Raw genomic sequence first — 53103 nt, 5'->3', positions numbered from 1 at the left:
CCCCAAAGGTGATCACCCATGCCCACACGCACCTCGTCCGACTCCCTCCGCGCCTCCCAACTCGACGTCGCCGACGCCCTGCTGGCCCTCCTGCGGGACACCGGCACCGAGGACCGGCCCGACGACCAGCTGACCGCCCTGACCCTCGCCGTCGCCGCCGACCTGCCCGTGCTGCTGTGGGGTGAGCCGGGCATCGGCAAGACCGCCGCCCTGACCCAGCTCGCCGACACCCTGGACCTCCCGCTCACCACGGTCATCGCCAGCGTGCACGAACCCTCCGACTTCTCCGGGCTGCCCGTCATCGGCGACGACCCGGCGCGCCAGGGCGTGCCGATGGCCCCGCCCGACTGGGCCGTACGCCTGGTCCGGGCCGGCCGCGGACTGCTCTTCCTCGACGAACTGTCCACCGCGCCGCCCGCCGTACAGGCCGCCCTGCTGCGGCTGGTGCTCGAACGGCGCATCGGCGCCCTCCAACTGCCGCCCGGTGTGCGGATCGTGGCCGCGGCCAACCCGCGGGCCTCGGCCGCCGACGGCTGGGAGCTGAGCCCGCCGCTCGCCAACCGCTTCGTGCACCTGCGCTGGACCCACGACCACGACGTCGTCGTACGGGGCCTCGGCGGGACCTGGCCCCGGGCGGCCCTGCCCCGGCTCGACGCCGACGCGCTCCCCCAGGCCGTGGACCGGGCCCGCCGCGCCGTGACCGGCCTGCTCGCCGCGCGCCCCGCGCTCGTGCACCGGCTGCCCTCCGACGAGACCCGGCGCGGCGGCGCCTGGCCGTCCCCGCGCAGCTGGGAGATGGCCCTGTGCCTGATCGCCTTCGCGACCGCGGCCAAGGCATCCCGGGACGTGCTCGCGTTGCTCGTGCGCGGCACCGTCGGGGACGGCCCCGGCCTCGAACTGCTCGCCGCGCTCGACCGGATGGACCTGCCCGACCCCGAACTGCTGCTCGCTGAACCGGAGTGCGCCGAGCTGCCGCAACGCGGGGACCTGCGCCAGGCCGCCCTCGACGCCGTGGTGGACGCGGTCCGCAAGCGGCCGGAGAAGGCCCGCTGGGACGCCGCCTGGTCCCTGCTGGTGCGCGCCGTGGAGACCGGCGCCCCCGACCTCCTGGTCGTGCCCGCCACCACCCTCGCCACGCTGCGCCGCGAGGACTGGGCCGTACCGGCCGCCATGGAGCGGCTCGCCGGGGTCGTGGCGGTCTCCCGGGGCGCGGACCGGGCGGGCACGCGGGCCGCGGCGCTCACCGCCCGGGCGAGCCGATGACGGTACCCGCGCCGCGCGCGCTGGACGAGGACAAGCTGTTCACCGCCCGCCTGCACGCCGCCCGCGCCCGCCCCTACCTCGCGACGGCGCTGTTCGCCCTGCACACGGTGGAGTCCCGGCAGGTGCCGACGATGGCCGTCGACCGGCACTGGCGCTGCTACGTCTCCCCGGCCTTCGTGGACCGCACCTGTGTGACCGACCTCGCCGGGGTGTGGGTGCACGAGGTGTCCCACCTGCTGCGCGACCACCACGGGCGCGGCGACCGGGTCGCCAGGGAACGCGGGCTGACCGGGCCCGGCGAACGGTTGCGCATCAACATCGCCGCCGACTGCGAGATCAACGACGACATCTACGGCGACGGACTCGTCCGGCCCGCCGGCGCGGTCGACCCCGCGGCCCTGCTGCTGCCCGAGGGCATGCTCATGGAGGACTACCTGCGCCTGTTCACCCTGGGCCCGCGCACCCAGGAACTGGCCTGGCTGGACTGCGGCGGCGGCGCCGACGGCCTGGCCCGCGAGTGGGAGCTCGGGCCCGACGGCGCGCACGGCCTGAGCGAGCAGGAACGTGACGCGGTGCGGTTCCGGGTGGCGCAGGGCATCACCGGGCGCCCGGGAGACGCCCCGGAGGGCTGGCGCCGCTGGGCCGAGGAGGCCTTCCACCCGCCGCAGCCGTGGCGGGAGTTGCTGGGCGCCGCCCTCCGGTCCGCGGCCGCCGCGCCCGGCGTCGGCGAGGACTACACCTACGGCCGCCCGGCCCGCCGCGCGGCGGGCCTCCCGGGCGTCGTGCTGCCCAGCCTGCGCCGCCGTCCGCCCCGCGTCAGCGTCGTCATCGACACGTCCGGCTCGGTCAGCGACACCGAGTTGGGCAGCGCGTTGCTCGAAGTGGCGGCGATCGCACGGGCCCTGGGCGGCCGGCGCGACCTCGTCACCGTGGTGCCGTGCGACGCGGCGGCCCGTGTCGCCCACTCCCTGTGCCACGCCGGGGGCATTCCGCTGATCGGTGGTGGCGGCACGGACCTGCGCACCGGCTTCGCCAAGGCCCTGCGGTCCCGGCCCGCCCCCGACGTCGTCGTGGCGCTGACCGACGGCCAGACCCCCTGGCCCGCCGCCCGCCCGCCGTGCCGCACGGTGGTGGGCCTGTTCCGGCGGGACGACCGTACGACGTCGTGGAACGAGGAGGACCCGGACTACGTGCCCGACACCCCACCGGACTGGGCACGCGTCGTGGGCATCGGCTAGCGGAACCGGTGATTCCGTACGCCCCTGTCCGAGTCATGAAATGTCGTGGACAGCGTCGCGGGGCCCGGCGAAGGATGATGGCCGCGGACGGGGGCGTCCCGCCCGGCGGCTGACGAGGGAGACGAATCGGATGTCCGAGAACGGCAAGGTCTGGCTGATCACCGGGGCGAGCAGCGGGTTCGGGCGGGCCCTCGCGGAGGCCGCGGCCGCCGCGGGTGACACGGTGATCGGCACGGCCCGGCGGCCCGAGGCGTTGGCGGAGCTGGCGGCCGCGCACCCCGGGCGGGTCGAGGCGGTCGGCCTGGACGTCACCGACGGCGGGCGGATCGACGCGGTGGCCGCCGAGGTCCTGGCCCGTCACGGCCGGGTGGACGTGCTGGTGAACAACGCCGGACGCACGCAGGTCGGCGCGTTCGAGGAGACCACCGACGCCGAACTGCGCGACCTGTTCGAGGTGCACGTGTTCGGCCCGGCCCGGCTGACCCGCGCGCTGCTGCCGGGGATGCGCGAGCGCGGCAGCGGATCGATCGTGAACATCAGCAGCCTCGGCGGACAGCTGTCCTTCGCCGGGTTCTCCGCCTACAGCGCGACGAAGGCGGCCCTGGAACAGCTGTCGGAGGCGCTCGCCGACGAGGTCGCGCCGTTCGGCATCAAGGTGCTGATCGTGGAGCCCGGTGCCTTCCGCACCAATCTGTTCGGCTCGAACGCGGCCTACTTCTCCACCGAGCACCCGGCGTACGCGGAGACGGCCGGCGCCACCCGCAGGATGGTGCGGGGCGGCGACGGCAGCCAGCCCGGGGACCCGGCGAAGGCCGCCGCGGCGATCCGCGAGGCCCTGGACGCCGAGCACCCCCCGCTGCGACTCGCCCTCGGCGGCGACGCGGTGGACGCCATCGCCGGGCATCTGGACGCGATGCGCGCCGAGCTGGTGGCGTGGGAGAAGGTCTCCCGCGCCACGGACTTCGACACCCCGTGACCGTCCCGTCCCGTCAGCCGTGGTCCGTCCGGCATCAGCCGTGGACCGACAGCACGTGCCAGTGCCACGGTTCGAGCGACACGAACAGGCCGGACTGGGCCAGTTCGTCGCCCGAGCGGGCGTAGACCGAGTCGTCCAGCAGACCGGACAGGGTCCACTCGCGGCCGCGCAGATCGTCGAAGGGGAGACCGACCCGCCCCTGGGACGGGTGGTCCGCGAAGTTGACGACCACCAGGGTGCGCTCCGGGCCGTTCTCCCAGCACCAGGCGAGCAGATCGCGGTGGGTTTCGTTGTCCGGCCACCCCGTGACGTCCAGCGGACGCCAGTCGCCGGTCCGCACGGGCGCGACCGCCGCGACCAGCCGGTCGTGGAAGGCGCGCAGCGACTCGTCGGCCGGCTCCTCGGGCCGCCGGGAGAGGAACACCGGCACCCGCACCCGGCGCCCCTCGAACTGGCCCTCGTGCCAGAGGGTGGCGCCGGGCAGGGTGGCGACGGCGACGGCCGCCGCGCGCTCCCGCGCGCCCGGCAGGACGGCGGCGGCCCGGGGCTCGTCGTGGTTCTCCAGGAAGCGCACGAGGCCGCGCTGGTAGTCGAGCCCCGCCTGGAGATGCCCGCGGACGGCGGCGGCGTCCTCGTTCACCAGGCGGTCGTAGAGCCGCTTGTCGTAGCAGTGGTCGAACCCCTGCTGCTGGAGCGCCCATTCGAGGTCCCAGTACGCCTCGGCGACGAACAGCATCTCCGGATGGCGTGCGCGGACGCGGGGGATGACGTACGGCCAGAAGTCCTCCACCGGGGCGTCCCCGGCCCGGTCCCCCCAGGTCTTCGCGAAGACGTCGTTCATCAGCAGCATCGCCATGTCGCAGCGCACGCCGTCGGCCTGGTCGCCGATCGAGACCAACGTGTCGACGAGGGCCTCGCGCAGGTCGTCGCTGAAGGCGTCCAGCTGCACCACGTCCGGCCAGGCCGGGAAGTAGGGGTCCCGGCCGCGTGCGAAGACCCGGCCGCCGACCTCGAGGAAGCCGCCGGGGTCGCGGGCGAGGTCGTCGGCGGTGCCCTGGACCAGGCACGACGGGCGTCTGGTCAGCCACGGATGGTCGGGGGCCACATGGTTGGGCACCAGGTCGAGGATCAACCGCAGCCCGCGCGCGGCGAGTTCACCGCGCGCCACGGCCAGCCCCGCGGGCCCGCCGAGCCGCGCGTCGACGACGTAGTCGCGTACGCAGTACGGCGATCCGGCGATGTCGGCCGTGGTCAGGCCGGGCAGCGCCTGCCGGAAGGAGGAGAGCAGTTCCTCGTTGCCGAGGGCGATCTCCAGACCGGCCGGGCTGCGCTCCCACACACCCATGAGCCACACGGTGTCCACGCCGGGCCGCGCGACCTCGTCCCACACCTCGCCCGGCACCTCGCCCAGGGTGACCGGGTGGCCGTAGCGGGCGGTCAACTCGCCCAGCCAGAGCAGGGTGTTGATCTCGTAGATGACGGTCATGACAGCGGCTCCTCGCGCAGCGCGCCCCAGTCGCCCGAGCCGACGACATGGAACAGGGTGGCGGTGACCGCCGCGAGGCCCGTCCAGCCGGTCTGGTGCGAGGCGCCGAGGCCCGCGCCGTTGTCGCCGTGGAAGTACTCGTGGAAGAGGATCAGGTCCTTCCAGTGCGGGTCCTTGGCGAACTTGGGCTGCGCGCCGTGCACCGGGCGGTGGCCGTCGGCGTCCTTCAGGAAGGTCGAGGTGAGCCGGTCGGAGATCTCACGGGCGACCTCGTACAGGGTCAGCTGCCGCCCCGAACCGGTCGGGCACTCCACGGTGAAGTCGTCGCCGTGGTACGCGTGCAGGTTCAACAGGGCCCGCAGCAGGAGGATGTTGACCGGGAACCACACCGGGCCGCGCCAGTTGGAGTTGCCGCCGAACATCCCCGAGTCGGACTCGGCGGGCAGATAGCCGACGCCGTAGCTCTGGCCGTGCACGTCGAAGGTGTACGGGTGGTCCGCGTGGTACTTCGACAGGGAGCGGATGCCGTGCGGTCCGAGGAACTCGTCCTCGTCGAGCATCCGGTGCAGGATCCGCCGCAGCCGCTCCTTGTCGAAGAGCGCGAACAGATGCCGCCCGTCCTCGCCCGGCCGGAGTCCGCCGCGGGAGGCGACGAGGTCGGCCACGGCCGGATGCCGCTCGATGAAGTCCTTGGCGCCGCTGACGAGTTCGGGGAAGCGCCGGTCGGTCCAGCCGCCCACCACGCTGGTCGCGGCGAGCGGGATCAGGCCGACCATGGAGCGCACCTTCAGCCGGGTCGCGCCGCCGTCGGGCAGCCGCAGCACGTCGTAGAAGAAGCCGTCGTCCTCGTCCCACAGCGAGGTGTTGTGCTTGCCGATGCGGTTGGCGGCGACGGCGATCCACGCGAAGTGCTCGAAGAGCGTCTGTGCCTGCTCGACGTAGACCGGGTTGTCCACGGCGAGCTCGACGGCGATCTCCAGCAGGTTCTGGCAGTAGAGGGCCATCCACGCGGTGCCGTCGGCCTGGTCGAGGCTGCCGCCGGTGGGCAGCGGGGCGCTGCGGTCGAAGACGCCGATGTTGTCCAGGCCGAGGAAGCCACCCTGGAAGACGTTGTTGCCGTCGGCGTCCTTGCGGTTGAGCCACCAGGCGAAGTTCTTGGTCAGTTTGTGGAAGGCGTTCTCCAGGAACACGCGGTCCCCGCGCCCGGTGCGGTGCTTCTCCAGCTCGTACACGAACAGCACGGCCCACGCGTGCACGGGCGGGTTGACGTCGCCGAAGTTCCATTCGTACGCCGGGATCTGCCCGTTGGGGTGCAGATACAGGCGGCGCAGCAGCAGTTCCAGCTGGGACTTGGCGAACCCGATGTCGACCATGGACAGGGCGATGGTGTGGAAGGCGAGGTCCCAGGCCGCGAACCAGGGGTACTCCCAGGTGTCCGGCATCGACATGACCTCGTCGTTGACCATGTGGAACCAGGCGCTGTTGCGCAGCCGGGGGTCGGCGGCCAGCGGGTCGGCGCCGTGCTCCGCGAGCCAGCGCTCGACGTCCAGGTAGTAGTACTGCTTGCTCCACAGCATCCCGGCGAGCGCCTGCCGCACGAGCCGCCGCTCGTCCTCGCCGAGGGTGTCCGGCACGACGCCCTCGAAGAACACGTCGGCCTCGGCGCGGCGCACCTGGAAGATCTCCTCGAAGTCGGCGAAGGCGTCGCCGACAGCGGTGTCGGTGAGCCGCAGCCTGACCGTGGCGCTGCCTCCGGCGGGCACGGTGAGCCGGTGGTGGACGGCGGCCTTGGTACCGGTGTGGCCGGGGTCGACGGCGTCCCGCTCGCCGTGCACCACGCAGCGGTCGATGCCGTCCTTGACGTACGGCGTCGCGTTCGGGGTGCCGAAGATCCGCTCGTCGTTGGTCTCGTTGCCGGTGAACAGGACCTCGCTCGCGCCGGAGAAGTAGAGCCGGCGGGTGCCCAGCTCCTCGTGGTCGGCGCGCACGGCCCCGGGCTCCAGGCCGAGGCTCGGCACCGCCGTGCCGCCCGCCCAGGACCAGGTGTGCCGGAACCACAGGGTCGGCAGCAGATGCAGGTCGGCGTCGTCCGGGCCCCGGTTGTGCGCGGTGATCTCGACCAGCAGGTCCTCGGGTCCCGCCTTCGCGTACTCCACGAAGACGTCGAAGTAGCGGTCCTCGTCGAAGACGCCCGTGTCGAGGAGCTCGTACTCGAACTCGTCCCGCCCGCGGGAGCGGTTCGTGGCGAGCAGGTCCTCGTAGGGGAAGGCGTTCTGCGGGTACTTGTAGAGGTACTTCATGTACGAGTGCGTGGGCGTGGAGTCGAGGTGGAACCAGTACTCCTTCACGTCCTCGCCGTGGTTGCCCTCGGCGTTGGTGAGGCCGAACATCCGCTCCTTGAGGATGGGGTCGCGGCCGTTCCACAGGGCGAGCGCGAAGCACAGGCGCTGCTTGTCGTCGCTGACGCCCGCGATGCCGTCCTCGCCCCAGCGGTAGGCGCGCGAGCGGGCCTGGTCGTGGGTGAAGTACGACCACGCCTCGCCGTCGGGGCTGTAGTCCTCGCGGACCGTGCCCCACTGCCGCTCGCTCAGGTACGGTCCCCAGCGACGCCAGGCCGCCTGTCCCGCGTCGGCCTCCGCCAGCCGCAGCCGTTCCCTGTCCGCCGTGCCGTCGTCGTTCGTCATCGCACGCCCTCTCGCGCCGGATCCCTCCTCAGACTCGGCGCTCCCGCGTCCGGTCGCAACGATTCCGGCGTCAGGCGGTCCGTGTGGGTGAGGGACGGGCGCGGGGCGGTGGCGCCGGGGTTGTGCGGGACGGTGGCGGCAGGGGTGCCTGCGGGGCGTGGGGCGTCAGGGGGTGGCTGCGGGCCGGGCGGCGGCGTGGGTCAGCCGCCCGACTGGAAGATCACGTCCGGGCGGTGCGGCGGCGTCCCGGGACGCGGGCCGTCGCGCTCGCCGCCCCGCCGTCCCGCGGCGGGCAGCGACGTGCCGGCCGGGTGCGGGATGCGCAGCAGGAGCAGGGCCGCGTCGTCGTGCAGCCGTCCGCCGACATGGGCGAGGAGTTCGCCGTGGAGCGCGGACAGGGTCCGCACCGGCTCGTCGGAGACATGCCGGGCGAGCCCCTCGGCGAGCGGATAGAAGTCGCGGGCGTGGTTGCGCGCCTCGGTGACGCCGTCCGTGTAGAGCAGCAGCTGATCGCCGTCCCGGAAGGGCAGCACATGCAGGTTCGGGTCCTCGCCGGTCAGCCCGCGCAGGCCGAGCGGCGGGGTCGGCAGGGCCGGCTCGACCGGTACGACGGCGGAGTCCCGCACCAGCAGCGGGGGCGCGTGGCCGCAGTTCACCACCTCCAGGCGCCCCTCCTTCGGGTAGCCGGCGACGACGGCGGTGACGAAGTCGTCGGGGCCCAGGTTCCGGGCGAGGCTGCGCTCGATGCGGCCGACCACCTCCAGCAGGTCCGGCTCGTCGTAGGCGGCCTCACGGAACACGCCGAGCACGAGGGCGGCGGTGCCGACGGCGGGCAGGCCCTTGCCGCGCACGTCGCCGACGATCAGCCGGACCCCGTAGGGGGTGGGCAAGAGGGCGTAGAGGTCGCCGCCGATGCGGGCCTCGGCGGCCGCGGCGCTGTAGCGCACGGCGACCTGGAAGGGGCCGACGACCGTCGGCACCGGTTGGAGCAGGGCGTGCTGCGCGGCCTCGGCGACGGACCGGACGGCGGCCAGGACGCGTTCCCGGCGCTCGCGCAGCCAACTGGCCAGCGCGCCGGCCAGGGTCACCGCGACCACGGCGGCGAGCATGATCGTCAGCTCGTGACTGGGCGCGTTGTGGCGGGTGCCGAGCGCGGCGCCCAGCGCCACGGCCAGCAGTCCCACGCTCAGCACCCCGCGCGGGGTGCTGGTGGTGGCGGCGAGTGCGGGTGCGGCGGCGAGCAGGGGAACCCAGCTGAGCCCCGAACCGTTGACCAGGTCGATGACCGCGACGGCCAGGACGATCAGGAGGGGGAGCGCCGGGGTGCCGGAGCACAGGTGCACGGCGGCACGTATCCAGGGAGGGGCCGCCGGGTCGGTCGCCGCCGTCCGGATGCGCCGCGCGGGCCAGTGGTCGCTGCCATGGTCTCGGGCCTGGCTCATGTGCTGTCGGAAGTCCTCGCCTGTGGGCACGGCATGCGGCGGCCCCCGGGCGTCGCATGCGCTCGAAATGTCTGTTTCCCATAGGAAACTCTGTTCGGGCCCGCTCGGACAAGCCGAGGGATTTCAGATACTGAGCGACAGACTCCGCGTGACGCGCTCCGCGGCGGGCATGAGGTGGCTGCGGACCTCCTCCAGCCGGGACAGCCGGTCGGCCCGCATCGACACCCCGAGCGAGCCGAGGGTGGAGCCGCTGTAGACCGGCACGGCGACACAGACCGTCCCGAGGGCGTACTCCTCCAGATCGGTGACGGCCGGGGCCATGGGCGCGTCGGCCAGCCGCCGCAGCAGCTCCGGCCGGTCCGTGATGGTCCGCGGGGTGAGGTCGGCGAGGTGGTGCCGGGAGAGGTAGTCCGCGCGGGCCTCCTCGTCGAGCTCGCGCAGCACGGACTTGCCGAGCGCGGTCGCGTGCCCGGCGTCCTCGAAGCCCACCCACAGGTCGACCCGCGGCGCCCGGGGCCCGTCGACGATCTCCGCGACCCGTATCTCGCCCTCCTCGTAGAAGGTGAGGTACGCGGCGGTCGACAGCTCGTCGCGCAGCCCGGCCAGGGTCGGGCGGACCCGGCTCAGCAGCGCCTGTTCGCGGCCGGCCGTGTTCAGTCCCTGGATCTTGTCGCCGAGGATGAACCCGCCGTCGTCGAGCTTGCGCGCGTATCCCTCGTGGACCAGCGTCCGCAGCAGGTGGTAGGCGGTGGCCAGGGGCAGTCCCGTCTCACGGGCGAGCTGTTTCGCGGGCGCCCCGTTCTCGTGCGCCCCCATCGCCTCCAGCAGGCGGAACGCCCGCTGGACCGAGCCGATGAGCGTGGGACCGTCGCGTGCCATGGGTCAAGCCTGCGCCGGGGGCCCGGCGGCGGCAAGACGGGGCCCGGCGGGGGCGCGGCGGTGACGAGACGCGGGCCCGACGGGGCGCGGCATGGGCGAGACGCGGGCCTGGCGGGGGCGAGACGGGAGGCTGGCGGCGGCAGGACGGAGGCGGCGGGACGGGCGGCCGGAGCCACCGGCCGTCCGGCCACCGGCCACCGTCCGCCCGGCTCACCGGCCACCGGCCCGCCGTCCGCCCGGCCCACCGGCCACCGTCCGCCGCGGCGTACGGCCGGCCGGGGCGTCGTACCCCTACACGGCACGGGCGACGAGCAGCGCCACGTCGTCGTGGTCGTCGGGGTGCCGCAGCCCGTACAGCAGCAGGTCGCAGGTCTCCTCCAGCGGACGCCGCGGATCGTCGAGGAAGCCGAGCATCGCGTCGAGCCGGTCGTCGATGGCGTCGCGCCGGGTCTCCACCAGACCGTCGGTGTACAGGACCAGCAGATCGCCCGGACCGAGCTCGACGGTGCTGGTCTCGAAGGTGATCCCGCCGACGCCGAGCGGCGCGCCCGGGGGCAGGTCGAGCAGGGCGGGCGGCCTGCCGGGCCGGGAGACCGCGGGCGGCATGTGCCCGGCGTTGGCGATGCGGCACGTGCGGGTGCGCGGGTCGTAGACGACGTAGAGGCAGGTGACGATGTAGTGCTCCAGATCGCAGGTGATCTTGTCGAGGTGCTGGAGCACATCGCCGGGATCCAGGTCCAGATCGGCGTAGGCACAGGTGGCGGTGCGCAGCCGCCCCATGGTGGCGGCGGCGTCGATGCCGTTGCCCATGACGTCGCCCACGACCAGCGCGGTCTTGTCGTCGGTGAGGGAGATGACGTCGTACCAGTCGCCGCCGACCTCGCTGGTGGCCTGCGCGGGCTGGTAGCGCGACGCCAGCTCCAGACCGGTGCGGTGCGGCGGATGGTCGGGCAGCAGACTGCGCTGGAGGGTCAGCGCCGTGTTGCGCACGCTCTGGAACCAGCGCGCGTTGTCGATCGCGACGGCCGCCCGGCTGGCCAGCTCACCGGCCAGCACGACGTCGTCGTCGTCGAAGGGGACCGGATTGCGGGTCCGCTTGAGGTCCAGCGCGCCGAGCACCTCGCCGTGGGCGATCAGCGGCACCGCGAGGTAGGAGTGCACACCGGCCTGCGCGAGCAGCGCCGTGCCCTCGGCGTCCCGGGCGATCCGCGGCAGATCCCGCTCGCCCACGTGCCGGACCAGCACCGGACGGCCGGTGTGCACGCAGAGGGTGACGAGCCGGTCCCCGTCGTACGACGCCAGATCGCCCGGCGGGTCGGCCGCGCGCAGCGCGACGGTGGGATGGGCCGCCTTCAGGGCGAGGGCGCGGAAGAGTTCCGGGCCGTTGTCCGGCTTGCGCGACTGCCGGCAGGCGAGCGCCGCGTCGAGGACGTCGACGGCGACCACGTCCGCGAGCTCGGGCGTGGCGATCTCGGCCAGCTCGCGCGCGGTCTGCTCCACTTCCAGGGTGGTGCCGACCCGGGTCGAGGCCTCCGCGACCAGGGCGAGGCGCCGCCTGGCCCGGTCCGCCTCGGCGGCCGCGCGGTGCCGCTCGGTGACGTCGACGACCGCCACCGCCGCGCCCAGCACCCGTCCGCCCGGGTCCTCCAGCCGGTAGAACGAGAGCGACCAGGCGTGCTCGTGGTCGCGGTCGGCCGGCGGTCGGCCCACGTGGTACTGGTCCAGCAGCGGCGTGCCGGTGGTGAGCACCTGGCGGATCGCCGACTCGACGGTGTCGATGTCGGGAAACGGCAGCGTCTCGCGCAGCCCGCGTCCGATGTGGTCCTCGGCGGGGATGCCGTCGATGCGCTCCAGAGCGGGGTTGACCAGGAGGTAGCGCAGATCGGGGCCGAGCAGGGCGAGACCGATGGGCGACTGGTTGATCAGCCGCTCGCACAGCGCGAGGTCGGTCTCCACGCGTTGCAGCAGGGTGTGGTCGGCCGCGAGGCCCAGCGCGTAGACGTCGCCCAGGTCGTCGAGCAGCCGCATGTTGCGGAACTCCGTCAGCCGGGTGCTGCCGTCCTTGCGCCGGATGGGGAACGCCCCGGCCCAGCTGCGCCCGGTGGCGAGCACCTCGGCGAACAGGCTCACCACGGCCTTGAGGTGTTCGGGGTGGACGAACAGCCGCGCCGCGTACTCGCCCAGCGCCTCCTCGGCGGTGTAGCCCCACAGCTCCTCGGCCTGCGGGGTCCAGAACACGATGCGCCCGTTGGCGTCCAGGACCACGGCGGCCACGCTGAGGACGTCGAGCAGACCGGTCGCACGGGGCGACCCGGCACCGGGCTCCCCGGCTCCGGTCCCGAAGGATTCGGCCGTCATCGCAGGTCCTCCTCCGCCGGGACCCTCGTGCCGCCCGGCCTCTCCATCGTGCCCCCGGTCCTGCCCGCACGCCGCTCCGGCGGCTGTGTGACGGGCGACGGGCGGTCGTACGCCGTGCGCCGTCGCCGTGCACCGTGCACCGTCCGGCGAGCTACGAGCTGCGGGCTGTGGGCGGCGTGGCATGGCATGGCCGCGGGTCGCGCCCCGGCGGGCGGCCCGACCGGGGCGCGCGGCGGCCGCCCGCCCGGGTCCGCACCATGCGCGTCGGGCGAACTGGCAGCACCATGGGTCGTGACGAGGATGGGATCCATGGACTCTGCGCGAGAAGGTTCCGACGCGGCCGCGTCCGCGGGGCCGCGCGAGTTCATCGACGCCTCCACGGACGCCGCCGCGGTGGTCTCCGCGGACGGCGACGTCATCGCGTGGACACGGGGCGCCGAGGCGTTTCTCGGCTACGAGGCCGCACAGGTCGTCGGCCGATCCGGCAGGCCGCTGCTCGCCCCGCCGGAGGACCCCGCGCGCGTTGCCCGGGTCGCGGCCCGCTGCCGGGCCGGCCAGGGCTGGAACGGTCTGGTCCCGCTGCTGCACCGGGACGGCCGCGCCATCGACGTCGACCTGCGGGTCTCGGCGTCCTTCGCGGTCGGCGGCCGGGAGTGCTTCCTGATCTCGGCGCGCCAGCTGCGCCAGCAGTGGACGATGGGCGACTCGGTCCTCGACGGATTCCTGACCCGCGCCCCGGTCGGCATGGCCGTGATGGACCCGCAGCTGCGCTACGTCTGGCTCAACGACACCCTCGAACGCTTCGGCGGGGTGCCCCGGGAACAGCGGCTCGGGCACACGCTGAGCGAGCTGCTGCCCGGACTCCAGGCGCGGGACAACGAGGAGCTGATGCGCCAGGTGCTGGCCACCGGACGGGCGATCACCGAGCACGAGTACGTCGGCTGGAGCTGGGCCGACCCGCACCGCCAGCGTGCCTACTCGACCTCGTTCTTCCCGCTGCTGGACGCCGGCGGTTCGGTCACCGGCGTGTGCTACATGGTCGCCGACATCACCGAGCGCTGGACCGCCCGCCGACTGCTCTCCCTGGTCAACGAGGCCGGCATGAGCATCGGCCGCACCCTGGACGTGACCCGCACCGCCCAGGAGCTGGCCGACTTCGCCGTCCCCCGGTTCGCGGACCTGGTCATCGTGGACCTGCTCGACCAGGCGCTCAGCGCGGACGGCGACGCCGTCGGAGCCCCGCGCACCGGAGCCCCGCGCACCGGGGAGCGGGCGGCCCCGGACCGGCTCGCGCGGACGCGACCGGAAGCGGAACGGCATCCGGACGGAGAAGCGGACGGCACAGCGCAACAGCAAGCGGACGGGGAGGCGGACGACGCTGCCGGTGGTCCGGGGGAAACGGACCCGGACCGGCCGGTGATGCGCCGGGCCGGGCTCAGCTCGGTGCGCGAGGGCTGCCCCGAGGCCGTCGTCGGGGTCGGGGAGGAGGTCGCCTTCCTGCCCCCGCCGCACGGACTGGACCTGCTGCTCAGCGGCGGCCCCGTACTCATTCCCGTGGTCGACCCCGACGACGGGCTGTGGGGCGCCGAGCAGCCCGAACGCACCGCGCGCATCCGCGAGTTCGGACTGCACTCGCTCATCTCGGTGCCCATGCGCGCCCGCAACACCGCGCTCGGCCTGACGACGTTCGTCCGCTCGGTCAACAAGGCCCCCTTCGCCGACGACGACGTGCTGCTCGCCCAGGAGTTGGTGGCGCGGGCCGCCCTCTGCGTCGACAACGCCCGCCGCTACACCCAGGAACACACGGCGGCGGTCACCCTCCAGCGCAGCCTGCTGCCGCACGCCCTGACCGGTGGGACCGCGCTCGACGTCGCCTCCTCCTACCTGCCGGCGGACACCGCGGGAGGTGTCGGCGGCGACTGGTTCGACGTCATCCCGCTGTCCGGCGCCCGGGTGGGGCTCGTGGTGGGCGACGTCGTCGGGCACGGCATCGGCGCGGCGGCGACCATGGGCCGCCTCCGCACGGCCGTACAGACCCTCGCCGACATGGAGATGCCCCCGGACGAACTGCTGGCCCATCTCGACGACCTGGTCATGCGGTTGAGCGACGAGGAGGCCGGGGCCGAGCCGGCCCGGCGCAGCACGGCCGGCTTCCTCGGCGCGACCTGCCTGTACGCCGTCTACGACCCCGTCACCCGACGGTGCGCCATGGCCCGCGCCGGGCACCCGCCGCCCGTCGTCGTCACCCCCGACGGACAGGTGACCTTCCCGGACATCCCCGCCGGGCCGCCGCTCGGACTGGGCGGAATGGCGTTCGAGGCCACCGAGATCGAACTTGCCGAGCACAGCCTCGTCGGCCTCTACACCGACGGTCTCGTCGAGGGCGCGGACGGCGACATGGAGGCCGGCATGTCCCGTCTCGCGGCCGCGCTCTCGGAGCCCGGCGTCGACCTCGCGACGCTGTGCACCTCCGCGGTGCGCCGGCTCGTGCCGCTGCCGCACTCCGACGACATCGCCCTGCTGCTGGCCCGCACCCGCGTCCTCGGCCCCGACGACGTGGTGTCGTGGGACGTCCCGCTGGAGCCGGCCGCCGTCGCCACGGTCCGCGCGGCGGCGACCCGGCAGGTGGAGGCGTGGGGTTACACGGAACTCGCCATGACGACCGAACTCATCGTCAGCGAGCTGGTCACCAACGCGATCCGCCACGCGGCCCCGCCGATCCGGCTACGGCTGCTCCGCGACTCCCGGCTGACCTGCGAGGTTGCCGACGCCAGCAGCACGGCGCCGCGGCTGCGGCACGCCCGCAGCATGGACGAGGGCGGCCGGGGCCTGTTCCTCGTGGCGCAGCTGTCGCACCGCTGGGGCGCCCGGTACACGGCCGAGGGAAAGATCATCTGGAGCGAGCAGGAGATCCCTGGCTGACCCCCGCGGTCGCCTCCTTCCGGCGCCCGTCGCCGTCTCCCCTCCGAAGAGGACCCAGCGGCACCTCTGGCGCGGGGCGGCGCCGTACGCCACCCTGGCGGCACGGACTCCGGGTGGTTCAGGGCTGTTTCGGGGGGACGCGCCGTGCGCAGGACGCTCGTTGCGGCGCTCGCCGCGTTCGCCACGCCCCGCCGCCGGCTGCTAGCGGCCGCCCCGATGGCGGGCCTCGGGCTCGGTGCCCTGCTGATCCTGGGCGCGACCCGGTACGAGCGGCTGGCCTACCCGCACGGCGACGCCTGGTGCGCGGCCGCCGCGCTGGGCACGTCCATCGTCCTCGGCCTGGCCGGCTGGGCGGCCACCGGCGGCCGGTCCGCCGTCGCAGGATGGGCCCTGACCTGCGTGTTCCTGGTGCACGCGGTGACCGGCACCTTCGCCGCGGAGGCACGGGCGCTGCGCGAGCGCGGGGTCGAGGTCACGGCCACCGTGCGCCAGGAGCACGTGCACCGGGACGCCACCCACCTCGGCCGTACGGACACCTCGTACTCCTACGACCTCGCGCTGCCCGCGGGTCTGCCGCGCCGTGCCCTCGACACGGGCGGCAACCGCCTCGCGGTGGGGGCGCGGGTACGGGTGACCGTGGACCCGCAGGACAAGGCTCCGGTGCGGCTGGGGCCCCGGCCGGGCCGCCACCGCTTCGAGACGGTCGTCCTGCGGGTCTGCGACGGGCTGTTCCTCCTCGTCGGCGTGGGGTTGGCGGTGGCCGCCGCGTCCGCGGTACCGCTCAGGTCAGACTCCGGCACAGTAGGGCGGCCGGTCCCGGGGAGGCGCCCAGCCGGGTCGTGAAGGCGATGCCGGCCGCGTACTCGCCGTCCGCGCACTGCCCCTTGTAGTCCCCGCTCGCGAAGTCGGCGCCCGCGGCGCCGCTGGGCCGGTTGTCGGAACGGTCGAACCAGACCGTGCGGCCCGAGGTGCCCAGCGTGGTCCGGGCGGGCACGCACAGCGCGGCCGACACCTTCGTGCCCCGGTGGCTGTAGCCGATGAGGAAGTTCCCCGCCGGGCACTGGAGTTTGGTGTAGCCGGACGCCCAGTCGCCGCCCGAGGGGACGTAGCGCTCGTCGGTGACGACGGTCTGCGCGGAGCCCGAGGCGCGCAGGTCGCCCGCGGTCACGTCGGTGCACAGCCCGCGCCCGGAGGTGTGGCCGAGGCCCGCGAGCCGCAGACCGTCCGGGCATACGGCCTTGGAGGCGCCGGAGTCCCAGTCGCCCTGCGCCCGCACCCGCAGCGACTGCACGTAGTCCCCGTGATCGGTGTCGAGCATCTGCCAGTCGGGTACGGCGGCGACGGGCCCGGTCAGGCCGGCGGTCGACCGGAGGTGGTTCCATGCGGTGGCGCGCCAGTCGGCGTCGTCGAGGATGCCGTGCTGTCCGCCGTTCTCGTCGTAGCGCAGCAGCGCCCAGTCGTCGTGGCCCTCCCAGCCGACCAGCGGCCAGTAGGCGAAGTCGGTGTCGTGGTCGGCGAAGTAGTCGGTGATGTTGGTGAACCAGGTGCGGGCGGCGTCGTTGGTCTCCCCGGCGCCGATGCCGAACTCGCTGACCCACACCGGTGCCGTGTAGTGCTTGCCGGAGTCCTCCACGAAGAACGCCTCGTCCGACAGGGCCTGGTAGAGGTCGGTCCGGCTGAGGTCCTGATAGCGCGCGTCGTGGGTCTCCCCGATGCCGGTGGCGCCGCTGTGCTGGGGGCCGGTGTAGCCGTAGAAGTGCGCGGAGTAGACGAGTTTGTGGCTGACGACGAGGGTGTGGGAGAGGGTCTGCGCGGGGGTCAGCACGGGCCGTCCGTGGGGCAGTCCGTCGACCGGCAGGCCGGTCCAGTTGATGCCCTCGATGACGATGAGCAGGTTCGGGTCGGCCTCGGTGAGGATGCGGTCGGCGGCGAGCTGGGCGGCGGCGAACCAGTCGTGGTCGTCGCCGGAGCCCCAGTTGGGGTCGTTCAGCACGTCGCGGCGCACCTCGTTGTAGAGGTCGGCGCCCACCACGCCGGGGACCGTGGCGTAGCGGCGCGCCATGAACACCCAGTCGTCGGCCCACTGCTGGGTGGTCTGGCTGCTGTTCCAGCGCTCGTTGCCGTCGACTCCGCAGCACCAACGGGAGGTGTTGGTGTGGTTGTTGAGGATGACCGCGAACCCGCTGTCGGAGAGCGCGGAGACGACTGCGTCGTAGACCTGGAGCGGGGTGTCCCCGCGCAGCTGCGGGTTGGCGGCGACGGCCGCGTCCGGCACGGGGGTCGTCGAGTGGACCAACGCGTTGGAGAACGGCAACCGGACGGAGTTGATGCCCAGTTGGTGGAAGTCGGCCAGCAGGGTGGCCAGCGGCGCCCGGTCGAGACCCAGCGGAATGCCGTAGGAGTCCTGCCCGGCGTGGTGGTTCGCGGGGTCGCTCTCGCTGCCGCTGCCGGTCCACGAGCCCTGCGCGCCGTCCCAGTTGGCCGCCTTGAGGCGGAAGCGGTTCCCGGCGGCGTCGACGATGTAGCGGCCGCGGGTGGACAGCGGGGGCTGCCAGTCGCGGGTGGCCGAGGCGTCGGCGGCCGAGCTGTCTGCGGTCGCGGTCGCGGCGACCGTTCGCTCGCCGGCGGCCGGGGGAGCGGCGTCGGTGGCGGCCCGGGCGGTGGGGGTACCCAGCACGAGCAGGGCCCCTAGTGTCAGGTACGTGACAAATCTGGACATGGATTCCTCGGCGGCGGCGTCGAAGTGCGGGTGGGGGGTACGGGTGCGCCTGCGGCTGTGCTGTGGCGGGTGCATGCCTTTGTAGCGTGTCCGGTGGGGGGACGGCCAGCGAGCTGCGGTGAACTCCGTTGGTTTCAGCGGTATTTCACCCGCGGCGGGGTGGGGGCGATCGCGCAGTTCCCCGCGCCCCTATCGGGGCACGGCCGGAGTCGACGAAGCCCCTGAGGTCACACCCCTGCGGCGCCGCGGGGGCTGGTCGCGCAGTTCCCCCTGCCCCTTTCAGGGCGTGGTCGGGGCGGCATGCCCGGGCCGACCACGCCCCCTGAGGCCACACCCCCCAGGGGCGCGGGGAACTGCGCGATCAGCCCCCACGGCGCCGCACCAGCACTCGACCCCAGGCGGAGCCGCCCCCTCAGAGATTCTCCACGTGCGCGTTCATCGCGTCGGCGATCGCCGCCGTGAAGCGCGCGACCACGTCGATCTCCGCGTCGTCGAATCCGTCGAGCACGGCCGTGGTGGAGTCGGCCAGCGGCCCGAAGAAGGACAGGGCGGTCCGCATCCCGCCCTCGGTGTAGCGCAGCCGGACCTTCCGGTTGTCGGCGCTGTCCTCGCGGCTGCGACGGACGTGGCCCGCGGCCTCGAGACGGTCGATCAGATAGCTGGTCCCCGCGGACGACAGCCGCAGATGGCGCTGGAGCCCGCCCGGGGTGAGCGGATCGCCCGCGCGTTCGGCGGTCAGGACCGCCACGAGCGCGAAGAGATCCGCGGGCCGCAACTCGTGCGCGGCGGCGAACGCGTGGGCGAGGCGCGTGGAGTCCGTCCCGTAGCGGCGCAGCGCGTCGGTGATCTGTCCTCGGCGCAGCGCGCGCGGGTCCGGGCCGAAAGCGGATGCGGAGGCGGATGCGCGCGGGTCCTCACCGGGAGAGATGCCGTCGGTTGCCACGGGCCAAGGATAGGCGGCGTATTCTCGGACCATGAGTCTCTCAGAAACTGAGCGATCTGCCGCCGATCCCCTGGTGGCAGGCGCGGGCGGCGGCCCCGTGCCGGCCATCACCCGCTGGTCACTGGCCCACCGCTGGACGGTGATCGTGGCCTGGGTGGTGCTCGCGCTCGCCGGCGCGGTGTCGGCCGCGGAGTCGGGCGGCAGGCTGTCGTTCGCGTTCGACCTGCCGGGCCAGCCCGCCTACGAGACCAACGAGACGATCATGCGCACGTTCGGGTCGGGCGGCGCGGCCGACCCGCTGATCGTGGTCGCCCGTCTGCCGGAGGGCGGCCTCGCGTCCCCCGGCGCGCGGGACACGCTGCGGTCGGCGGAGGGGACGGTGCGCGGCGCCCTGCCGGGGGCCCGGACCGCCTCGGCCGTGAGCGACCCGGGCCGGGCGGCGGCGTACGTCTCCAAGGACGGGCGGACGACGTTCCTCGTCGTCTACCCGGTGCCCGACCACACCAGTTCCGACCCCTACGCCAAGGCCCTGCCCGCCCTCGAGAAGTCGCTGGCCGGGACCCGGGTGGGCGGGGAGCCGCTGCGCGTCACGGGCGCCTCGGTGCTCGCCTCCGGCGGCTCCAACAGCGGCAACAGCGTGCTGGTGGAGACGATCCTGGCGGGCGTCGCGGCCCTGGTCGTGCTGGCGATCGTGTTCGGCTCCCTGCTGGCGCTGCTGCCGCTGCTGATCGCCGCGGTCGCCATCCCGACCACCTTCGTAGGCATCTACTCCCTCACCTACGCCACCACCATGTCCAACCTGGTGCAGAACATCGTGGCGCTGGTCGGGCTGGGCGTCGCCATCGACTACGCGCTGCTCGTCGTGACGCGCTGGCGCGAGGAGCGCGCGGCGGGCCGCAGCGACCGCGAGGCGGTGCTCGTCTCGGCGGCCACGGCGGGCAGTTCGGTGGTGTTCTCCGGCATCACGGTGACCGTGAGCCTCGCGGCCCTCGCGCTGACCAGCGTGCCGTTCCTGCGCAGCATCGGCCTGGCCGGCATGCTGATCCCGCTGATCAGCGTGGCCGTGTCCATCACCCTGCTGCCGGTCATCCTGGACGCCGCCGGCTCCCGGCTCGAATGGCCGCGCAAGCGCCCGCCGGGCACGGTGAGCCGGATGTGGACGGCGATCGCCGCGGCGGTCGTACGGCACCGGGTCGCCGCCACCTGCGGGGCGCTGGCGCTCCTGGCCGCGCTGATCGCCCCGGTGTTCTCCCTCCGGCTCGGCCACCCGCTGGCCGCCGCCCAGGCCACCACCGCCTCCGCCGAGGCCCGCGCCGGGCTGAAGGCGCTCACCGACTCGGGCATCGGGGCGGGCGTCCTGCGCCCCACCGAGATCCTGCTGCCCGCGGACGGCAGCATCACCGCGCCGGGCGGGGTCACCGTGGTCGAACCGGCGGCCTGGAGCCGTGACGGCGTGCACGTCGCCGCCGCCTGGAGCCCCGCCGACGCCACCACCGACGCGGGCAAGCACGCCCTCGCCCAGCTGCGGGACGCGGCGGCCGCCGTGCCCGGCGCCCGGGTCGGCGGTACACCCGCCCAGGACGGCGACTTCCTCCACGCCCTCTACGGCGGCAATCTGTGGATCATCGTCACGGTCATCGTGGTCGTCACGTTCCTGCTGCTCAGCCGTGCCCTGCACTCCGTCTGGCTGCCGGTCAAGGCCCTGCTGCTGAACGCCCTTTCGCTGGCCGCGGCCTTCGGCGTGCTCACGCTGGTGTGGCAACACGGCCACGGGGCCTCGCTGTTCTCCTCGCCCGCGACCGGCGCGATCACCCTGTGGGTGCCACTCGCCGTCTTCGCCCTGCTGTTCGGGCTGTCGATGGACTACGAGGTCTTCATCCTCACCCGCATCAACGAGGAGTACGCCGCCGGGTACAGCACCGACGAGGCCGTGGTCCGCGGCATCGGGCACACCGGGCGGCTGGTCAGCTCCGGCGCGCTGATCCTCTTCCTCGCCTTCGTCGCGCTCGGCGGCGTACCGCAGACCGACGTCAAGATCCTGTCCACCGGCCTGGCCGCGGGCATCATCCTGGACGCCACCGTCATCCGCGGTGTCCTCGCACCGGCCCTCGTCGCCCTGTTCGGGCGCCTCAACTGGTGGGTCCCGGGTCCGCTCCGGCGGCTGCTGCGCATCACGCCGCTGCGCCCGCCCACCCCCGCGGCCCACCCGCAGGCGGCCGGAGAGGCCGCCTGCGAGGGTGCCGCCGGAGGCTGACGAGGCCCGGTCAGTACCGCGCGCCGACCGGAGCCGGGAGACCGTCGAGTTCGGCCAGGTCGGCCGCGGACAGCCGGACCTCCGCCGAACTCACGTTGTCCGCGAGGTACTTGGGCGTCTTGGTGCCGGGGATCGGGACCACGTACGGCCCCTGGGCGTGCAGCCAGGCGAGGGCGGCCTGGGCGGGGGTGGCCCCGAGCCGGTCGGCCACCGCGCGGACCCCGGCCGCGATACGGAGGTTGGCCCGCAGGTTGTCCTGCTGGAAGCGGGGCAGCCGCCGCCGCTGGTCGTGCTCGGGCAGCTCGTCGAACGAGCCGAACCGGCCGAGCAGGAAGCCGCGGCCCAGCGGCGAGTACGGCAGCAGCCCGATGCCGTGCTCCTGGCAGTAGGGCAGCACCTCGGCGCGCACGTCACGGGTCCAGAGGGAGAACTCGGACTGCACGGTGGTGACCGGGTGGATCGCCTGGGCACGCCGGATCTGGTCCACGCCGACCTCGGACAGGCCGAGGTGGCGCGCCTTGCCCGCCGTGACGGCCTCGGCCATCGCACCCCAGGTCTCCTCCAGCGGGACCTCGGGGTCGACGCGGTGGAGCTGCCAGAGCTCGACCTGGTCGGTGCCCAGGCGGCGCAGCGAGGCGTCGATGGCGGCGCGGACGTGCTCCGGCCGGCCGTTCGGCCGGACCAGCGGGGAGCCGCCGGGTCCGCCGGTGGGCTCGACGGCCTCCAGTCCGGCCTTGGTCGCGATCACCGCGCGGTCGTGACGGGTCGGGGTCCGGTGCCCCGGAGCGGCCGGTGAAGGTGGCCGACCGGTCGCCTCCACGACGCGGCACCGCCGTCATGGCCGGAAAGAGATGGTCCAGGCCAAAGAAACAAACATATTCGGACGGGTGGATCCCGGGTCTGCACCAGAAAATGAAACAAATATTGACGCGTACCAACAGCGTGCGTAGGTTCCAGCCGACTCACCACCAGCAGCATCCATGGACATCTGGTGCGATCCCCACAGAACGGCACACTCAGTAAGGGATGTCATGCATATGCCAAAAAATGATTCCGGGGGCGCGGCCTCCGGGTGCCGACCGCTCGGACTGGCCAGAGCCGCGGCCGGCGTGCTGTCGGTCCTCGGCCTCGTCGTCGGCCTGCTGATCGGCTTCCCCGCGGTGTCGCAGGCCGCCACCTCCCTGCCGTGCGACATCTACAGCGCCGCGGGCACGCCCTGCGTCGCCGCGCACAGCACCACGCGCGCCCTGTTCGCGTCGTACAACGGCGCGCTGTACCAGGTGACCCGGGCCTCGGACGGAGCCACGTCGGACATCGGCCTGCTGGCCCAGGGCGGTTACGCCAACGCCGGCCAGCAGGACTCCTTCTGCCAGAACACCACCTGCCGCATCACCAAGGTGTACGACCAGACGTCACGCCACAACGACCTCACCCCGGGCCCCGCGGGCACCTCCGGCATGGGCGCCGACCGGGGCGCGGACGCGAGCGAGATCGCGGTCACGGCCGGCGGGCACAAGGTCTACGGCATCTGGGTCTCCCCGGGCGTCGGCTACCGCTACACCGGCGTGGCCTCCGGTGTCGCCGTCAACGGCCAGGCGGAGGGCGCCTACATGGTCGCCAGCGGCACCCACGTCGGCTCGGACTGCTGCTTCGACTACGGCAACGCCGAGAGCACCCCGGCCGACACCGGCAACGGGCACATGGACGCCGTATCCATCGCCACCACGTGCTACTTCTCGCCCTGCACCGGATCCGGCCCCTGGGTCGAGGCCGACATGGAGAACGGCATGTTCCAGGGCGACAACGGCTCCAACACCGCCAACCAGGGCAACAGCAGCGCGTTCGTGACCGCCGTACTGAAGAACAACGGCCAGACGAAATACGCGTTGAAGGGCGGCAACTCCCAGTCCGGCTCCCTGTCGACCTGGTGGGACGGGGCGCTGCCCACCCGCGGCGGCTACCAGCCCATGCACCAGGAGGGCGGCATCATCCTGGGCACCGGCGGCGACAACAGCAACTGGAACCGGGGCACCTTCTTCGAGGGCGTGATGGTCTCGGGCTACCCCACCGACGCCGCGGAGAACTCCGTCCAGGCCAACATCGTCTCCGTCGGATACTCCGGTGCGACGGACGTGCCCAACGGACCGCAGGGCACGGTCACCGGGCCGGGCGGCAAGTGCGTCGACGCCGCCGCCGACGACACCGGCGGCAACGGCACCGCCGTACAGCTGTGGGACTGCCAGACGTACGCCGAGGACCAGCACTGGCAGCACAACGCGAACGGCTCCCTGTCCACCATCGGCAAGTGCCTCGACATCGTTGGCAACGGCACCGCCAACGGCACCAAGGTCGAACTCTGGGACTGCAACGGCGTCGGCGGCCAGAAGTGGGTGCAGCAGTCCAACGGCTCGCTGCTCAACCCGCAGTCCGGGCGCTGCCTGGACTCGCCCAGCGGCGCCACCGCCAACGGCACCCGGCTGCAGATCTACGACTGCAACGGCTCCACCGCGCAGCAGTTCTCGGTCAACGGCGGCGCACCGGCCGTCGGCCCCGGCAGCAAGTGCCTCGATGTCGCCGCCGACGACACCGGCGGCAACGGCGCGGCCGTGCAGCTGTGGGACTGCCAGTCCTACGCCGTCGACCAGCACTGGTACCACCGCTCCAGCGGTGCGCTCGCGACGCTCGGCCGCTGCCTGGACATCGTCGGCAACGGCACCGCCAACGGCACCCAGGTCGAGTTGTGGGACTGCAACGGCGTCGGCGGGCAGAACTGGGTGCAGCAGTCGGACGGTTCGCTGCTCAACCCGCAGTCCGGGCGCTGCCTGGACTCGCCCAGTGGCGCGACCGCCAACGGCACCCGGCTGCAGATCTACGACTGCAACGGCTCCGCCGCCCAGAAGTTCGCCCTGAGCTGAGACCAACACGCGGATGAAGCAGGGGAGTCGGTGTCGGAGGGCTGTCCGGCACCGACTCCCGCGGTGCCGGACAGCCCTCCCGTCGTGTGCGCACGCCCTCGGGTCCGGCTCACAGGACCTTGCGGTGGACGAGCGCGGAGAGCACGAACGCGCCGGGTACCAGCGGCAGCCACACCGTCAGGACCCGGTAGGTGACGACGGTGGCCGTGCCGATGCCCACCGGCGTGCCGTAGGCCGCGGACATCGTGTACACCAGCGCCGCGTCCACGGGCCCGATGCCGCCCGGCGCGGGCACGGCGCCGACCGCGGTGGACGCGGCCAGGAACGCGAGCACCACCTGCGCCCACGACAGGTGCAGGCCGAGCGCCGCGCCCACCGCGGCGATCACGCTGGCCTGGAGCAGCGGAGCGGCGGCGGCCCCGCCCCACAGCGCGAGCACCCGGCTGGGCCGCCGGTGCAACTCCCGCGCGTCGCACAGCGCGGTGCGCAGGAATCCGATGACCGGGCGCCGCAACGGCCGTACGAACGTCACCGCGAGACCGGCCGCCGCGGCGCCGGACGTCGCCGCGACCACGGCCGTCCACAGCGTGCGGCTGCCCGGCAGTACGGCGCGCAGCCGCAGCATGTCCGGGCAGGCGAGGAAGAAGACGAGCAGCACGGCCGTCTTCGCGACGGGCTTGGCCAGGGAGTACAGGGCCAGCGAGGCGGTCGCCCGGGCGAAGGGCACGTTCTGGCGCTGGAGGAAGCGCAGCGTCACCGCGTGCGCCCCGATACTGGCCGGCAGCAGGTGGTTGGCGACGCCCGCGGCGAACTGGGAGGCCAGCAGCGGGCCCGGCGGCAGGCGGTCGACCACGGCCCCCTGCCGCACGCACGCGGCGGCCACCCAGCCGAGCGCGGTGAGCAGCAGGGCGGCCAGCAGCCACCAGGGGTCGGCGACGGCCAGCCGGGCGGCCCCGCCGCGGGCCGACTCCCAGTCGGTCACCGCCCATCCGGCGATCAGCACCAGCGGCAGCAGGGTCAGGGCCAGGCGCAGCGGCCGGGAGGGGGAGGGGGCCGGTACGGCGGCGACGGGCGCCGCCTCGACCACGTCGTCGAGCGGAAGCAGGGACATGGCGCACGTCATCCTTCCGCGTCACGCGCCCACGAGAGGCTGGGGCGGACGGATGTGGGACAACACGGGGGACGGCGGAAACCTCCCCGCCCGCCGTGACGCCACGGTGTCCGGAAACCGAAGGATCGCGGGCGGCCCGGCGTCGGGGCGCCTTTGGCGGCGCCGCTCGCGCCCGCCGCCTTGTCAGATCCGTTCGGCCTCTCCCTCGTAAGGCCGTTGACGATCTCTCGGGTTCCTGCCGAGCGGCCCGGAACCACCCACTATCACCAAGGATTTCCAGGATCTGTTGCGCTTGAACGGCAACTCGAAGATCTTCGCGAAGACCCAGGCCCCGGCCACCGAGACCGGCACGGCCACGGCGAGGGTGAACCCGAACGTGGGTAGCCCGGGGGCGACGAAGTGCGGGGCCACCCGGCGGATCACGGCCATCACGATCGGCAGATGGATCAGGTAGAGGCTGTAGGAGAAGTCGCCGAGCGCGCGCAGGGGGCGCGTGGTGAGCAGCCGTACGAGGACCGCGGGGCGGCCGGTGGCGACCGCCGCGAGCAGCATGGCCATGGCGGGGGCGACGGCGAGGTCCACCCAGAAGTAGTGGTTCACCGTCCACACCGAGCCCCGGGCGAGGCCGAGCAGCACGACGGGCACGGCGGCCAGGACGGCGAACCACGCCCACGGCAGGCGCCGTACCCGGTCGGACGCGGCGACGACCCCGGCGCCCACCACGCCGGCGACGAAGACGGGAGCGAGATGCGGGGCGAGCCCGCCTCCGCCCTCCACGGGCGACGCGCCCGGCGCGGTGAGGCCGTAGGCGATCACCGGCAGCGCCACGCACGCGACCGTGGCCACGGCACCCCACCTGCGCCGCACGAGCAGCAGGAGCGGGAAGAGGAGATACAGCTCGGACTCCACCCCGATCGACCAGAACGCGCCGTTCGGGGTCGGAGCGGTGATGACGTCCTGGGCGACGAGGCCGTACACGAGGACCGTCGCACCGGTGGGCGGCCCGAAGTGCGAGGCCGGCACCACGAACCAGGAGAAGACCAGGCTCATCACCAGCGCCGCCCAGTACGGCGGCAGGATGCGCCAGGCGCGGCGGCGCAGGAACCGGCCCACCCCGCCGGAACTCCAGCCCTTGCGCGCCGGGGCGATGGCCAGCGAGAAACCGGAGAGCACCAGGAAGAAGACCACGGCCAGGCGCCCGAACATCAGCGCCTCCAGCCAACGCGGCGCCGTACTGCGGGGATAGCCGGGGAAGGTGTACAACCAGCAGTGGAACAGCACGACATACAGAGCCGCCAGACCGCGCAGGCCGTCCAGACCCCTCACCTGGCGGTTGGCGGGTGCCGGGAGCGGACTCGTTCCGGGGCCGCGCGGGGCCGGCTCGCCGACGCCTTCGACCGGACGACTCGATTGCAGTGAAATCGCTCAACCCTTTCCTCGTGCGCAGCTCGCGAGGACAGGTACGCGTGCTGCCGCCGGGTGGTTCAACGGGTGAGCCGGTGCGACCCGTGCCGTCCGGCAGGGCCGCGTCACGAGCCGCGCGGCGGCCCGCAGGGCGGGGCGGGAACCGCCGTTCCCGCCCCGCCGTGCGGCCGGGCCACACGCCCGGCCTCGACGTGTCAGGCGCGCGGGCGCTCGAAGGTGAGCAGCAGGCCCTCGACGGCGCCGGGGCCTATGCGGCCCTTGACGTCGGCGGAGGTGATGGCCTTCAGGTGCCAGCCGTCCTCCGCGTTCTTGTTGAGCACCTTCTCCAGCTTGTCGCTGTCCAGGGCGTCGCCGATGAGCGACTCGCGGAAGGTGACGACCTTGTACTCGTAGGTGTAGGGGTTGCTCATGGTGGCGGATTCCTCCCGCTGTTCGGCCCGTTCGGGCGGTGAGGTGGTGCGTCGGCCCGCCCATCATCCATGGCGCGGGGCGACACGCGCGGGCGGGGGTGGAGCGCACAACCCCTCCAGTGCGGCGGGTGCCGTCCGTTCCCCCTCCCGCGCCCGAAACGCCACCGGCCCGACGCGTGGCCACGGCCGTCACGGTGCACCCTGTTGAGGTTGGTTCCGGACCGAACCCTGGTGGCGCGATGTGCTGGAGTGCGACGGCCGATCTGGTGGCGGGCGTGGGTGTCACGGCGGTGGGCGTGGCGTGTGTGACGCAGGTGCGCGACCGCCGCGATCTGCCCCTGGCCGCCCTGCCGTTGCTGCTCGGCGCCCATCAGCTCGTCGAGGCGGCGGTGTGGCGCGCCGGAGGCGGCGGCGGGCCCGCGACCGTCGCCTGGGCCGTCATCGCCCTGCCCGTGCTCGCGCTGTACGTGCCGGTGGCGGTGGTGTGCGCCGCGCCCCGCCGCGCCCGCGGCCGCCTGCTGCCGACCCTGGCGGCCGGAGCGGTGACCGCCGCGTGTCTCGCGTACGCCATCGCGGTCGGCCCGGTGACCGCCGACATCCGCGGCCACACGGTCGGCTACGCGCTCGGTCTCTCGCACGGCGGCCTGCTGATCGCGGGCTATCTGCTGGCCACCGTCGGCTCCCTGCTGCTGTCCGGGGACCGCCGCCTGGTCGTCCTCGGGGCCGCGGTCGCGGCCGGTGCCCTGGGCTGCCTGCTGCTGTGGGAGCTGGAGTTCGTCTCCACGTGGTGCGCGTGCGCGGCCCTGTGCTCGGTGCTGCTGCTCGGCTGGGCGCGGGAACGCAGGACCCGGCGCCCGCCGGTGTCCGGGGGCGTTGTCAGTGGTGGCTCCTAGTCTGTGATCACTGGGCTCGCCGGAACGGCCGCGGGTCCGTCATGGGGAGGGGTCTGTCATGGCTGCCGCGTCTTCGACGTCGTCGACGTATCTGGAGCTGTCTCAGGACGGCGGCGGTGCGCACAAGTTCTACGAGGTCCTGGTCGACGGCCTGGTGGTGACGGTGCGCTACGGCCGGATCGGTGCCGACGGCCAGACGCAGACGACGACGTTCCCCACCGAGGACAAGGCCCGCGCGGCCGCGGCGAGGAAGGTGGGCGAGAAGGTCCGCAAGGGCTACGCCCCGGCGGTGCGCGGCGAGCGCGCCCCGCGCTCGGTGACCCGGCGTCAGGTGACCTCGGCCGCGTCCACCGCCCGCTCCGTCGCGCCGGTGCTGTGGCGCTTCCGCACCGGCTCGGCGGCGTTCGGCATCCACATCGACGACGACCACTGCTGGGTCGGCAACGAGGGCGGTGACGTGTACACCCTGGACCACGAGGGTTCCGTGCTCTCCCGGTTCAGCCTCCCGGACGGCGTGAAGTGCCTCGTCGCCGACGACTTCTGGATCTACGCGGGCTGCGACGACGGCAAGGTCTACGACCTCTCCTCCAAACTGCCCTTCGCCGCCTACGACATCGCCGCCGACGTCGACATCTTCTGGCTGGACATCCACGAGGGCGTCCTCGACGTCTCCGACCGGGACGGCCGCCTGACCGTCATCGACCACGAGGACGAGCACCAGTGGGCCCGCCGCAGCCAGGGCGAGCACGCCTGGATGGTGCGCGCCGACGACCGCGCCGTCTACCACGGCCACCACCGGGGCGTGACCGCCTACGCGCCCGACGGCAGCGGCGAGCTGTGGCACACCGAGACCCGCGGCAGCGTCCTGTTCGGCTGGCAGGAGGCCGACGCGGTCTACGCGGGCACGGGGCACCGCGTGGTGCAGCGCCTGGACAAGGCGACCGGCGCGATCGAGGCCACCTACGCCTGCGACAGCGCGGTGTACTCGTGCGCCACCTCGCCCGGCGGCCGGTTCGTCTTCGCGGGGGACTCCGCGTCGTCCGTGTACTGCTTCGACGAGCACGGCACGCGGCTGTGGAAGCTCGCGACCGGCGGCGGTTCGGCCCTGTCGATGCAATACCACGACGAGCGGCTGTACCTGGTGACCACGGACGGCTCCCTCGTGTGCGTGGACGCGAGCGAGGCGGCCATCGCCGCCGCGCAGCAGGGCACCGTCCCGGTGGCCCGCGACGTGAAGCTCGCCGCGGCCGTCCCGACGTACGCCCCGGCCACCACCGTGTCCGCCGTGGCCACGGTCTCCCGGGCGCCGAGCGGCTCGATCGTCGTGCAGTGCGTCCAGGACGGCGGCCGCCTGCGCGTGCAGGTCATCTCCGACGGCTACGAGACCGGCTGGAACGTCCAGTTCCCGCGGGCGATACGCGAGCCCGGCGCGCGCTACGTGGTCGACGGCCTGCACGCGGCCGCGGGCGGCTTCTACCGGGTGCGGGGCGACATCCGCCGACTGGTGTGACGGCGCCGGGCGACTTCGGCCGGGGTGGCGGTGCCCGAGGCGAGGCGGGCCGGGCACCGCAGGGAGCAGGGCCGGAAGTTACCCTGCTGGACGGCGCCGGGCCCGGCGCCCAGGACAGGAGCAGCAGCGTGGAACAGGGCAGGAACACGGGCGTCGACCGGGGGGTGAGCACGGGCGTGGGCGAGGGGACGGGCGCGGATGCCGGTGGTGTCGGCACCGCCGCCATGGAGCGGATCCTCGTCGTCGGTGTCACCGGCGCGGGCAAGTCGACGCTCGCGCGAGCGGTGGGCGAGCGGCTCGGCGTGCCGTTCCACGAGATGGACGCGCTGTACTACACGGGCCCCGACTGGGCGGTGAACGCCACGATCGCCGAGGACGTCGGGCGGATCGCCGCCGGCCCCCGCTGGATCATCGACTCGCTCGGCTACCCCGAGGTCCGCGACCAGCTGTGGGACCGCGCCGACACCGTGATCTGGCTGGACTACCCGCGACGGGTCGTCATGCCCCGGGTGCTGCGCCGCTCCCTGGCCCGCTCGGCCCGCCGCGAGGTGCTGTTCGGCGGCAACCGGGAGAGCTGGCGGGGCTGGCTCAGCCGGGAGCACCCGGCGTGGTGGGCCTGGTCGCAGTACGCCGGGCGCCGCCGCGAGCTGCGGCGCCGCACCGGCGACGCCCGCTTCGCCCCGCTCCGCACCCTCCGTTTCACCCACCCCCGCGCGACGGCCGGCTGGCTGGCCGGTCTGGCGCCCGCCGCGCTCAGGGAGAGACGCGCAGGGACGTGAAGCGCGGCCAGTCGGTGTCCGCCCGCTCGTTGCGGACGGCCAGGGACAGGCCGCCGTCGGTGCGCGCGCGGTCGGGCCGACGGGTGGTGCGTACGACCAGCGTGGTGCCGTCGACGGTGATGCGGACGGCCTTCGGCGTGACGCGCAGGGTCACCGTGCGTCCGGTCGACGGGCGCAGTCGTCTGCGGGCCGTGACGCGCCGCGCCGCGCCCCCGGGCCGCTCGGTCACCCGCAGCCCGGTCTTCGACACCGTGAGGAACAGCGGGTCCGGGCTGCCGTGGCCGACCTCGATGGAGGCACTGGAGTCCTGGCCGAGGAGGCGGTCGACCCGGGCCGTCACCCGGTAGGTGGACCAGTTGGCGGTGGCCATGGGCAGGAGGGCGCCCGAGACGTAGGTGCCCTGGTCGAGTCCCTCGCCGGTGAGGGCCGCCAGCCGTCCCCCCGGCGCCCTGCCGGAGAACCGCCACTGCCCGCCGTGGCGCAGCGGCTCCGGCACCTCGCCGGGGGTCCGGGAGGTCCACTCGCCGAGCTGCTCCAGGAACGCCGACCGGGTGGTGGTCCGCAGCACCTCCAGACGCTCCACCTGCCCGGCCGCGGCCGCGCGCGGACCGGCCGGCAGCCTTCCGGCGGAGGCGTTGGTGAGCGTGGAGTCGAACCGTTCGCGCAGCAGCCGTTCGAGGGTGGTGGTGTCCCGCCCCGCGCGGTCGCCGTCCGCCTCGGTCCCGGAGAACGGGTAGGCGAACAGCCGTGGCCTCGGCAGCTCGTGCCGGGCGAAGGCGCGCAGGGACCGGTCCAGGTCGTGTCCGACGCGGGCGCGGTACTCCGACTCGGTCTCCAGGCGCCGTTCGTCCTTCTTCCAGAGCCGGTTGGCGAGCACGGAGCCCCGATGTCCGGCGGCGTCGACCGCGGCGCGGGAGTGGCTGAGATGGGTGTGGTCCTGGAAGTCCCAGCGGCCCGTCCGGGCCATGCGGCCGATCTCGGACCAGGACAGGTAGTACGGCCGGTGGGTGCCCACCCTGCCGCTGATGAGGTACGACGCGGCGCGCATCCGGTGCCGGGCGAGGATCCGGTCGGCGTAGGTCCACAGCCCCCGCGTGCCGTCGTCGAAGGTGAGGTACACGCTGCGCGGCGCGGGGGAGCGGCCGGTGGTGAGGTAGCGGGTGAACTCCTCGGTGGACAGCGCCCGGTAGCCCGCCGCCTGAAGCGCGGACAGCTGCGCGTCGAGCTGGGCCGGGGTGAGGGTGTAGGCGCTGGTCCGCTCCGGATCGATGTCGTGATAGGCGAGTACCACCGGCGCGCTGCGGTGCGCGGGATCGGCGGGGGGCGCCCAGGCGTGCGCCTCGCGGTCGTCGTCCGACGTCCAGGGGTACGCCTCCGGACCGGCGGCCGGGATGCGGGCGGACACGGTGTGTTGCGTCGTCTCGTGGCGCCAGGCGGCGACGAACGGCATCGTCACGACGGCCGCGGTGAGGGTGCCGAGCGCGGCGCGGCGCACACCGCGGTACACGCGGGCTCTGCCGGGGGAACGGGGCACCGCGCGGGCCGTCACCGGGCACCGCCGCGGGTGAGCACGACGTAGTACAGGACGGCGACGGCGACGGCGGAGACGGCGGCGGCCGACCCCCGGCGGGCGCCGCGTGCCAGGCGGCGCAGGCGGGCGGCGATGGTGAGGGGGGAGGGCACGGCGAGGGTGACCGTGCCGACGGGACCGGCGGATCCGCGGGTGTCGCAGCGGGTGTCGGACCGGGCGTCGACGGGGCCGGACTCGGTGGGAGCGGAGGTGGTGCGGTGGGAGGCGGTGGAAGGTGAGGCGGCGGCCGAGCCGTCGGTGGCCTCGCCGGCCGTGGTGGCAGTGGTCATGCGGGCGTCCTCGTCCAGATACCTCGGCGGAGCGTGAAGGCGGCGTAGGGCAGCAGCCACGCCAGGACACAGCAGGAGAGCAGGCTCATCAGCGGGCGGTAGCGCCAGCGCCGGTCGCCCGGGTTGTCCAGCCGGAAGGCAAGTCCCCACAGGCAGCCCTTGAGCAGCATCCCGCACAGATAGAGCAGGGTGAGTCCGGCGGCCCAGTGCAGCGGCGCCCACACCAGGTGCAGGAAGACCAGGGCGGGGGCCGCCAGCACCCACAGGGCGTGGCCGTAGTAGAGCAGCGCCGGGAGCGGGCCGCGGCGCCACATGAAGGCGCCCGTGAAGAAGAGGTTGCGGATGAAGCTCTTCTTCCAGCGCACCTGCTGGTGCAGGAAGGGCCGCCAGCGCGCGGGCACGTTGGTCCACACGCGGGCGGAGCGGCTGTAGCCGACCAGCCAGCGCCGCTCCGGGTGGTCGTGCCCGGCGACGAACGGCGAACTCGCGTGCCGCTGCTTGAGCGCGCGCCCCCGCCAGGCCTGGCCCAGCACGTATCCCGTCAGCTGCCGGTCGGTGGCGAAGCGGAAGGGGGCGCCCGCGAACCGGTCCTCGGCCCAGGCGGGAAGGTAGTTGTAGACGGCTTCGCGGCGGAACGCGGCGAGCGGTCCGGAGACGCAGGAGACCGCGCCGAACGCCGACTCGGCCGCCTTGGAGATGCGGAACTGGCCCTCGTACCAGACGTCCTGGACGCGTGTCAGCACGCTGGCGCCCGGGTTGAGCGCCCGGCAGTGGCCGCTGACCGCGCCCAGTTCGGGGTGGCGGACCATGGCCAGCACGCAGAGCCGGACCGCGTCGGGGGCCACGACGCAGTCGGAGTCGGTGAACACCAGCACGTCCCCGTCGGCCACCGCGCAGGCCCGCACGAGGGCGGCCTTCTTGCCCACGTTGCGGGGGAGATGGATGACGGTGACGGCGAGTTCGGCCGCGAGCGCGTCGAGGACGGCGCCGGTGCCGTCGGTGGAGCCGTCGTCGACCACGACGATCTGCAGGTCGGGGTGGTCGGAGGCGGCCATGGACCGCACGCACCGCTCGACGTTGTCCACCTCGTCCTTGACCGCGAGCAGGAAGCTCACCCGCGGGCGGTCGGGGAGCGGGGGGAAGTCCTCGTGGCCGCGGGCCCGTCGGCGCAGCGTGCGCACGGCGGGGTCGTCGTACTGCGTGTAGGCGAGGTAGAGCAGCAGGGTGGCGCCGGTCAGCACGGCCAGGCCGTACCAGGCGACCGGGTCCGAGCGGTACGGCAGCCGGACCGCGCGGTGGGCGATCAGCAGCAGCGCGGGCAGCAGCGCGGTCACCGTCAGCAGCCGTACGACACCGGCCCGTTCGCGCGGGTCCAGGGAGTCGAGGGCGCGGCCCAGCCGGGCGCGGAGCCGGCGCCCGAGCAGGGACGCGGCCGGGGTGCCGGTGGCGGCGCTCACCTGGTGCCGGCCGGGGCGTGGGGGCGTACGCGCTGCCGGGTGTCGAGCACCCGGGGCACGGTGTCGAGCCAGTCGAGATCGGTGCCCGGGTGGACGGTGTGCACGATCACCAGGTCCCACTCCGTGTCCTGCGGCCGGGCGACCGAGACGAGGTCCCGGCCGTCCACGGTGAGGGTGGGGACGTGGCCGTCGCTGTAGTGGGCGTCCGTTCCCTGGTCCCTGAGGAGCGACAGCAGCCGCAGGGCCGGGGATTCGCGGACGTCCGACACCCCCGCCTTGTAGGCGACGCCGAGCACCAGCACCCGGGCGCCGGCCGGCACCAGGCCGTCGGCGGCCAGCAGTTCGGCGGCCTGTCCGGTGATCCGCGCGGGCCGCTCGCGCAGCGCGCGCATGGCGGTGTGCACCAACGGCGCGGACGTGCCGTCCCCCGGTAGCCGGCCGAGGAGGTAGTACGGATCGCACGGGATGCAGTGGCCGCCCGCGCCGGGGCCCGGATAGAAGGGCATGAAGCCGTACGGCTTGGTGCCCGCGGCCTCGATCACCGGGATCGGGGACAGGCCGAGGTGCCCGCACGCGTCGGACAGTTCGTTGGCGAGGGCGATGTTGACGGCCCGGAAGACGTTCTCCCACAGCTTCGCCATCTCGGCGGTCTCGGGGCCCTGGACCTCGTGGATCCGGGAGGCCGTGGGGCGCAGCAGGAGGGCGGCGGCCCGGGTGCTCAGCGGTCCGGCGCCGCCGACCACCCGGGGCGTGCGCTCCGGGGTGTGCGTCGCGTTTCCCGGGTCGATGCGCTCGGGCGCGAAGGCGACCAGCACCTCCTGTTCGGCGGTCAGCTCCCGGCGGGCGAGCGGTTCGAGAAGCAGTTCGCGGGTGGTGCCGACATGGCTGGTGGAGGTCAGGACGAGCAACTGGCCCGGGACCGCCCGTTCCACGACGGTGGCGCAGGCCGCGCGGAGCGCCGCGAGGTCGGGCTCGTACGCGGGCGTGACGGGGGTGGGCACGCAGACGATCACCGCGTCGGCCTCGCGCAGTACGTCCGTGTCGGTGGTGAGCAGGAAGTCGCCCGCGCTCTCGGTGCAGGCGAGCGCCGCGTGCTGGGCGGGCAGCAGGTCCACGGAGCCGGTGCGGATGTCCCGCAGCCGCCGCTCGCTGACGTCCAGTCCGAGGACGGTGGCTCCGGCGGCCCACAGGGAGAGGGCGGTGGGCAGTCCCACATAGCCCAGGCCGACGACGGCCACGGCCAGGCCGCGCAGCGGCTTGTCGCCGTCGTCCGGCGCGGCGAGGCGGTCGGCCCAGCCCGCGAGAGCCGGGGCGGACGTGTCCTCGGCCATCGCGTCGGGGGCCTGGGCCGCGGAGGTCGCAACGAGGGGCACTCCGAGTTGCGTAATAGTCATAAAGTGGTATCTAAGGGTTCTTTAAGGTCGCAGGGTGCGGGGTGGGGCGAGTGTCAGAAACGTTTCGCCTGAACGGCGGACTGGTTGGCGCGGAAGCGTTCGTCGCGCGGGGCTCTGTCTGACAAGATGTCAATCATGCAGCGGAGCTGAACCGTCCGGCCTCATCAGGCGCAACGACCTTCACGGAACGACCACCGCGCATCGACGACTCCTGTGAAAATCAGGCGCTACGCTCGCGGGCGGCGACGGCCGACGGTGGCCCGGCCACCGCGGCGCGCGCTTCCTGCCCCTTCGGAACAGGAGACTCGGTGTGCATGACGGCGACGTAGTGGTGATCGGTGGCGGCTACGCGGGCGTCCGGCTGGCGAAACGACTCGACGAAACGGCCCGCGTCACGCTGGTGGACCGCAAGGAGGTCTTCTTCCACCGCATCGCCTCGCTGCGCGCCGGGGTGCGCCCGGACTGGAGCCAGGCCCCCTTCATCCCCTACGACCGGCTGCTGCGCAACGGCCGGGTGACGCTCGGGAAGGTGGTCCGTCTCGACACCGCCGCACGGCAGGTCGTGCTCTCCTCCGGCGAGCGGCTGAACTACGACGTCGTCGTGATCGCCACCGGCGCCGACTACCCCGAACCGGCCCGCTTCAACGGCACCACCACCGAGGAGGCCGCCGAGTCGTTCGCGGTGCACCAGCAGAAGATAGCCGGCGCCGACCGCGTCCTGATCGTCGGCGGCGGTCCCTCCGGCGTCGAACTGGCCGCCGAGATCCGGTTGTCCCGCCCGGACGCCCACGTGACCCTCGCCCACTCCGGCGGCGCCCTGCTGCACGGCACCGGCAGCGCGCGGGCCGGCCGCAAGGCCCAGGCGTGGCTGGAGTCCCACGGCGTGGAGGTGCGGCTCGACTCGTTCATGGCGCCGGGCTCCGACTTCGGCACCTACCGGGACGCGCGCGGCACCGTCATCGAGGCCGACCTGTCGTTCTGGGCGACCGGCACCACCCCCAACACCCTGTGGCTGCGCCTGGCCGGGCACGGTGACTGGCTGGACCCCTCCGGGCATGTGAAGGTCGACCGGATGCTGCGGGTCGAGGGGTGGCTGGAGGTCTTCGCGGTGGGCGACGTGAACGACGTCGGCGAACTGAAGGTCAGCCCGGCCGCGCTCGCCCAGGCCGAGGTCGCGGCCCACAACATCCGCATCTACCTGAGCGGTTCGGGCCGCCATCGCAAGCAGCAGCGGTCCTACCGGCCCGTCCGCCGCACCCCCCTGATCGTCCCGTTCGGCCCGGCCGACGGCGTGACCATGCTCCCCGTGCCCGGCGGCGACCGCGCCGTCCTCGGCGGCCGCGCGACGACACTCGCCAAGGCCAAGAGCCTGAAGGTCCCCCTCATGCGCAAGGAACTGGGCTATTCGGAGGTCTGACCCCGTCAGGTTGTCGGCGGCGGAGTGTCGATTCGGTGGCGGCCCGTTCGTCGGTGGGGTGAAAAGCCCCACGAACACCGGGAGGAACCATGAAGTACATGCTGCTGGTCTGCGGCGACGACACCGCCGACGCCTCGGGGATGGCACCCGTCGAACCCTGGGTCGAGGAGCTCGGCGACCGCCGGGTGCGGCTGCACGGCCACCGCCTGCGGCTGCCCGCCGACGCCGTCACCGTCCGGGTGCGCGGCGGCGAGGTGCTGCGCACGGACGGCCCCTTCGCCGAGACGAAGGAGTACGTGGCCGGGTTCGACGTCATCGAGTGCGACAGCCTGGAGGAGGCGGTCCAGGCCGCCGCGAAGCATCCGGTGGCGAGCGTCGGCGCGATGGAGGTGCGCGCGTTCTGGGACGAGGGCGACGACCTGGACGTCCAGGGCACGATCCGCCGCCTCGACGCGGAACTGACCGAGGCGCTGCGGGACCGTGACGTGGAGCGGGCGCTTGCCTGCTACGCCCCCGACGCGGAGGTCTTCGACCTGGCGGGCGGCCCGGACCGGCACGGCGTCGAGGACCTGCGCAAGTCCTTCGAGGCCTTCCTCGCCGGCACCACGGGGCCGGTGACCCGCGAGGTCGTGGAGTTCCGCGTGCACGTCGACGAGAGCATCGCCTTCGGGCACGCCCTCGTCCGCCTGCGCGGCGTGCGCGCGGACGGCGGCGCGCTCGACGACCTGGTCCGCGTCACCACGGGCTACCGCAACGCGGGACTCGCCTGGCGGATCGCCCACGAGCACGTGTCGGCGCCGCTCGACGGCGGGCCCGCGGGCCCACGGCCGTGAAGTACGTGCTGTTCCTGTGCGCTCCGGCCGGCGACGAGGAGACGGCCGACGGCCTCCTCGACGCCGGCCCGCGTACGGCCGACTGGTGTGCCGACGGTCCCGGCCGCGGCGCGGACCCGCGGCTCGCGGCGTACGCCGACGAGGTGCGCCGCCGCGCCGCGGGCCGGGGCGGGGCCCGGCTGCGTACCGGCGCGGACGCCACCACCGTGCGTGTGCGGGACGCCGAAGTCCTGCTCAGCGACGGGCCGTTCACCCGGGCCGACGCCTATATCGCCGCGTTCGACGTGGTCGAGGTCGCCGACCTGGACGAGGCGATCGCCCTCGCGGCCCGGCACCCGGCCGCGCTCGGCGGCGGCGCGGTCGAGGTACGGCCGGTGTGGGAGTGAGTGGGACGGGCGAGGGCGAGGAAGGGGGTCCGGCGGCGGGCGCCTCCGCCGAGGAAGCTGTCGCCGACGCCTCCGCCGAGGAAGCCGTCACGGACGCCTCGGCCGAGGAAGCCGTCGCCGACGCCTCCGTCGAACGAGTCGTCGCCGACGCCTTCCGCGGAGAGTGGGGCCAGGTCGTCGCGACGCTGATCCGGCTGACCGGCGACTGGGACCTCGCCGAGGAGTGCGCCCAGGACGCCTTCGCCCAGGCACTTGACCGGTGGCCGCGCGACGGCGTGCCGCGCCGGCCCGGCGCCTGGCTCACCACGACCGCCCGCAACCGGGCCCGGGACGTGCTGCGGCGGCGGGCGCTGGGCGCCGAGAAGCTCAAGGAGGCGGCCGTGCTGGCCCGCGACGACGAGCCGTACCACCCGGGACCCGACGGCGACGGCGACGACGACGTGTCGGACGACCGGCTGCGGCTGATCTTCACCTGCTGCCATCCCGCGCTGCCCATCGAGGCCCGGGTCGCGCTCACCCTGCGCACCCTGGCCGGGCTCACCACCCCCGAGATCGCCCGCGCGTTCCTGGTCCCGGAGGCGACGATGGCCCAGCGTCTGGTGCGCGCCAAGCGGAAGATCCGCAACGCCGGGATCCCGTACCGGGTGCCGCCCGCCCATCTGCTGCCCGAGCGCACCACCGGCGTCCTCGGCGTGCTCTACCTGCTGTTCAACGAGGGGTACGCGGCCACCGAGGGCGCCGACCTCGTGCGCCGGAACCTGTGCGCGGAGGCGATCCGGCTCGCCCGGCTGCTGGCGCGCCTCATGCCCGACGAACCCGAGGCGCTCGGACTGCTCGCGCTGCTCCTGCTGCACGACGCCCGCCGCGAGACGCGTACCGACGCGGCGGGCGACCTGGTGACCCTGGAGGACCAGGACCGCTCGCGCTGGGACCGGGCCGAGATCGACGAGGGGACCGCCCTCGTCGAGTCGGCGCTGCGCCGTGGCAGCCCCGGCCCGTATCAGATCCAGGCGGCCGTCTCCGCGTGTCACACCGGTGCGGCGACGGCGGCGGACACCGATTGGGCCGACATCGCGGCGCTCTACGGCGAACTGCTGCGGCACGTGCCCACCCCGGTCGTACGGCTCAACCGTGCCGTCGCGGTCGGCATGGCCGAGGGTCCGCAGGCCGGGCTCGACCTGGTGGCGGAGCTGGAGCGGGAGGGCGACCTGGCCGCCTACCATCTGCTGCCGGCCACCCGAGCGGATCTGCTGCGACGGCTGGGACGGGGGCAGGAGGCGGCTCAGGCGTACGCGCGGGCGCTGCGGCTCGCGGAGAACGAGGCGGAGCGGCGGTTTCTGCGGCGGCGGCTGGAGGAGTGCGGGGGCGCCTCGTAGCGGTCGTCGGCGGCCTCGGCGTGTTCCTTCGCGCAGTTTCCCGCGCCCCAGTCGGAGTGGCATCGCACGCGTGTGCCTCTTCGTGCGGGTGCGTCGGGGCTGGTCGCGCAGTTCCCCGCGCCCCTTTCGGGGACGTGTCTGCGGGCCGGTCCAGCGGTCAGGACGCGCCCCGCAGCGAAGCCTCCGGCTCCGGTGCCGTCGCCACCGAGTCGAGGAAGGCGTCCACCAGGTCGTGGGCGCGGCGGCGGGACTCCTCGCGTCGTTGCCGGGTCTCGGACATCAGGTCGGCGGCGTCGAGCCCGTGTGCGGCTGCCTCGGCCGTGCCGCCCAGGTCCAGCCACATCCGCAGGGTCGGCTCGGCCAGCTCGGGGTGGAACTGCACGGCCAGCGACCGCCCGGTCCGGAAGGCCTGCGGGCCGACCGCGCTCCGGGCGAGTTCGACGGCGCCCGGCGGCACGGTGAAGCGGTCGAAGTGCCACTGGAACCACGGCCCCGCCGGGACCAGCTCCGGCGCCGCGGTGTCCACCGGCGTCCAGCCGATCTCGGGGCGCGGAGCGCGCTCGACCGACCCGCCCAGGGCCGTGGCCAGGGCCTGCGCGCCGAAGCAGATGGCCAGGACGGGCACGCCCGCGCGGTGGGCGCCGCGCAGCAGCGCCAGCTCGCCGTCGATCCAGCGCCCCACCTTGTCGCGGTCGTAGACGGACCAGGGAGCGCCGAGGGCGAGCACCAGGTCGTGTTTGCCGACCGCGGGGAAGCCGAAGTCCACCACCGGGTCGCCGTACCGCTCGGCGGGGACGATCGTCCGCTCGTCGAGGTCGTAGCCCCGCTCCACGAGCCGCTCGCCGACCGGTCCGGGCAGCGACGCGTGGTCGTGGCGAAGAACGAGGGCACGCACGTGGTTTCCCCTTCCTGGCCGGAACGGGCGTCCGGCACGGCATGTCGTTTGGGGGCAAACGTACAACATGTCACGGACCGCCACCCCTCCCCGCCTCAAGGCCCGCTCGACCGCCCCCGGCTACGGTCTGTGCCCAGCCCGGTCCCGTGCGGCTGCCCGGCGCCGGGACGCGACCGCCCTACGCAGTGAGGCCACTGACCATGCCCTTCCTCGTGGCGATAGCGATCTACGCGGTGCGGATAGCGCGCAGCCCCCTCGATCTGCGCCTGAAACGACGGCATGCCGGCCCCCTGACGGTGGCGGCGCTCGGCGTGACGATCTATCTGGCCTGGGACTGGCTCCAGCCGGACGGCATCGCCCGCGCCGACTTCATCGGGGAGTTCTGCGGGGTGGCCGCCGTCTACCTCATGACCTGCTCCCTGGTCCTGGCCACCCGGCTGCGCCCGCTGGAGCAGTGGTTCGGCGGCCTGGACCGCATGTACTTCTTCCACAAGCAGTACGCGATCTGGTCCTTTCCGCTGCTCTTCCCGCACGCCCTGATCACCGGCGGCGACAAGGAGGAGGGCACGGCGGCGCAGTACTCCACGGAGGTGGCCGTGGCCCACGAACTGGGGGCCTTCGCCTTCATGATCCTGCTGCTGCTCGTCGTGATCTCGCTCGCCCGGGTCGGGCGCCTGCTGCGGCTGCGCCACGCATGGTGGCTGTTCCTGCACCGGCTGACCGGCCTGCTGGTCATCGCCGCCCTGGTGCACGGCTGGATCCTGGACCCCGTCATCGACGGATCACCGGTCCTCAGGGCCCTGTACTGCCTGATCGGCGCCGTGGGCACGGCGGCGTACGCCTACGACGAGCTGATCATGCGGCGGCGCGCCCCGAAGGCCGCGTACGTGGTGAGCGCCGTGGACCGGCCCGCGGACGACGTCGTCGACCTCGTCCTCACCCCCACCGCCCCGGCCCCGCTCGCGGTGCGCGGCGGACAGTTCGTCTATCTGCGGGTGGGCGGGCACCGGGCCTGGCGCGAGCATCCCTTCACCGTCGCCGGGGTCGGCCCCGACGGCTCGGTCCGGCTCACGGTGCGGGCCCTGGGCCGCGGCACCCGGCGGCTCTACGCCGACCTGGCCACCGGCGCCCCGGCCACCCTCACCGGGCCCTACGGCATGTTCGACCACACGGTCGGCGGCGCCCGCCAGATCTGGATCGCGGGCGGCATCGGCATCGCCCCGTTCCTCGGCTGGATCACCGACCGCGCGGACCGGGACCTGCCCCGTGCCGACCTGTTCTACTGCACCCGGACCGCGGACGACGCGCCCTTCCTGCCGGAACTCGCCGAGGAGGTCGAGCGGCATCCCGGGCTCAGCCTGCACGCGGTGCACAGTCATCGGCACGGACGGCTGACGCTGAAGGAGATCCTCACCGTCACCGGCCCGCTCCCCGCCGACGTGCACGTCTTCCTGTGCGGGCCGGCCAGGATGGTCGCGGACCTCTCCCTCGCGCTGCGCCGGCACGGTCTCTCCCGCCATCATGTGCACGCCGAGCATTTCGCCTTCCGTTGAACCGCGAATCCGCAGGCCACCCGTGCCTTCGGGCGACGCGGCCCGCGCGCGCCGATGCGCCCGGCGCGCGCCACGGCCGGGAAGCTGATGTCCTGGGACATGACGTGGTCGTAGCCGTTCGCGGGAGAAAGCGCATGAGGAGCTACCGAGTCGCCCAAGTGACCGTCCCCGGCGGGGCCTTCGAGATCGCCGAGCGGGAGGTGCCGCAGCCGGGCTCCGGACAGGTGCGGATCGCCGTCGAGGCCTGCGGGATCTGCCACAGCGACGTCCTGTTCGTGAACGCGGCCGTACCCGGGGTGAGCCTGCCGGTGGTACCCGGGCACGAGGTCGCGGGCCGCATCGAGGAGCTGGGGCAGGGCGCGCGGGAGTACGGCTGGCAGGTCGGCGACCGGGTCACGGTCGGCTGGTTCGGCGGCAGCTGCCTGCACTGCGAACAGTGCAGGCGGGGCGATTTCATCGTCTGCGAGAACCTCAAGGTCCCCGGCTGGGCCTACGACGGCGGATTCGCCGAGGCCATGATCGCGCCGGTCGACGCGCTGGCCCGGATCCCGGACGCGCTCGGGCCGGTCGACGCCGGGCCGATGGCCTGCGCGGGCGTGACGACGTACAACGGGCTGCGGCGCAGCTCGGCCCGGCCCGGCGACGTCGTCGCGGTGCTCGGCATCGGCGGGCTCGGCCACCTCGGTGTGCAGTACGCCGTCGCCATGGGCTACGAGACCGTGGCGATCGCCCGTGGTGAGGAGAAGGCCGAACTCGCCAAGCGGCTCGGCGCCCACCACTACATCGACAGCACGGCGGGCACCCCCGTCGCGTCCGCCCTGCAGAACCTCGGCGGCGCCAAGGTGGTCCTGGCCACGGCCGGCAACTCCGAGGCCATCACGGCGGCCGTGGACGGCCTGACCCCGCGCGGCGAACTGGTCGTGCTCGGCGCGGACACCGAGCCGCTCGGCATCGCGCCGCTGCAGCTGATCCTGAGCGGCCGGGTGGTGCGCGGCCATCCCTCCGGCACGGCCCAGGACGTGCAGGACACCCTCGACTTCAGCGCGCTGCACGGCATCCGCCCGACGACCGAGGCCGTGCCGCTGGACCAGGCCGACGCGGCGTACCAACGGATGCTCAGCGGCGCCGCCCGCTTCCGGATGGTCCTCACGACGGGCTGAACCCCGGGCGCCGGGAGCCTTCGGCGGGGTCGGCGCGGCTCCCGGTGACGCCCTTCTCACCCCACGTGCCCCAACGCCCCCCGGCCGCCCCGCCGCTGCTTCTTCTTGGCTCGTTCTTTTCCCACTGGCCAGAACCGACGCGGTACCTTCCGCGTCGTACGGCAAGAGTGCCGTTGTACGGGGCCGTGCGGCCTGACCTGTGGGGGAGTACGTGAGCAGCGAGATCTACTTCAGCAACAACTACCGGGACCTGTGCGTGCGCGACGGCACGGGCGCGGGGTTCCAGTTCGAGTTCTCGTGTGCGCGTTGCTACGACACCTGGCGCTCGCCGTTCGAGCCCTACGGCGGGGAGCGCGCCGCGACCTGGCTGGGCAAGGGTGTCGACGCCGCCTGGGGCCTGCTCGGCCGGACCGGCACCGGTCTGTCGTCCGCCGCGGACGGCCTGGCCGGCGCGGGGTGGGGCCGCTCCCGCGACACCGCGTTCCAGCGGGCCATCGACAACGCCCAGGGCCACTTCAACCGTTGCGCCCGCTGCACCGACTACGTCTGCGGCCGCTGCTGGAACGCCGCGCAGGGCCTGTGCCTGCGCTGCGCCCCGGACACCGCGGCCGAGGCGATGGCGGCCCAGCAGCGGGGCCTGAACGACATGGCCTCGCAGCGGGCGTACGCCGCCGGTCAGCAGGCCGGTCAGTCCTACGACCCCAACACCCCACGCCAGTTGGTGTGCCCGAACTGCCGGACCGAGACGCGGGGTGCGGCCTTCTGTTCCGGCTGCGGCTATCACCTCGCCCAGTCCCCGCAGTGTTCCTCGTGCTCCGCCGCGCTGCCGGAGGGCGCGGCCTTCTGCCCGGGGTGCGGAACGCGACGCTAGGGCGGGTGTACGGGACCCCGCCCCGGTCGCCCGGGGCGGGACCGTGCGGGCGGCCGCGTGTGCGGCCGCCCGGTGTCAGGCCGAAGTGCCGCCCGAGTAGTCGCTGTTGAAGGTGGTCTCGATGGTGGTGGCCACCGACTGGGCCACCCCGGTGCCGGTGAGGATGATGCCCAGCTCACGGTTGTTGCTGAGCGAGTTGCTGCTGATGTTCATGGAGCCGGCCTCCACCTCCTGGGTGGACAGGCCGTAGTCGGCGACCATGGCCTTGGCGTGGATGTAGAAGCCGTTCGGGTCTGAGTAGCCGACGACCTTGCCGCCCGCGGCCTTGATCGCGGAGACCTGGGTCGAGTAGCTCGACGGGGACTCCAGGACCACGCGGACGGTGACGCCCGCGTTGGCGCGCGCCACGATGGCGTTGACCACCGTGCTGTCGGAGAACTCCAGTTCCTCGACGTCGAGGGTCTTCGTGGCGGCGTTGATGAGGCTCACCAGGCGGCTGCGGGAGTCGGTGGGGGACCACAGCAGGTGGTCGCCGTCGGTGGGGGTGATCGACGTGCCGGCGTAGTCGGCGTTGAACACCTTCTCGATCGCGGCCACGTCGCGGGTGTCGTCGGTGAAGACGCCGTAGTCGCGGCCGGTCGAGTAGTACTGCGAGGTCAGGTTGCCGGTCAGGACCAGAGACTTGGTGGCGTCGACCGTGATGGTCTTCTGGTGGGTGTAGACGAAGCTCGACGGCGACCACACCACCCCGATGCCGGCGTTCTTCAGGGAGGTGTAGGCCGAGCTGTTGGCCGACTGGTGCGCGTTGTCGAGCACGACCCGCACGGTGACGCCCTTGTTCTTCAGGGCTATGAGGTCGTTGACGGCCGTGGTGTCCTCCAGCTCGTACATCGTCATGTCGAGGGAGGTGGTGGCGGAGTTGATGAAGTCGTAGATGGTGGGCTGGCTGCTGCTCAGCGAGAAGGCGAACGCCGTGTAGCTCGCCGCGTTGGCGGGGAACGCGGTGGCGACGACGGCGGCACCGGCGGCGAGGGCGACACCGGCCCGGCCGAAGATCCTGGACTTCCACAACATGCGTGACTCCTGGTGGGGTTGAGGCGCGAGTTCTGTGGGGGAACGCGTGTGGAGGGTGGCGCGGGCATGACACCACGCGCGTAGAACGCCGAGAAAGAGCGCCGCGGTGAACACGGCGTGACGTGCCGTCCGGCCGGGCGAACGACGGCCGGTTCGCCCAGGTCGGGGGCGTGCGGGACGGTGCGGGGCGAGCGCAAAATCTTCGTATGCCCCTGCCTTGGGACCGGTCACCCCGGCCTCCGGGGCCCGCACCCGGGCAGGGAGAATCGGTCACATGTCAGAGGGATCGAACGAGGCGGACAGCCGGCTGGCCAGGATCGAGCGGCTGCTGGAGGCCGGTGAGCAGGAGGTGGCCCCGGCGTGGCGGCGGGCCACACGCGGAGAGCCGCGCTGGGCGGTCACCGCGGTGATCGCGATCGCGGTCGGACTCCAGACCCTGGTGCCGCACCGGCTCGCCTTCCAGCCCTACTGGGCCCTGCCGGCCCTCGAAGTGGTGCTGCTGGCGGGCCTGGTGGCCGCCAACCCCCGCCGCGTCGAACCGCGCGCCCGGTGGCTGCGGGGCCTCGGCCTCGCCCTGATGGGTGTGATCAGCCTCGCCAACGGCTGGGCCGCGGTCCGGCTGGTCCTCGACCTGGTGCACGGCACCGACGGCCTGGACGCCGTGCCGCTGCTGCTGACCGGTGGCGGCATATGGCTGACGAACGTCATCGTGTTCGCGCTGTGGTACTGGGAGTGGGACCGCGGCGGTCCCCGGGCCCGCGCCTGCGGGGAGCGGCAGTACGCCGACTTCCTCTTCGTGCAGATGCAGAGCCCCGAACTCGCCGAGCCGAACTGGGAACCGGCCTTCCTGGACTACCTCTACCTGTCGTTCACCAACTCCACCGCCTTCAGCCCCACCGACGTGATGCCGCTGTCCCGCTGGGCGAAGATGCTGATGATGCTCCAGTCGTCGGTGTCGCTGGTCACCGTCGTGCTGGTGGTGGCCCGCGCGGTGAACATCCTCAAGTGACCTCGCCGTGCCCGCTTCACGGGGGCCGCGGCCGTGCCCGCCGCGTTGTCACCCCGGCACGAAGCGTGGCCGTGGCGGACTCAACTTCCGCTCATACCCACGGTTGTCCGGTCGTTCGCTGCCATATTCGAAGACCCCTTCGGAGGTGGCCGTGGCTACAGAGACGACAGAGGTGACCACAGCACGCGGGACGCGTCCGGTGCCGTACGTTCCGGGCGGCACCGCCGACCGCATCGCCGACCTGGCGCACCGCCGTACCCGGGCGATCGCCCGGGACCGGCCGCGCCGGCGCGGCGCGCTCGGGGCCCGGGAGCGCATCGAACGGCTGCTGGATCCGGGCTCGTTCAGCGAGACCGGCCTGTTCGTCCGGGCCCGCTCCGGCGCACCCGCCCTGCCCGGAGCGCGGCCCACCGACCCGGACGACGACGCGGCCCGGCCCTACGGCGACGGCGTGGTCACCGGATACGGCACCGTCGACGGCCGGCCGGTGTGCGTCTTCGCCCAGGACCCGGCCGTGTTCGGCGGCAGCCTGGGCGAGGCGTTCGGCGAGAAGACCGTCGCCCTGATGGACCTCGCGCTGAAGACGGGCTGCCCGGTCGTCGGACTCAACGACTCCGGCGGGGCGCGCATCCAGGAGGGCGTCAACTCGCTCGCCCTGTACGCCGAACTCGTCCGCCGCAACGTCGCCGCCTCCGGGGTGATCCCCCAGATCTCCGTCGTCCTCGGCCCGTGCGCGGGCGGCGCCGCCTACTCCCCGGCCATCACCGACCTCACCGTGATGGTCGACGGCGCCTCCCACATGTTCGTCACCGGCCCCGACGTCATCCACGCCGTCACCGGCGAACGCACCACCGCCGAGGAGCTCGGCGGCGGACGCGCCAGCAACACCCTGAGCGGCAACGCCCACTTCCTCGCGGCCGACGAGCAGGAGGCCCTCGACACCGTCCGCGAACTGCTGGCCTACCTGCCCGCCAACACCCTGGAACAGCCCCCCGAGTACACGCCCGCGCCGCCCGCCGGCAGCCCCGGGACACTGGACGGGATCGTGCCCGACCGGCCCGGCCAGGGCTACGACATGCGGGACATCCTGACCGCCGTGGTCGACGACGGCGAACTGACCTACGTCCACGAGCTGTTCGCGCCGAACATAGTCTGCGCCCTGGCCCGGGTGGAAGGCCGCTCGGTCGGCGTCGTGGCCAACCAGCCGCTGCACGCGGCCGGCGTCCTCGACATCGACGCCTCCGAGAAGGCCGCGCGTTTCGTGCGGTTCTGCGACGCGTTCAACCTGCCCCTGCTCACCTTCGTGGACGTCCCCGGCTATCTCTCCGGCGTCCGCCAGGAGCAGGCCGGCGTCATCCGCCGCGGCGCGAAACTCCTGTACGCCTACGCCGAGGCCACCGTCCCCAAGGTCACGGTCGTCATCCGCAAGGCGTACGGCGGCGGTTACGCGGTGATGGGCTCCAAGCACCTCGGCGCCGACGTCAACCTCGCCTGGCCCTCCGCCCGGATCGCCGTCATGGGCGCCGAGGGAGCCGTCGGCGTGCTGCACCGGCGCGAACTCGCCGCCGCCGACGACCCCGAGGGACTGCGGGCCGCACTCGTTGCTGCCTACGAGCACACCCACGGCACGCCGTACCTCGCCGCCGAACGCGGCTATGTCGACGCCGTCATCGCCCCGCGCGAGACCCGCGCCCACCTCTGCCGGGCCCTGCGCGCGCTGCGCGGCAAGCGCGCACCCCTGCCGCAGCGACGGCACGGCAACATCCCGCTCTGAGGCGCCCGTTCACGCGCCCGGGGCCGCCCCACGCCGACCTGCGCCCCGGCCTCCCGCCCCGCCGAGCCGCACCGGCCCGTCTCCCGCACCCACCACCGCCCAGGCCCCTGCTCATGCCCCACCCCACCGGTCCTGCCCCACAGGCCCGACCCGCGACATGAGGAGCCCCGCCCGATGGACAGCCGCCGTATCCCGACCCCGCCCCGCACCCTGCCCGAGCAGGTGACGCACTGGGCCCGCACCCACCCGGAGCGCCCCGCCTTCACCTACGCCGACCACCCCGGCCCGCACGCCCGCGGCGTCCACCGCACCCTGACCTGGGGCCGCCTGGAGATCCGGGTACGGGCCCTGGCCGCGCGCCTCGCCGCCAAGGCCGAACCAGGCTCCCGCGTCGCCCTGTTGTGCCCCCAGGGACTCGACTACGTCACCGCGTTCCTGGCCGTGCTCGCCGCCGGCCAGGTGGCCGTACCGCTGTACCCGCCGGGGCTGCCCGGACAGACCGAGCGGCTCGCGGGCATCCTTGCCGACGCCAGCCCGCAGGTGGTGGTGACCACCCTGGAATCCCTCGCCGAGGTACGGCGGTTCTGCGCGGAGACCATGACCGCGGACGCCGTGCCCGCCGACGTCGGGCGCATCGCCACCGCCCCCGTGCCCGCGACCGTGCCCGCGACCGGCGAACCCGGGACTTGGGACGGCCGCCCGGCGATCGTGACGGCGGACCGGGTACCCGACACCGCGGCCCGGAACGCGTCCGCGGCCCCCGCGCCCGCCGAACACGCCGCCGCCTACCTCCAGTACACCTCCGGATCGACCCGGGCGCCCGCGGGCGTGGAGATCACCCACGCCAACGTCGTCGCCAACGCCCGCCAGGCACTGACCGCCTACGGCGCCGACACCGCCCCGGTGACCTGCGTGGGCTGGCTGCCCCTCTACCACGACATGGGCCTCGTCCTCAGCGTCGCCGCCCCCGTCGTGCGCGGGCTGCTCTCGGTGCTCATGGACCCGGCCGCGTTCCTCCAGCAGCCGGTGCGCTGGCTGCGGTTGCTCGGCGCCTACCCGCGCACCGTGAGCGCGGCGCCCAACTTCGCCTACGACTACTGCGCCGCCGCGGTCACCGAGGTACAGAAGGCCGACCTGCGGCTGGACCAGGTCGCCGCCCTCATCAACGGCAGCGAACCCGTCCGCGCCGCGACCGCCGACCGCTTCCACGCCGCGTTCGCCGGCCGCGGGCTCGCCGCCGGCACGCACTGCCCGTCGTACGGCCTCGCCGAGGCCACCGTCTTCGTCAGCGCGGCCCGCCCCGGCGAGCCGCTGCGCCGGTTCGCGCTCGACCGGGACGCCCTCGCCGCGGGCAAGGCGCTGCCCGCGCGCGCCGACGACCCGGGTGCCGCCCTGCTCACCGGCTGCGGCACCCCGGCGGGCCAGCGGGTGCGCATCGCCGACCCGGCGACGGGCGCCGCCCTGCCCGAGGGAGAGGTCGGCGAGATCCAGGTGCAGGGCCCGAACGTCGGCCGCGGCTACTTCGGCCGGGACGGCCTCACCGCGAAGGTCTTCGGCGGGGCACCCGACGGCGCCGGACCTGACGACGACGGACCCGACGGCGGCGGTCCTGACGGCGACGGACCCGACGGCGGCGGTCCTGACGGCGGCGGTCCTGACGGCGCCGGACCCGACGGCGGCGGTCCTGACGGCGGCGCACGCCGCCCCGCCCCGGCCTCCGCCCGACGTCGCCCCGCCCCGGCCTCCGCCGGACGCGGCCGCTGGCTGCGCACCGGCGACCTGGGCACGGTCCTGGAGGGTCAACTCCTGGTCACCGGGCGGCTGAAGGACCTGATCATCGTCGACGGCCGCAACCACTACCCGCAGGACGTGGAGGCCACCGTCCAGGAGGCGCACCCCGCCGTGCGCCGGGACCGGCTCGCCGCCTTCGCGCTGCCCGCCGACCGAGAGGACGGGGCCCGGCCCGGCGGGGCAGGCGAGCGGACCGTCGTCGTCGCCGAGCACACCCGGGCCACCTCCCTCGCCGAACTCGACCTGCCGGACCTGGTGCGGGCCGTGCGCGCCGCCGTCTCCGCCCGCCACGGACTGCGCCTCGCCGACGTGGTCCTGGTGCCGCCCGGCACCGTCCCGCGCACCTCCAGCGGCAAGGTGTCCAGAGCCCTCACCCGCGCCCGGTACCTGGAAGGTGCCTATCGCCACGCCGGGCCGGGAGCCGACGCGGGAGCCGACGCCGCGGCCGGGGAGACACCGTGACCGCCGACGACTCCTGGCGCCACATGCCCCCGAACGCGGCGCCCTTCGAGGCGGCCACGGGCGAGGCGCCCGCCACGGCTCCCGCTCCCGCGACAGCCCCGGCCCCCGACGCCGAAGCACTGCGCCGCCTGCTCGCCGAACGCGTCGCGGCCTGGGGCGGCCTCGCCCCCGCCGACGTACCGCTGGACCGGCCCCTCACCGAACTCGGCATGTCCTCGCGGGACGCGGTGATCCTGGCCGCCGAACTCTCCGGGCTCACCGGCCTCGACCTGCCGCCGACCCTGCTGTGGGACGCGCCCACCGTCGAGGCCCTGGTGACCCACCTGTGCGACGCGACGCCCGCCCCCTGCGCACCCCGGCCGCGCGCCAAGTCCGGCGCGCACAGCGGTCGTACGGACCCGTCACCGCTGCCGACCGCCCCGCTGCACGGCCCGTACGCCGAGCCCGTGGCCGTCATCGGGGTGGGCTGCCGGCTGCCCGGCGGGGTGCACGGCCCGGCCGACTTCTGGCAGCTGCTCGGCGACGGCGGCGACGCGATCCGCCGCGTCCCGGAGGACCGGTGGCGCGACTTCACCGACTTCCCGCCCGCCGAGGCGCCCCCGCGCGGCGGATACCTCGACGACGTCGCCGGGTTCGACGCCGACTTCTTCCGGATCACCCCGCGCGAGGCCGCCGTGCTCGACCCGCAGCAGCGCATCCTGCTGGAGGTGGTGCACGAGGCGCTCGACCACGCGGCCGTCCCGGCCGCCTCCCTGGCGGGCACCGCGACCGGCGTCTTCGTGGGCGTGTCCGCGTCCGAGTACGGCCAGTTGACCGGAGCCGACCCGGCCGCCGTCGACCCGTGGGCACCCGCCGGCGCCGCCCTCTCCGTCACCGCGGGGCGCCTGGCCTACGTCCTGGACACCCGCGGACCGAGCCTCGCCGTCGACACGGCCTGCTCGTCGTCCCTGGTGGCGGTCCACCACGCCTGCGTCAGCCTGCGCACCGGCGAGAGCGACACGGCGATCGCCGCGGGCGTCAACGTGCTGCTGTCACCCACCGTGGGCGTGGCCTTCGGACGGGCCGGGGTCCTCGCGCCGGACGGCCGCTGCAAGCCGTTCGCGGCCGCCGCGGACGGCATCGGGCGCGCCGAGGGCTGCGCCGTCGTCCTGCTCAAGCGGTTGTCCGACGCGGAACGCGACGGCGATCGCGTCCTCGCGCTCATCCGCTCCACCGCGGTCAACTCCGACGGTCGGTCCAACGGCCTGATGGCCCCTCACCCCGAAGCGCAGCGCGCCCTGTTGCACACCGCCTACGTGCGCGCCGGGCTCGATCCCGTGCGCGTCGACTACGTCGAGGCGCACGGCACCGGCACCCCGCTGGGCGACCCCATCGAGGCGGACGCCCTCGCCACGGTGCTCGGCGCGGACCGCGACCCCGATCAGCCGCTGCTGCTCGGCTCGGTCAAGGGCAACCTCGGCCACCTGGAGTCGGCGGCCGGGGTCACCGGACTGGTCAAGACGGTGCTGGCCCTGCACCACGACCGCATCCCGCCGTCCCTGCACAGCGCGGCCGGCACGGCGCTCGGCGACCCGCGCCTGCGCCTGGTCACCTCGCCCGAACCGTGGCCCCGCTACGACGGCACCGCCCGCGCGGGCGTCTCCGCCTTCGGCTTCGGCGGCACCAACGCCCATGCCGTGCTGGAGGAGTACCTCCCCGTGGGCCCCGCCCCGCACCCCGGCCCGGAATCCGCCTGCCACGTCTATCCGCTGGCCGACGCGGACGCGGGCCGCGTCCGGGACACCGCCGGCCGCCTCGCCGCCTGGCTGCGCACACCGGACGGCGCCCACGCCGACCTCGCGGACGTGGCCCGCACCCTCGCCGGCCGCACCGGCCGGGGTCCCGCACGGGCCGCAGTCACCGCCCGCGACCGGTCCGAACTCGCCCATTCCCTGGACACGTTGGCCGACGGGCGGGCCGATCCGCGGGTGGCCACCGGGGAACGGGACCTGGCCGGACGCGGCGCGGTGTGGGTCTTCTCCGGTCAGGGCAGCCAGTGGCGCGGCATGGGCCGACGGCTGCTCGCCGAGGAACCCGCCTTCGCGGCCGCGGTCGAGGAACTGGACGCCGTGATCCGCCCCTTGTGCGGGGTCTCCCTCCACGCCCACCTCGCGACCGGTGGCGCGCTCGACCGCCTGGAGGTCGCGCAGCCCGTGCTGTTCGGGATCCAGGTGGCCCTCGCCCGGCTGTGGCGGTCCTACGGCGTGTCGCCCGCGGCCGTGATCGGGCACTCGGTGGGCGAGGTCGCCGCCGCCGTGTGCGCGGGCGCCCTCGATCCGCGTGCGGGGGCCCGGGTCGTCGCGGAGCGGTCCCGGCTGCTGGCCGGGCTGCACGGCGGCGCCATGGCGGTCGTCGACCTGGCCGACGCCGAACTGGACGCCGTGGAGGCAGAGTTCCCCGGTCTGTACGTCGCCGTGCACAACTCGCCCCGGCAGAAGGTCGTCTCGGGCGCGCAGGCGCAGGTGGAGCGGCTGGTCGAGCGGCTGGCGCGGCAGGGGCGGGCGGCCCGCTCCCTGCGCGTCTCCGGAGCCGGGCACTCGCCCCAGGTCGACCCGCTGCTGCCGACGTTGCGGAAGGCGCTGGCCGACGTGCGGGGCGGCCCGGGGGAGGTGCCCGTCTACTCCACCGTCCTGGACGACCCGCGCGCCACCAGCCTGTTCGACGCCGAGCACTGGGCCGCCAACCTGCGCCGCCCGGTCCGTCTCGACCGGGCCGTGGCCGCCGCGCGGGCCGACGGCCACACCGCCTTCCTGGAGATCTCCCCGCACACCGTGCTCGCCGGTGCCCTCCTGGACACCGCGCCCGACGCCCTCGTGCTCGGCACCCTGCGCCGTGACGCGGACACGGCGGCGGAGTTCGGCGCCCGGCTCGGCGCCCTCTACGCGGCGGGAGCGGACCTGCCGCCGCCCACCGGACACGTCATCGACCTGCCGGGGCCGCGCTGGCGGCACGTCCGCCACTGGTGGACCGACGGCCGTCCACGCCACGGCCGCGGGACCGGCCGGGCCGGCGCACCAGGCCTGCGGACCGCCGAGTTCACCGCGGCCACCCCACCGGCCACCCCGCCGACGGCCCCGCTGACCGCCCCACCGACCGCCCCACCGGACCGGCCCACCGACCGGACGGCGCCCCACCCGTCCCCGCTCGACCCGACGACGCACCACCCCGCCCCCCTCGACCCGGCCGCGCCGCGCCCCGCACCCCCCGATCCCGAGGCCATACCCGCCCGGCTGAGCCACCACATCGCCGCCGTCACCGGGCATCCCGAGGCCCGGATCACACCCGGCACGGCCGTCGCCGACCTCGGTCTCGACTCCCTGATGGCGGTCCGCGTCCGCGCCGCCCTGCAACACGAGTTCGGGATCGAGATCGCCCTGCGCGAGCTGCTCACCGCGGCCACGGTGGGCGAGGCCGCCGCCCGCCTCCAACAGCCGCCGCGCACCCGGCCGCAGGACGCCACCCCCACGCCGGGCGCCCGGTCGCAGGACGCCACCCCCACGCAGGGCGCCCGGTCGCAGGACGCCACCCCCACGCCGGGCGCCCGG

Annotated in this window: 38 protein-coding genes; 21 read left to right on the top strand and 17 right to left on the bottom strand. The window is 74.1% G+C overall.

Annotation, left to right across the window (positions count from 1 at the left end):
• Window positions 1-18 precede the first annotated feature (18 nt).
• From WN71_RS29100 to WN71_RS29090, 3 genes are all read left to right on the top strand, one after another.
• The gene (locus WN71_RS29100; RefSeq protein ID WP_046592377.1) at window positions 19-1263 is read left to right on the top strand and encodes an AAA family ATPase; all 1245 of its coding nucleotides are present in this window, start codon (window positions 19-21) and stop codon (window positions 1261-1263) included.
• On the top strand, window positions 1260-2501 hold the full coding sequence (locus WN71_RS29095) for a vWA domain-containing protein (protein WP_046592376.1): 1242 nt from the start codon (window positions 1260-1262) through the stop codon (window positions 2499-2501). Before WN71_RS29100 ends, WN71_RS29095 begins: the two co-directional genes overlap by 4 nt.
• 130 nt (window positions 2502-2631) lie before the next feature.
• Entirely contained in the window at window positions 2632-3477 is an 846-nt protein-coding gene (locus WN71_RS29090) for an oxidoreductase (RefSeq protein ID WP_046592375.1), read from the top strand.
• A 34-nt stretch (window positions 3478-3511) separates the two neighbouring features.
• Here WN71_RS29090 and WN71_RS29085 read toward each other — a convergent pair whose 3' ends face one another.
• The 5 genes from WN71_RS29085 to WN71_RS29065 form a co-directional block, all read right to left on the bottom strand.
• On the bottom strand, window positions 3512-4963 hold the full coding sequence (locus WN71_RS29085) for an alpha-amylase family protein (RefSeq protein WP_046592374.1): 1452 nt from the start codon (window positions 4961-4963) through the stop codon (window positions 3512-3514).
• Window positions 4960-7647: an MGH1-like glycoside hydrolase domain-containing protein gene (locus WN71_RS29080; RefSeq protein ID WP_046592373.1), complete on the bottom strand. Its 2688-nt coding sequence runs from the start codon at window positions 7645-7647 to the stop codon at window positions 4960-4962. Before WN71_RS29080 ends, WN71_RS29085 begins: the two co-directional genes overlap by 4 nt.
• A gap of 200 nt (window positions 7648-7847) precedes the next feature.
• The gene (locus tag WN71_RS29075) at window positions 7848-9089 is read right to left on the bottom strand and encodes a PP2C family protein-serine/threonine phosphatase (protein WP_079178189.1); all 1242 of its coding nucleotides are present in this window, start codon (window positions 9087-9089) and stop codon (window positions 7848-7850) included.
• Window positions 9090-9212: 123 nt separating this feature from the next.
• Window positions 9213-9968: an IclR family transcriptional regulator gene (locus WN71_RS29070; RefSeq protein ID WP_046592372.1), complete on the bottom strand. Its 756-nt coding sequence runs from the start codon at window positions 9966-9968 to the stop codon at window positions 9213-9215.
• 291 nt (window positions 9969-10259) lie between these two features.
• Window positions 10260-12326 (bottom strand): SpoIIE family protein phosphatase, encoded by a 2067-nt coding sequence (locus WN71_RS29065; protein ID WP_046592371.1) that lies wholly within the window; start codon window positions 12324-12326, stop codon window positions 10260-10262.
• Window positions 12327-12635: 309 nt separating this feature from the next.
• Between WN71_RS29065 and WN71_RS42945 the strand changes: the two genes are divergently transcribed.
• Both WN71_RS42945 and WN71_RS29050 read left to right on the top strand, forming a co-directional pair.
• Complete coding sequence (locus WN71_RS42945) at window positions 12636-15248, top strand: SpoIIE family protein phosphatase (RefSeq protein ID WP_046592370.1); 2613 nt, start codon at window positions 12636-12638, stop codon at window positions 15246-15248.
• Window positions 15249-15392: 144 nt separating this feature from the next.
• The gene (locus WN71_RS29050) at window positions 15393-16091 is read left to right on the top strand and encodes a hypothetical protein (protein ID WP_046592369.1); all 699 of its coding nucleotides are present in this window, start codon (window positions 15393-15395) and stop codon (window positions 16089-16091) included.
• Here WN71_RS29050 and WN71_RS29045 read toward each other — a convergent pair.
• Together WN71_RS29045 and WN71_RS29040 are read right to left on the bottom strand one after the other, a co-directional pair.
• Window positions 16030-17967: a glycoside hydrolase family 5 protein gene (locus tag WN71_RS29045; RefSeq protein WP_046592368.1), complete on the bottom strand. Its 1938-nt coding sequence runs from the start codon at window positions 17965-17967 to the stop codon at window positions 16030-16032. The two genes, WN71_RS29050 and WN71_RS29045, sit on opposite strands and share 62 nt — an antisense overlap.
• Window positions 17968-18379: 412 nt before the next feature.
• Window positions 18380-18910, bottom strand: a complete 531-nt coding sequence (locus tag WN71_RS29040; RefSeq protein ID WP_052743236.1) for a MarR family winged helix-turn-helix transcriptional regulator — start codon at window positions 18908-18910, stop codon at window positions 18380-18382.
• A gap of 31 nt (window positions 18911-18941) precedes the next feature.
• Here WN71_RS29040 and WN71_RS29035 point away from each other — a divergent pair, with 31 nt between their 5' ends.
• The gene (locus WN71_RS29035) at window positions 18942-21164 is read left to right on the top strand and encodes an MMPL family transporter (RefSeq protein ID WP_079178187.1); all 2223 of its coding nucleotides are present in this window, start codon (window positions 18942-18944) and stop codon (window positions 21162-21164) included.
• A gap of 10 nt (window positions 21165-21174) precedes the next feature.
• Here the strand turns inward: WN71_RS29035 and WN71_RS29030 are convergent, their stop codons facing one another.
• Window positions 21175-21984 carry an aldo/keto reductase gene (locus WN71_RS29030; protein WP_079178186.1) on the bottom strand — a complete coding sequence of 270 codons (810 nt, stop codon included), beginning with the start codon at window positions 21982-21984 and terminating at the stop codon, window positions 21175-21177.
• 217 nt (window positions 21985-22201) lie between these two features.
• On the opposite strand from WN71_RS29030, the gene WN71_RS29025 reads away from it, so the two are divergent.
• Window positions 22202-24079, top strand: coding sequence for an arabinofuranosidase catalytic domain-containing protein (locus tag WN71_RS29025; RefSeq protein ID WP_046592367.1), 1878 nt, complete (start codon window positions 22202-22204; stop codon window positions 24077-24079).
• 109 nt (window positions 24080-24188) lie between these two features.
• On the opposite strand, the gene WN71_RS29020 is transcribed toward WN71_RS29025, so the two are convergent.
• The 3 genes from WN71_RS29020 to WN71_RS29010 form a co-directional block, all read right to left on the bottom strand.
• Window positions 24189-25190 carry a lysylphosphatidylglycerol synthase transmembrane domain-containing protein gene (locus WN71_RS29020; RefSeq protein ID WP_046592366.1) on the bottom strand — a complete coding sequence of 334 codons (1002 nt, stop codon included), beginning with the start codon at window positions 25188-25190 and terminating at the stop codon, window positions 24189-24191.
• Window positions 25191-25373: 183 nt separating this feature from the next.
• Window positions 25374-26516 (bottom strand): acyltransferase family protein, encoded by a 1143-nt coding sequence (locus WN71_RS29015; protein ID WP_046592365.1) that lies wholly within the window; start codon window positions 26514-26516, stop codon window positions 25374-25376.
• Between the two features lie 293 nt (window positions 26517-26809).
• A complete protein-coding gene (locus WN71_RS29010; RefSeq protein WP_046592642.1) occupies window positions 26810-27025 on the bottom strand; it encodes a DUF4177 domain-containing protein in 216 nt (71 codons plus the stop codon).
• 239 nt (window positions 27026-27264) lie between these two features.
• On the opposite strand from WN71_RS29010, the gene WN71_RS29005 reads away from it, so the two are divergent.
• The 3 genes from WN71_RS29005 to WN71_RS28995 all read left to right on the top strand — a co-directional run bounded on the left by WN71_RS29005 (window position 27265) and on the right by WN71_RS28995 (window position 30207).
• Window positions 27265-27918: a DUF6629 family protein gene (locus tag WN71_RS29005; protein WP_046592643.1), complete on the top strand. Its 654-nt coding sequence runs from the start codon at window positions 27265-27267 to the stop codon at window positions 27916-27918.
• Between the two features lie 58 nt (window positions 27919-27976).
• Window positions 27977-29428 carry a WGR domain-containing protein gene (locus WN71_RS29000; RefSeq protein WP_046592644.1) on the top strand — a complete coding sequence of 484 codons (1452 nt, stop codon included), beginning with the start codon at window positions 27977-27979 and terminating at the stop codon, window positions 29426-29428.
• 224 nt (window positions 29429-29652) lie between these two features.
• Window positions 29653-30207, top strand: coding sequence for an AAA family ATPase (locus WN71_RS28995; protein ID WP_046592674.1), 555 nt, complete (start codon window positions 29653-29655; stop codon window positions 30205-30207).
• Here the strand turns inward: WN71_RS28995 and WN71_RS28990 are convergent.
• From WN71_RS28990 to WN71_RS28975, 4 genes are read right to left on the bottom strand one after another with little or no spacing between them, the layout of a single operon-like run.
• Window positions 30182-31714, bottom strand: coding sequence for a polysaccharide deacetylase family protein (locus tag WN71_RS28990; RefSeq protein WP_240529803.1), 1533 nt, complete (start codon window positions 31712-31714; stop codon window positions 30182-30184). The genes WN71_RS28995 and WN71_RS28990 overlap by 26 nt on opposite strands.
• A gap of 38 nt (window positions 31715-31752) precedes the next feature.
• Complete coding sequence (locus WN71_RS28985; protein ID WP_046592646.1) at window positions 31753-32067, bottom strand: hypothetical protein; 315 nt, start codon at window positions 32065-32067, stop codon at window positions 31753-31755.
• Complete coding sequence (locus WN71_RS28980; protein ID WP_079178184.1) at window positions 32064-33524, bottom strand: glycosyltransferase family 2 protein; 1461 nt, start codon at window positions 33522-33524, stop codon at window positions 32064-32066. Before WN71_RS28980 ends, WN71_RS28985 begins: the two co-directional genes overlap by 4 nt.
• Window positions 33521-34897, bottom strand: coding sequence for a nucleotide sugar dehydrogenase (locus WN71_RS28975; RefSeq protein WP_240529802.1), 1377 nt, complete (start codon window positions 34895-34897; stop codon window positions 33521-33523). The genes WN71_RS28980 and WN71_RS28975 overlap by 4 nt, the downstream gene beginning before the upstream one ends.
• A gap of 331 nt (window positions 34898-35228) precedes the next feature.
• Between WN71_RS28975 and WN71_RS28970 the strand changes: the two genes are divergently transcribed.
• The 4 genes from WN71_RS28970 (at window position 35229) to WN71_RS28955 (ending at window position 38930) form a co-directional block, all read left to right on the top strand.
• Window positions 35229-36335 carry an NAD(P)/FAD-dependent oxidoreductase gene (locus WN71_RS28970; RefSeq protein WP_046592647.1) on the top strand — a complete coding sequence of 369 codons (1107 nt, stop codon included), beginning with the start codon at window positions 35229-35231 and terminating at the stop codon, window positions 36333-36335.
• Between the two features lie 89 nt (window positions 36336-36424).
• Window positions 36425-37168, top strand: a complete 744-nt coding sequence (locus tag WN71_RS28965; RefSeq protein WP_046592648.1) for a nuclear transport factor 2 family protein — start codon at window positions 36425-36427, stop codon at window positions 37166-37168.
• Entirely contained in the window at window positions 37165-37554 is a 390-nt protein-coding gene (locus WN71_RS28960; RefSeq protein WP_046592649.1) for a YciI family protein, read from the top strand. The genes WN71_RS28965 and WN71_RS28960 overlap by 4 nt, the downstream gene beginning before the upstream one ends.
• A 185-nt stretch (window positions 37555-37739) precedes the next feature.
• Complete coding sequence (locus WN71_RS28955) at window positions 37740-38930, top strand: sigma-70 family RNA polymerase sigma factor (RefSeq protein WP_240529805.1); 1191 nt, start codon at window positions 37740-37742, stop codon at window positions 38928-38930.
• A 157-nt stretch (window positions 38931-39087) separates the two neighbouring features.
• Here WN71_RS28955 and WN71_RS28950 read toward each other — a convergent pair whose 3' ends face one another.
• Complete coding sequence (locus WN71_RS28950) at window positions 39088-39825, bottom strand: type 1 glutamine amidotransferase (RefSeq protein WP_046592650.1); 738 nt, start codon at window positions 39823-39825, stop codon at window positions 39088-39090.
• Window positions 39826-40025: 200 nt separating this feature from the next.
• Between WN71_RS28950 and WN71_RS28945 the strand changes: the two genes are divergently transcribed.
• The 3 genes from WN71_RS28945 (at window position 40026) to WN71_RS28935 (ending at window position 43409) form a co-directional block, all read left to right on the top strand.
• Window positions 40026-41378, top strand: coding sequence for a ferredoxin reductase family protein (locus tag WN71_RS28945; protein ID WP_046592651.1), 1353 nt, complete (start codon window positions 40026-40028; stop codon window positions 41376-41378).
• A 134-nt stretch (window positions 41379-41512) separates the two neighbouring features.
• Complete coding sequence (locus WN71_RS28940) at window positions 41513-42538, top strand: alcohol dehydrogenase (protein WP_046592652.1); 1026 nt, start codon at window positions 41513-41515, stop codon at window positions 42536-42538.
• 211 nt (window positions 42539-42749) lie between these two features.
• Window positions 42750-43409 carry a zinc ribbon domain-containing protein gene (locus tag WN71_RS28935; protein ID WP_046592678.1) on the top strand — a complete coding sequence of 220 codons (660 nt, stop codon included), beginning with the start codon at window positions 42750-42752 and terminating at the stop codon, window positions 43407-43409.
• Between the two features lie 75 nt (window positions 43410-43484).
• Here the strand turns inward: WN71_RS28935 and WN71_RS28930 are convergent, their stop codons facing one another.
• Complete coding sequence (locus WN71_RS28930) at window positions 43485-44483, bottom strand: phospholipase D-like domain-containing protein (RefSeq protein WP_046592653.1); 999 nt, start codon at window positions 44481-44483, stop codon at window positions 43485-43487.
• Between the two features lie 274 nt (window positions 44484-44757).
• On the opposite strand from WN71_RS28930, the gene WN71_RS28925 reads away from it, so the two are divergent.
• The 4 genes from WN71_RS28925 to WN71_RS28910 all read left to right on the top strand — a co-directional run.
• Window positions 44758-45492 carry a DUF1345 domain-containing protein gene (locus WN71_RS28925; protein WP_046592654.1) on the top strand — a complete coding sequence of 245 codons (735 nt, stop codon included), beginning with the start codon at window positions 44758-44760 and terminating at the stop codon, window positions 45490-45492.
• A gap of 172 nt (window positions 45493-45664) precedes the next feature.
• Entirely contained in the window at window positions 45665-47266 is a 1602-nt protein-coding gene (locus WN71_RS28920) for an acyl-CoA carboxylase subunit beta (protein WP_046592655.1), read from the top strand.
• A 174-nt stretch (window positions 47267-47440) separates the two neighbouring features.
• Complete coding sequence (locus tag WN71_RS28915) at window positions 47441-49519, top strand: fatty acyl-AMP ligase (RefSeq protein WP_046592656.1); 2079 nt, start codon at window positions 47441-47443, stop codon at window positions 49517-49519.
• Window positions 49516-53103: type I polyketide synthase (locus WN71_RS28910; protein WP_240529801.1), on the top strand; the 3588-nt coding region annotated here is incomplete at its 3' end. The genes WN71_RS28915 and WN71_RS28910, both read left to right, overlap by 4 nt.

This window comes from Streptomyces mangrovisoli (genome assembly GCF_000974985.2).
GTDB classification, from domain to species: Bacteria; Actinomycetota; Actinomycetes; order Streptomycetales; family Streptomycetaceae; genus Streptomyces; species Streptomyces mangrovisoli.
Note: the sequence above shows the minus strand (reverse complement) of the source record. Positions and strands in the feature narration are given on the sequence as shown.

Bases quoted from the DNA above. Each gene is read 5' to 3' on its own strand.
- WN71_RS29100 (WP_046592377.1), top strand. From the start codon at position 19: ATGCCCACACGCACCTCGTCCGACTCCCTCCGCGCCTCCCAACTCGAC.
- WN71_RS29095 (WP_046592376.1), top strand. From the start codon at position 1,260: ATGACGGTACCCGCGCCGCGCGCGCTGGACGAGGACAAGCTGTTCACC.
- WN71_RS29090 (WP_046592375.1), top strand. From the start codon at position 2,632: ATGTCCGAGAACGGCAAGGTCTGGCTGATCACCGGGGCGAGCAGCGGG.
- WN71_RS29085 (WP_046592374.1), bottom strand. From the start codon at position 4,963: ATGACCGTCATCTACGAGATCAACACCCTGCTCTGGCTGGGCGAGTTG.
- WN71_RS29080 (WP_046592373.1), bottom strand. From the start codon at position 7,647: ATGACGAACGACGACGGCACGGCGGACAGGGAACGGCTGCGGCTGGCG.
- WN71_RS29075 (WP_079178189.1), bottom strand. From the start codon at position 9,089: ATGAGCCAGGCCCGAGACCATGGCAGCGACCACTGGCCCGCGCGGCGC.
- WN71_RS29070 (WP_046592372.1), bottom strand. From the start codon at position 9,968: ATGGCACGCGACGGTCCCACGCTCATCGGCTCGGTCCAGCGGGCGTTC.
- WN71_RS29065 (WP_046592371.1), bottom strand. From the start codon at position 12,326: ATGACGGCCGAATCCTTCGGGACCGGAGCCGGGGAGCCCGGTGCCGGG.
- WN71_RS42945 (WP_046592370.1), top strand. From the start codon at position 12,636: ATGGACTCTGCGCGAGAAGGTTCCGACGCGGCCGCGTCCGCGGGGCCG.
- WN71_RS29045 (WP_046592368.1), bottom strand. From the start codon at position 17,967: ATGTCCAGATTTGTCACGTACCTGACACTAGGGGCCCTGCTCGTGCTG.
- WN71_RS29035 (WP_079178187.1), top strand. From the start codon at position 18,942: ATGAGTCTCTCAGAAACTGAGCGATCTGCCGCCGATCCCCTGGTGGCA.
- WN71_RS29025 (WP_046592367.1), top strand. From the start codon at position 22,202: ATGCCAAAAAATGATTCCGGGGGCGCGGCCTCCGGGTGCCGACCGCTC.
- WN71_RS29020 (WP_046592366.1), bottom strand. From the start codon at position 25,190: ATGTCCCTGCTTCCGCTCGACGACGTGGTCGAGGCGGCGCCCGTCGCC.
- WN71_RS29010 (WP_046592642.1), bottom strand. From the start codon at position 27,025: ATGAGCAACCCCTACACCTACGAGTACAAGGTCGTCACCTTCCGCGAG.
- WN71_RS29005 (WP_046592643.1), top strand. From the start codon at position 27,265: ATGTGCTGGAGTGCGACGGCCGATCTGGTGGCGGGCGTGGGTGTCACG.
- WN71_RS29000 (WP_046592644.1), top strand. From the start codon at position 27,977: ATGGCTGCCGCGTCTTCGACGTCGTCGACGTATCTGGAGCTGTCTCAG.
- WN71_RS28995 (WP_046592674.1), top strand. From the start codon at position 29,653: ATGGAGCGGATCCTCGTCGTCGGTGTCACCGGCGCGGGCAAGTCGACG.
- WN71_RS28985 (WP_046592646.1), bottom strand. From the start codon at position 32,067: ATGACCACTGCCACCACGGCCGGCGAGGCCACCGACGGCTCGGCCGCC.
- WN71_RS28965 (WP_046592648.1), top strand. From the start codon at position 36,425: ATGAAGTACATGCTGCTGGTCTGCGGCGACGACACCGCCGACGCCTCG.
- WN71_RS28945 (WP_046592651.1), top strand. From the start codon at position 40,026: ATGCCCTTCCTCGTGGCGATAGCGATCTACGCGGTGCGGATAGCGCGC.
- WN71_RS28940 (WP_046592652.1), top strand. From the start codon at position 41,513: ATGAGGAGCTACCGAGTCGCCCAAGTGACCGTCCCCGGCGGGGCCTTC.
- WN71_RS28930 (WP_046592653.1), bottom strand. From the start codon at position 44,483: ATGTTGTGGAAGTCCAGGATCTTCGGCCGGGCCGGTGTCGCCCTCGCC.
- WN71_RS28925 (WP_046592654.1), top strand. From the start codon at position 44,758: ATGTCAGAGGGATCGAACGAGGCGGACAGCCGGCTGGCCAGGATCGAG.
- WN71_RS28915 (WP_046592656.1), top strand. From the start codon at position 47,441: ATGGACAGCCGCCGTATCCCGACCCCGCCCCGCACCCTGCCCGAGCAG.